The organism is Streptomyces sp. NRRL WC-3618 (assembly GCF_001280005.1).
Classification (GTDB): Bacteria; Actinomycetota; Actinomycetes; order Streptomycetales; family Streptomycetaceae; genus Streptomyces.
Genome location: NZ_LGDW01000166.1, coordinates 1 through 57,091 on the forward strand (window position 1 = coordinate 1; position 57,091 = coordinate 57,091).

A 57,091-nucleotide genomic window follows, 5' to 3' on the forward strand; every position below is an offset into this window, starting at 1 on the left:
GGCGGGTGTGGGGGAGCGGCGGACGTGCGGGGCCGGTACGCACCTTAGTGGCTCGGACATCCGACGGCCCGTCAATCATGCCCACAGACCGAATACTTCCCATGTCACCAGGGGTACGGGAAGTTTCGTGGCGACCCGGTTCGCGGGCATGGCGAAGGCCCGCGACGCGCCCATGTCCAGGCGCGTCGCGGGCCCACGTCCCCCGTCAGCGAGTGCCGACCGCCGCGCGCACGGCCCGGCGGGCCAGCTGGCAGTCGTCGTGCAGCCGCCTCAGCAGCAACCGCTGTTCCTCACCGGACGGCGCCGCACCCGGCCCGGCCGGACCCGGTGCCGCCGGGGCCGTCTCGCGCATCGAACGCTGCACCGCCAGCTCGTACGTACGGATCTCGCGCGTCAGTACCAGCATCAGGTTCACCAGGAAGGCGTCCCGTGCCGCCGGACCCGCCGACTGCGCGAGCTGGCTGATCTGTCGCCGGGCCACCGGCGCGTCACCGAGGACCGCCCACAGCGTCGCCAGGTCGTACCCCGGCAGATACCAGCCCGCATGCTCCCAGTCCACCAGCACTGGACCGGCCGGTGAGAGGAGGATGTTGGACAGGAGTGCGTCGCCGTGGCAGAACTGGCCCATGCCCTGACGGCCCGCCGAGTGCGCGATGCCGTGCACCAGCTTCTGCAGATCGCCCATGTCCCGGTCGGTGAGCAGCCCCAGCTCGTGGTACCGGGAGATACGTGCCGCGTAGTCCAGCGGAGCGTCGAACGTGCCCGCCGGCGGACGCCAGCTGTTGAGCCGGCAGATCGCGCCGAGCGCCGCCCTGATGTCGGCACGCGGTGGCGCCTCGGTCGGGTGCCGCTGCAGGGCCGCGACCCGGCCCGGCATCCGCTCGATGACCAGGGTGCAGTTGTCCGGGTCCGCCGCGATCAACCGGGGCACCCGCACAGGCGGACGATGCCGGACGAACGAGCGGTACGCGGCTATTTCGTGCCGGATGCGTTCGGCCCACGCCGGCGAGTGGTCCAGTAAACACTTCGCGACGGCCGTGCTGCGCCCTGTCGTCCCGACCAGGAGCACGGAGCGTCCGCTGCGGCGCAGCACCTGCACCGGAGCGAACTCCGGGCAGATCCGGTGCACCGACGCGATCGCCGTGCGCAGCTGGGCGCCCTGAGGTCCGGACAGGTCGAGTCTCCCGCTGAGCGGCTGGGTGCCGATCCCCGGCAGCCGCCGGGCCCGGCCGGCACCGGCCCCCGCACCGAGGGCCGGGTTCGCCGGACGTGAGGGGTCGAGATAGGGGCCGCTGCCACCCGGGCGGGGGTGCAGCAGCCGGGGAGGGGCGGACACGGAGGACGATGCTGCGTACATGGGAGAACAGATCCCTTCGTGTGCCTGCGACGGTCATGCGCCACCCGACCCGGCCTCCCGGGTGCACCCTGGGGAGTGCACCTGCCTGTATCAGGACGGCGACCGGGTCGGGGTGGCGCTTTCCTACCTGACACCCATTGCCCAGTGGCACACCATCTGGCGCACCCTGGCGAACCCTGGCGAATAGTCGCTCAGCAACTGACAGACGGTTACTGTCAACTCAGCCGAGAACCTGGGGGCTTGACGTGAGCGGACAACCCAACACTCGTCTGACGGACCTGTTCGGCCTGGCCGGCTGGTCCAAAGGCGAACTCGCGCGGCTGGTCAACCGGCAGGCGGCGGCCATGGGCCACCCCCAGCTGGCGACCGACACCTCGCGGGTGCGGCGGTGGATCGACACGGGAGAGATCCCGCGCGATCCGGTGCCGCGCGTACTGGCTGCCCTGTTCACCGAGCGTCTCGGCCGTGTCGTGACCATCGAGGACTTAGGTCTGGTCCGGCACGGGCGTGTGGGGAAACGGCAGGGCGGCGGGAGCGTGGAGTCTCCCGACGGCGTGCCGTGGGCGCCCGAACGGACTGCCGCGGTCCTCACCGAATTCACGGGAATGGACCTCATGCTCAACCGACGCGGCTTGGTGGGCGCGGGTGTCGCGCTCACCGCAGGCTCCGCACTCAGCAGTGCCATGCACGACTGGCTGCACACCGACCCGACTCTCTCCGCCGACGCACCCGTCCTCGACGACCCCCTGCACGCCGATCCCACCGGTTTCGACCGGTACGAGGCCGCCCCCATCGGGTGGCAGGAGATCGAAGACCTGGAAACCGCGGTCGAGGTGTTCCGGAAGTGGGACGCCGCTCGCGGCGGCGGACTCCAGCGCAAGGCGGTGGTGGGTCAGCTCAACGAGGTGGGCGGCATGCTCGCCTACCGGCACCCCGAACCCATCCAGCGGCGCCTGTGGGGCGTCGCCGCCAACCTCGCCGTCCTGGCGGGCTGGATGTCGCACGACGTCGGCCTGGAACCCACGGCCCAGAAGTACTTCGTCATCGCGGCCCACGCGGCCCGAGAGGGCGGCGACCGGCCGCGCGCCGGGGAGGCGCTCTCCCGGGCGGCCCGTCAGATGGTGCACCTGGGCCGGCCCGACGACGCGCTCGACCTCATGAAGCTCGCCAACTCCGGCTCGGGCGAGGAGACCCTGCCCCGTACCCAGGCGATGCTGCACACCGTCGAGGCCTGGGCGCAGGCGTCGATGGGGCGCGGCCAGGCGATGCGCCGCACCCTGGGGCAGGCGGAGGACCTCTTCGTCTCCGACAAGGGTGATGTGCCGCCGCCGAGCTGGATGCAGATGTTCAAGGCGGAGGACCTGTACGGCATGCAGGCCCTGGCCTACCGCACCCTGGCCGAGCACGAGCCGGCCGCGGCCGTGCACGCCCAGTACTACGCGCAGAAGGCCCTGGAACTGAGGGTCGACGGCCGGGAGCGGTCGAAGATCTTCGACTTCCTGTCCATGGCCTCCGCCTGCTTCATCGCCGACGACCCCGAACAGGCGGCCGGGTACGCGCGGTTGGCCCTGGTGTCGATGGGCGCGAACTCGTCCCGTCGCACCTGGGACCGGCTGCGCGAGATGTACCGGCTCACCGCCCAGTACTCCAGCTACCCGAAGATCAACGAACTCCGCGAGGAGATCAAGCTGTCCCTGCCGAAGCAGACGAAAGGGAGGGGCGGCAACACCACGCGGGTATAGGCCACTTCGGGTACAGGCACGTGCGGCGCCCTGCCTGGTAGCGCCTTGCCTTGGCGTTACCGCGCCACCCTGGCGATCAGTACGCAGGCGTCGTCCTCGCGCTCGGTCTCACCGAACTCCTCCACCACCGCCCGTACACATTCCTGCGCGGTCCGGGCCTCGCCGAAGCGCGGGGCCAGTTCGAGCAGGCGGTGCGCGGCCGTGGTGCCTTCCCGGAGTCCGGGCACCAGTCCTTCGGTGTGCAGGAGGAGGACGTCACCGGGTTCGAGGGTCTCCTCGGCCTGCCCGTAGACGGCGCCGGAGGTCGCGCCGAGCAGCACGCCGTCCGGTGGGTTCAGCACGCGTCCCGTCCCGTCGCGGAACAGCAGCGGGGCGGGATGTCCTGCCTGGGCCCAGGTGAGGGTGCGGGTCTCGGGCCGGTAGCGGCAGCAGACCGCGCCTGCCAGGGCCGGCTGGACGGAGGCGTCGAGTAACTGGTTGAGCCAGGCCATGAGTTGCCCGGGTTGCGTGCCCGCCACGGCCATGCCGCGCAGCGCGCCCAGCAGCATCGCCATGCCCGACGTCACGGTCACGCCGTGTCCGGTGAGGTCGCCGACGCTCAACAGCGTGTCGCCGTCGGACAGTTCGAGGGCGTCGAACCAGTCGCCGCCGATCAGCGCGCTCGTCGACGAAGGGAGGTAGTGGGCGGCCAGGTCCAGGGCCTCGGCTCCCTGGTGCGGAAGTCGCAGGGAGCCACGCCACGGCGGCAGTACGGCTTCCTGCAGCTCGACCGCCAGTCGGCGCTCGGACTGCGCGTGGTGCCGGTGGCGCTGCAGTGAGTCCTGGGTCTCGCTCACCGTCCGCTGGCTGCGGCGCAGTTCGCTGACGTCCCGCAGCACGGCCCACATGGAGGCGGTGCCGCCGTCGGCGTCGAGCACGGGCTCGCCCATCATGTGCACGGTGCGTACGTCGCCGTCGGGCCGCAGGACGCGGAACTCGCCGTCGATGGGCTTGGCGTCGATCAGGCAGTCCGTGACCATCGTGGTGAGCCTCGGCCGGTCCTCGTCGAGGACCAGGGAGGGCAGCTCGTCGAGTGTGAGCGGGTCCCCGGCGGGGTCCCGGCCGAGGATCTCGTACAGCTCACCGGACCAACTGGCCTTGTCCGTAAGGAGATTCCACTCCGCGCTGCCTACCCGGCTGAGCAGTGAGCCGTCCCGGGGAGCGGTCGGCACGGTGCGGTCGGCGGGAGCCTCGGGCAGGGGCTCTGGTCCGTCCCGCAACTGCGCCAAGTGGCCGTCGAGTGCGCTTAGTTGATGGAGCGCCAGGTCGTACAGTGCGCGCTGCCAGCGTTCCTGCGGGTCCGATCCGTCGGCCGGCGCGTCCCGGCGCACGGCGTCGACGTCGCCTTTGAGCTGTCGGGCCTGCGTGATGAGCGCGTCGACCGAGCCGCGCGCGGGCGGCTGGGCGGCTGGGTGATCCGCGGAGAGATGGGGCGGCATGACGCACTCCGATGAAGGGACGGTACGACCAAGGCTGACGGAAGGACCGGTTACGACTGTGGCACAGCCCGCGAGGCCCTGTAAGGGATTTGGCAACACACGATGCGGTGGTGCTTCTGGTATATGCCACTGTCTTCTCGGCCGGTTTTCCTGATGCGAAAACGGTACGCGTTCGGGGTATCAAGTCGTAGGCGGGGTACGCGACTTGGTGGACCGATGGGACTGAGTGGCAACTCATTCAGGCGCGTGTTCGAAGGCCTTTTGTGCGATGCGTGGCATTGCGCTGCCGGGCGCATCGTCAGGTTGCCCCCGAATCGCCCAACGGTCCGAGATCCCGACGGAAAACCGCGCGCGTTAGTGATGCAGCTCACATTAAAAGCTGCGGATTCCGCGTAATCGGAGCGGCCATTTCGGGGTCGTAACACCACGTCGGCACAACGCGTCGACATCACCATCGTCGGCCCGAACCGAAGCGGAGACTGCCATGGATGTCACCCTCGAACAGCCCGCGCGCGCACGTCTGATCACCTCGGAGGAGCAGGAGCTCCCCGTCCGCGCCACGCTCCGCTACGTCTCGACCGACCCGCTGGCCGTGCACATCGACTTCCCGGCGGAGGTCGCCCTCGACGGCGAGAGCGTGAGCTGGACCTTCGCCCGGAGTCTGCTGGACGAGGGCATTCGACAGGCCGCCGGGGGCGGCGACGTGCACATCTGGCCCTGCGGGCCCGCGCGCACGGTCCTGGAACTCCACTCGCCGCACGGCCTGGCCCTGCTCCAGTTCGACACACCGGCCCTGAGGCGCTTCCTGCTCCGCACGTTCGCCGTCGTGGCGGCCGGGAAGGAGGATCTCGGCGACGCGGTGGACCGCGGCCTGTCCGCCCTCCTCGGCGCCCCGTCGGCGGGCAGCGAGGGCAGGGAGCAGTGAGGCCGGCAGCACCCGGCGACGACGGGAGGAGGCCGCTTCGGGCGCCAGGCATGTCAGGCATCCGCAGTGGCCGGGGCGCGCGGCGTCAGTCGGCGTCGTCCGCGCCGCAGGAACTGCCGTCGGCCGGGAGCGAGCCGTACAGCAGGAACGCGTCGACCGTCCGGTGGACGCACTTCGAGGACGAGTACCCGGTGTGGCCCTCGCCCTTGTTGTCCAGGACGACAGCCGACGAGCCCAGCCGCTCGGCCGTCTCCGTGGCCCAGCGGTACGGCGTGGCCGGGTCGCCCCGCGTGCCCACCAGAAGCATCTTCGGCGCGTCGAGGTCCCGCACCCCGGTGCGGATGAATTCCGTGCCCTTGGGGCGGCCGTAGCAGGTCAGGACCTCGGTGAGACGGTAGCGGCCGAACACCGGGGACGCCTTCTCGTACGTGGCGCGCAGGGCGGTGAGATCCTTGGTGATCCGGGCCGCGGTGGGCCGGTCGGGGTCGTCCGCGCAGTTGATCGCCATCAGAGCGGCCGGAAGGTTGTCCAGGGGGACGTCGACCTCGTCGACGAGCCCGCCGTCGGAGTCCGGAGAGGGATTGCGCCGAAGCGGGTTCTGGCGCGGGAGGGCGGGGACGACGGCGCCTCCGCCGCCGAACCCCAGGGCCTCCTCCACATCACCGGCCGCCACCGCGGCGAGGGCTCGTTCCAGCGTCGGCCACATCTCTTTGCTGTAGAGCCCTTGGCCAATGGCGCCCACGAGGTCCTGGCCGGAGAAGCTGTCACCGTGGTCGGTCGGCAGCGGGTCCCTGTCGAGCGAGCCGACCAGTTCGACGACCCGTTCGCGGGCGATGCGCGCGTCCTGTCCGAACGGGCAGGCGATGTCCGTCACGCACCAGGTGAGGAAGGCCTCCAGGGCGGTCTGCTGCCCGACGGCGCCCGCGAGACCCTGTTCGGCGAGCGACTCGGTGAGGGTGTCGACGCCGTCGAGGACGAACCGGCCCACCTTTTGGGGGAATTGGGCCGCGTACACCGCTCCGAGCCGGGTGCCGTACGAGAATCCGAGGTAGTTGAGCTTCTTGTCGCCGAGGGCCTGACGCATCACGTCGAGGTCGCGGGAGGCGTCGACGGTGCCGATGTGGCGCAGGACGGGCCCGGAGTGCCGTACGCAGGCCCGGGCTATCCCGCGCAGCCGCTCGAGGACGGCACGCGGATCGCCCGTGACCTCGCTGCCGGTCGGCTCGGTGTCCGTGTCCTCGCCGCAGCTGACGGGGGAGGACCTGCCGACGCCGCGCGGGTCGAAGGTGACGACGTCGTAGCCGTTGGTCAGGTCCATGAAGTTCTTGCCGTCATAGGCGAGTTGACTGACCCCCGCGCCACCGGGGCCGCCGAAGTTGAGCACCACGGAACCCCGGGACCTGCCGGTCGCCCGGTAGCGGGCCATCGCCAGGTCGAGCGTGCCGCCGCCGGGCTTCGCGTAGTCGAGGGGGACGGTGACCTTGCCGCACTGGAGGTCGTCCGTGGGCAGGTCGTCCATCGCCGTCTCGGCGGCGCAGGCCGACCACTTGATCTTCTGGTGGTAGAAACGGGACAGGCCGGGCTGGTCTTGTGCCGTGGCCACCGTCGGCACACCCGTTCCCAGCAGGGCGAGGGTCGCGGCCGAGGCGAGCGCCCGGCGCGAATACGCGGACCGCATGATGCCTCCAGGGGCGGACCCGGCTGTGGACCGGGACGGCGCCCTCGAACACGATAGGCGGGCTCACAGCGCCTCGCCTCCCGGCGGCCGGAAACCATGCGCGGGCCGCCTCGGACGGTCGCGGCCCCTTCCGGATCCATGGTCGGATGGGCCCGAATCCCCCACACCCCCCACTGAACGGAACGGAGACCCTCCATGACCTCTTCCGCCGGCCCGCTCTCCGCGACTCCCGGAGATCTCGTCGTCACCCGGGCCACACCCGAGGACTGGACGGTGGTCACCGGCTGGGCGGCCGACGAGGGCTGGAACCCGGGACTGTCGGACAGCGCCGGGTTCTTCGCCCAGGACCCCGAGGGGTTCTTCGTCGGCAGGGTGGGCGGGGAACCGGTCTCGGCGATCTCGGTCGTCAACTACGGGGACGCGTACGCCTTTCTGGGCTTCTATCTCGTCCGTCCCGATGTGCGCGGGCGCGGCTACGGGATCACCACCTGGAAGACCGCGCTGGCCCACGCCGGCACCCGTACCGTCGGCCTCGACGGCGTGGTGGCCCAGCAGGACAACTACCGCCGCTCCGGCTTCGGACCCGCGCACCGCACCGTCCGGTTCACCGGAACCGCCCCCGCCGCCGCAGCCCCGGCGCGCGTACGTCCCCTGCGGCCGGAGGATCTGGCGGCGATCACGGTGTACGACGCCGGCTGCACCCCCGCCGACCGGCCCCGTTTCCTGGAGTACTGGCTGACGGGCCCCGGCCATCGGGCCTTCGTGCGCGAAGCCGGAGCCGACGGCTCGGCGCACCGGGCCGTCACCGGCTACGGAGTCGTGCGCCCCGGCCGGGACGCGTCCCGCATCGGCCCGCTGTTCGCCGACACCGCCGACGACGCCCGGGCGCTGTTCGCCGCGCTGACGGAGGCGGCGGGGGCGGAGGTCGCGATCGACGTCCCCGAGACGAACACGGCTGCCGTCGCGATGGTGGAGGAGGCCGGCTTCGCGCCGTCCTTCGAGACGGCACGCATGTACACGGGCCCGGTGCGGGAGTTCGCGCGGGAGCGCGTCTTCGGACTGACCACGCTCGAACTCGGGTAGCGGCGAACGCCAGCAGGGATCAGCGCTGTTGGGGCACCTCGGTGTCGAACCGGCGGTGCAGGTCGCGTACTTGTTCAGCCAGTTCCGGCACCGGTCCCTCGACGGATACGCCGGGTGCGACCTCGTTGACCGGCAGGGTCCGTACCGGGGGCGTGGGCACGCCCAACTCGTCCCTCCGCCGGCACCGCGCCGTCCTCGCCCACCAGCACGGAACCGGACGGCTCGTCGCTGGTCGACAGGGCCTCGGCGGCCAGTTCCACGCGAAGGCGCAGGCAGGGCAGCTCGTCGCTCTTCGCCATGACTGACCGGGCCTCATCGAGGTGCAATGACGCTTCGCATGTGCGAATGTCTTGAACGTGACGTATCAGGGATGCGAATACCGTTGCGCTTGCCCGGTCGGGGTGCTGGAGTAACGGCATGGATCATGTTGGGGTGCTCGCACTTTACGACCGGGACATGCGCGAAGGGGCGCAGCCCGACGGGCCGGGCGCCCGGATCGAACGTGTGGGGGGCGTGGTACGCCAGGTCGCGGACGCCCAGGGGTGGAACGGGGTCGTCTGGTCCGACCTCGACGAGGCGGGGGCCGACGAGGCGATCGCCGAGCAGATCCGCCACTACAGCGCCCTCGGACGTAAGTTCGAGTGGAAGCTCTACGGTCACGACCTCCCCGTCGACCTCGGGCAACGACTGCGCGCGGCGGGGTTCACGCCCGAACCCGAGGAGACGCTGATGATCGGCGAGGTCGCCAATCTGACCTTCGAGACCGAGCCGCCGGAGGGCATCCGCCTCGTCCCGGTGACCGACCGGACCGGCGTCGAGCTCGTGGCGGACGTGCACGAGAAGGCGTTCGGCACCGACAGCTCCCGGATGCGGCACCAACTGCTGGCCCGGCTCACCGACGACCCGCACACGATCACGGCCGTCGTGGCGCTGGCCGGCGACGAGCCGGTGAGCGCCGCCCGCATGGAACTCGTACCCGGCACCCGGTTCGCTGGGCTGTGGGGCGGCGGCACCGTCGAGGCCTGGCGCGGAAAGGGCATCTACCGCGCTCTGGTCGCCCACCGCGCCCGCGACGCGGTGAAGCGCGGCTACCGCTACCTCCAGGTCGACGCCTCCCATCAGAGCAGGCCCATCCTGGAACGCCTCGGCTTCGAACCGCTCACCACGACGACGCCGTACATCTACCAACCCTGAACTGCGGCGGTCCGTCCTCACCCACGACGGCCGGAGTGCCGGGCGCCCTCCGCGTCACAGTCCGAGCTGGTACTCCACCGCCCGATGTGTGGGGACGTACCCCAGCTCGTCGTTGATGCCGAGCATCGGCGCGTTGCTGCTCGCGGTGTCGGTGAGCAGCCCGGTGAGTCCGGCGTGGCGTTCGCGGGCGCGGCGGATCGACTCGGCCTTCATCCAGCGGCCGAGGCCGTGTCCGCGGTGTTCGGGGAGCACGGCCGTGCCGTAGTGCTGTGCGTCGCCCCGGCCGTCGCCCGGCACCACCAGCTCGGAGAAGCCGACAACCGAACCGTCCGTCATGTCCAGGGCGGCCACGGTGTACAGCAGGTCGCCGCGCCCCGCGACCGCCGCGGCCGCCGCCAGGACTCGGTCGACGTCCCACACCACCGTGCCGAAGTCGGTGTCCTCCATAGGCATGTCGTCCATGGCGCGCCGCGAGTCGGCGTAGGAGCGCGCCAGACCGGGCGGCACGGCCCCCTCCCAGGCTGTCAACCGGTAGCCGGGATGCGGGAGTTCGGCGAGCCGGGTGATCTCCGCGAGGTCCGCTTCGGCCAGCACCAGCCGGGCGTACGTCAGTGCCAGCACCCGGCGAAAACCCCGCTTCGCCAGGAAGCGGTCGCCGGGGGAGTCCTCCGCCGCCTGCGCCACGACCGACCGCCGTCCGTCACTGCGGGCCGCGGCGACGGCGGCCTCCAGGAGCCGGGTGCCGACCCCCTGCCGGCGCTCCGCGTGATGGACACAGACCTCCAGCTCGGCGAGATGCTCCTGCCCCTCCCTGGTGAACAGGCGCAGGAAGGCGGAACCGAGCGGCATACCGTCCGAACCGGCGGCCAGCCAGGCGAGACGGCGGCTCGACGCGCCAGGTTCGGGATCGGTCAGTGCGGTGATGCGCGGGCGCAAGGGGACTCCGTGACGGTGGGAGAGCCGCACCGGACGGTACGGCGGCCGCGTCGCGCCGGAACGACGGCGCGGGCGGTGAACCGCCGAAGCTAACTTCGGTGACCCACCGCCCGCAACGGAAATTCGATGTCCCGGAGGCCTGTCAAGCGTGCTGACCCAGGCCTCGGATGCTCACCGGCGCCTGCTGTGCGTGCGTCGCGGTGCCTTTGCCCGGTCCAGCATGGCCACACCGACGGCGGCGAGCCCGATCTGGATGAGCCACTCGACCCAGTCGATGCCGTCCGTGTCGGCCACGTCGAGCCCGGCGGCGATCGCCGAACCGATGAGCGCGGCCACGATGCCGACGGCGATCGTCCAGAGGATGCCGATGCGCTGGCGCCCCGGGACGACGAGCCGGCCCAGTATGCCGATGACGGTGCCGATGATGATGGCACCGATAATGCTCGAGATCGTCATTTCCGCCCCTCTTGCCGGTGTTTGCCTATGTCCTCCTTGTGCCCGCTGTGGCCCGGGACAGTCCGCCGCACCCAGGAGTGGGTCCGGTCCCCTCCAAGGACCGGACCGCTTCCCTCTGCATCCGGCTACATCCGGTGATTTGCTCGCGCTGTCGCGCCCGCGCTGACCAGCCCCAGGAGCAGGGCCAGGGCGCCGATGATGATGTTGTTCAGCACGACACCCACGTCAGGGCTGTCGCCGACGATCCACGGCGAGACGATCATCCAGACGCCCATCGCGCACAGGGCTCCGCTGAGGCCGTACATGCGTTCCGGAGTGTTGGTGAACCCGAGGGCCAGCACGCCGATCGCGATGCCCATGATCAGATTGTGCGTCACGAGCGGAGGCTGGCTTGTCGTGTAGTGGAGGATCCAGGGGGATGCCGCGCAGTACAGACCGACGAGGAACACCGGTCCGTCCACGAGCGCCACATCGCGACCGCCGAGCATACGGGCGTACCGTGCCCGCATCTCGGATACATCAGGGTGGCTGTGTATGTCACCGCTGGTGTGCGAGACATTGGCCATGACTCGTCTCCTTCGGCTGTGCAGGCCTGACCGCGTCTGATGCGGTCTGCGGTTTATGCCGCTCACCTATAGTGTGCTCTTATTTTTCCCTTATGTGCAGTCCGGTGATGCCGGGTGATCGGCTCGGCACGGTGCGTTCCGGCGGCCGGGTCGTCGTCACTCTCCGGGCCGGTACCAGGGGTCCGGGATGCGAGATCGCGCGGGTATTCCTTGACTGTCGTCTTCGGCGGCTGTCACGATCGACGACATGAAGATGCGACTGGACCTCACGCGGCGACGACACGTCGACCTCGCGCGCGTCTCCAGTGCCTCCTGTCGCCCCGCGGCCTGATCCCCGTCCTGATCCGCCGCGCACCGCACATTTGCGTAACTGCCTGAGCCTGCCCCGGAGTTCACTCCGGACGGGACTCGGCGTGCCCGAGAACGCATTCCGCGACACGAGTTCCGCATGCCCGCGGAACGTGTCGCCGTGGTCCGTGGTGGTCAGCGCCTGACGTCCGTCCCGTTCGCCGACCGGCGTTCTGGACCTCCCGCGCACCCGGGGCGCCCGCCGAGCACAGCGGCCGGCCCCCGGAAAGCTTCAGAAGGAAGTTCCCATGGCCACCGTCCTGTCCGTCTCCGGCAGTCCCTCCGTCTCCTCCCGCACCGGAAAGCTCCTGCGTCACCTGGACGCCCGTCTGGCCGCCCAGGGGCACGAGGTGATCCCGCTCGACGTACGCACCATCCCCGCCGAGGCCCTCCTCGGGGCCGACTTCAGGCATCCGGCGATCGTCGAGGCCATCGAACTGTTCGCGCGCGCCGACGGTGTCGTGGTGGGCACCCCGGTCTACAAGGCGTCCTACTCCGGTGTCCTCAAGGCGCTCCTCGACCTGCTCCCGCAGTACGCGCTCGCCGGCAAGACCGTGCTGCCGCTCGCCACGGGCGGCAGCACCGCGCACGTCCTGGCCATCGACTACGCGCTGCGCCCGGTCCTCACCTCCATGGGCGCCGCGCACATCGTCCAGGGCTGGTTCACCCTCGACACGGACATCACCGCGCACGAGGACGGCACCGTCTCCGTCGCCCCGGCCACCGCCGAGGCGCTCACCCAGGTCCTCGGCCAGTTCTCGGCGGCGCTCGGTCGCCCGCCGCTCCTCGCCGTAGCGGTCTGACCCGCAGCGCCCCACAACGCCCCTCAACTCGCGCAACTCGCGCAACTCGAACCGGCATTGGAGCGACGCCCGCCCCCGCCGGGCTGCCTTCCCGATCGGAGCTCTTCCGTGTCCCTCACCTTCCACTGGTTCCTCCCCACCAACGGCGACAGCCGCGATGTCGTCGGCGGCGGCCACGGCACCCCCGCGACCGCCTTCGGGCAGAACCGGCCGCCGACGGTCGCCTATCTGAGCCAGATCGCCCGCGCCGCCGAGGATTTGGGCTTCGTCGGCGCGCTCACCCCCACCGGCGCCTGGTGCGAGGACGCCTGGCTGACCACCGCCATGGTCAGCCAGCACACCGAGCGCCTGAAGTTCCTGGTCGCCTTCCGCCCCGGATCCGTCTCCCCGACCCTCGCCGCGCAGATGGCGTCCACCTTCCAGCGCCAGAGCGGCGGACGGCTCCTCCTCAATGTCGTCACGGGCGGTGAGAGCCACGAACAGAAGGCCTACGGCGACTTCCTCGACAAGGACGCCCGGTACCGTCGTACGGGCGAATTCCTCCAAATCGTACGGGAGTTGTGGGAGGGCAAGACGGTCGACCTGACCGGCGAGCATCTCCGGGTCGAGGACGCCCAGTTGGCCCGAGTGCCCGATCCGGTGCCCGAGGTGTACTTCGGGGGCTCCTCGCCCATCGCCGGCGAGATCGCCGCCCGGCACGCCGACGTCTACCTCACATGGGGTGAACCACCGGCCCAGGTCGCCGAGAAGATCGCCTGGGTCAGGGGACTGGCCGCCAAGCAGGGGCGCACCCTGCGGTTCGGCATCCGGCTGCACGTCATCACCCGAGACACGGCCGAGGCGGCCTGGGCGGAGGCGGACCGGATCCTCGCCGGCTTCGACCCGGCGACCGTACGGGACATCCAGGCGGGGCTCGCCCGCAGCGAGTCGGAAGGGCAGCGCCGGATGCTCGCCCTGCACGGCGGCGGTAACCGGGACGGGCTGGAGATCCATCCCAACCTGTGGGCCGGCATCGGTCTGGTGCGCGGCGGTGCGGGGACCGCCTTCGTGGGCAGCCACGACGAGGTCGCCGACCGTATCGCCGAGTACCACGCCCTGGGCATCGACGAGTTCGTCCTCTCCGGGTATCCGCACCTGGAGGAGGCGTACTGGTTCGGCGAGGGGGTGTTGCCTCGGCTGGCGGCGCGGGGGGTGTGGCGGCATCCGCTCGCCGGGGCGGGTGCGGCGCAGGCCGCGCAGGTGCCTTTTGGCGGGTAGGCGGTTCTTTGCCTGCCGGTCCGGTGGGGGCTTGTCGCGCAGCCCCCCGCGCCCCTGGAAGGTGCGCTGTCGCGCCCTTCCAGGGGCGCGGTGGCTGGGGCCCTGACGCGTGGATCATCTCGGCGTCGGCGGGGCCTGGTCGGCCAGTGAGGTGAGGTGTGCCTCGCGTACGTCCGACGTCTGGCCCTGCACCAGCAGGAACAGGCCCTCGCGCGCCAGCCGTTGGGCCGGGCTGTTCAGGTCCAGTGACCGGCCGCCCCCGGCGACGATCGCCGCCGTCGTCGCCGTACGCATCAGGTCGTACGCCCGGGTCTTCAGCGCCAGCCGGTCCGCCAGGTGCTCCTGTGGCTGACGGTGGTCCGTGAGGGCGTACGCGGTGCGGCGCACGGAGTCGAGTCGGGTGCGCAGTGAGCGCGCGGTCGGCGCGGCGTCCGGGTGGGCGGCGAGGAGGTCGAGGGCCGCGTACGCCACCCCGAACACGGCCGGGTTCGTGTTGGCGGCCCGGGCCCGGTCGGCCAGGGCGAACTTCTCCCGCGGGGTACGCAGTACGACCGACTCCTCCGGCAGCCGCAGGCCGTTCAGCTCCAGGGACACCGTACGGGCGGCCGTCAGCGCCGCCAGCCGCATGGGCGGCGAGGCCCGCAGTCCCGGCTGCTCGCGGGCGTCGGCGAAGGCGAACACCACCTCGTCCGTGTCGGACAGTCCCGCGAGCAGCATGACGTCGTTCAGCCCCCAGCCCGTGTACCAGGGCACCGTCCCGTCGAAGCGCCAGCCGCCGCGCTCGTATGTGGCCCCCACCGGGACGCGAGGAAAGGAACGTACGTGCGCGTAGGCGATCCCGGACAGCAGCGCGCCCGTCGACAGTGGGCCCAACAGGCGCTCCCGTACCGGGAACTGGGACTCTGCCAGGAGTTTCACCGGGGTGTGGTGCTGGGTCTGGACGAACCAGGTCGAGCAGCAGGCCCCGGCGAGGATCTCGGCGACCTCCCGGGCCACGGACGCGGGCGCGCCCGCACCCCCGTACTCCCTCGGCGCGCTCACTCCGAGCAGCCCCGACCGCTTGACGGCCTCGATGCTGGTCGCGGGCACGCCCTCCTGGTCGACCCGGCCGGCCTGCGGGGCAAGGACGTCGGCGGCGAGCCGACGGGCGACGGTGACGAGCGGATGCGGGGGGATGACGGTCATGAACAGGATTGTCCCGGTGCCACGGTGCGTTGCGCCTCCGCGAAACTGCTCCCTTCGTGTAGGAGAGGGTCAGAGCCGTGATGCCCAGGAGGACGCGATGAAGTACTACCTGCTCAGCGCGATGAAGCCGGTCGGCGAACCGTCCGTGCCCGCGACCATGGTGGAGATCAACCGCAGACTGAGCGTCTTCCACGACGAGTTGCGCGAGGCGGGGGCCTGGGTCTTCGCGGGCGGACTCCACCGCCCCGACGCGGCGACCGTGGTGCGGCCCCTGGGCGACGAGGTCGAGATCATCGAGGGGCCCTACGCCGAGCACAAGGAGTTCCTCGGCGGGATCTGCCTCCTCATGGCATCCGACCTCGACTCCGCGCTGGAGTGGGGGCGCAAGGCGGCACTGGCGACGACCCTGCCGGTCGAGGTCCGCCCCTTCCTGGGCGAGGTGGACGACTGAGGGGGGACTGTCATATCCATGTATGGGGAATATATTTTGCCGCGTGAAAGGTTGACATACGTGTCGGGTACGTCGAGCCGGCCTTCCGCGCCCGAGACCACCGCACCAGAGCACCGTGAGCGAGGCACCGTGAACCACCCCACGCCCCCCAGGCAGCCCGCCGACATCGTGACGCGCCTGCGCGCCACCTTCCGTACGGGACGCACCAAGCCCGTCGAGTGGCGCAAGGCCCAGCTCGGCCGTCTGCGCGAACTGCTCACGGAGCACGGCAAGGACCTGGCCGCCGCCCTCCACGCGGACCTCGGCAAGAGCTCGACCGAATCGTTCCGCACGGAGATCGACTTCACGGTCCGGGAGATCGACCACACCCTCGACCACCTCGACGGCTGGCTGCGCCCCGAGCCCGCGCCGGTCCCCGAGCGCCTCGGCGCCGACGCCGCCGCCTGGACGCAGTACGACCCACTGGGCGTCGTCCTCGTCATCGCGCCCTGGAACTACCCGCTCCAGCTTCTGCTGACCCCGGTCGTCGGCGCGCTGGCCGCCGGCAACGCGGTCGTGGTCAAGCCGAGCGAACTGGCCCCCGCCACCTCCGAGATCGTGGCCCGGCTGCTGCCGCAGTACCTGGACCCCGACGCGGTCGCCGTCGTCGAGGGCGGCGTCCCGGAGACCACGGCCCTGCTGGCCGAGCGCTTCGACCACATCTTCTACACCGGCAACGGCACCGTCGGCCGGATCGTGATGCGCGCCGCCGCCGAGCACCTCACCCCGGTCGCCCTCGAACTCGGCGGCAAGTCCCCGGCGTTCGTCGACACCGGCGTCGATGCGGACGTCGTCGCCGACCGGCTGGTGCGGGGCAAGTTCCTCAACGCCGGCCAGACCTGTGTCGCCCCCGACTACGTCCTGACCGACCCGGAGACCGCCGTCGCGCTGGAGCCCGCGCTCGCCAAGGCCGTCGAGAACCTGTTCGGCGCGGACCCGGCCACCTCCACCGAGTACGGCCGTATCGTCAACGAGCGCCACTTCGACCGCCTCGGCGGCCTGCTCGACTCGGGCCGGATCGTCACCGGCGGCGTCACGGACCGGACGACGAAGTACATCGCACCGACTGTCCTCGCCGACGTCGACCCCGCCTCGCCCGTGATGCGGGAGGAGATCTTCGGCCCGATCCTGCCGATCGTCACGGTGGCCGGACTGGACGACGCGATCGGCTTCATCAACGACCGCGACAAACCGCTCGCGCTGTACGTGTTCACCGAGTCCGGCACGACCCGCGAGCGGATCGCCGCCGAGACGTCCTCCGGCGCGGTCGGCTACGGACTGCCGCTCGCCCATCTCACCGTCTCCGACCTGCCGTTCGGAGGCGTCGGGGAAAGCGGGATGGGCAGCTATCACGGCCGCTACTCGATCGAGACGTTCAGCCACCGCAAGGCGGTACTGGCGAAGCCACTGGGCTGACGTCCTGTCGGCCGGAGCACCGACTGATCGCCCCGGTTGCCGAGAATCTCGTTCTCGGCAACCGGGGCGATCAGTGTCAGAAGTGCATGGTTGTTGACGTCTTCGGCCTGTCCCCTCAAGGTGCTCTCGAAGCGGCAGCGGCGGAGCCCGATCCGCCGAACGGCAGCAGGGGAGAGCGAGTTGACGAACGCGGAGGCAGTCGCGGTACTCGCCGTCAGAGTGGTCCTGGGCGTCATCATGATCGCGCACGGGCTCAACCACTGGCGGGGCGGCGGAAAGATCGAGGGCACGGCACGCTGGTTCGGCGGGCTCGGGCTGCGGTACGGGACGCTGCAGGCGTGGATGAGTGTGGTCACCGAGGTCGGCGCGGGCGCGCTGCTGGTCCTCGGCCTGTTCACGCCACTGGCCTGCGCGGCGGTCGTCTCGGTGATGCTGGTCGCGGGGCTCCTCGCTCACCGGCCCAACGGGTTCTTCGTGTTCAAGGACGGCTACGAGTACGTCCTGATGCTGGCCGCCGTCTCGCTGGCGCTCGGGGTGCTGGGGCCCGGCAAAATCTCGGTGGACCACGCGGCGGACATCGAGGTCACCGGCTGGGCCGGGGGCGGTATCGCGCTGGGGGTGGCCGTGGTGGCCACGGCGGGGCTGCTGGCGACGTTCTGGCGCCCCGAGCGCCCCGCCGAGCGGGCCGCGACGACGGAGGACGCGTCCGTTACGGGAGCGGCCGGGCCGGGAACCGCTGACGTCGGCTGACATCGGTCCGCAGAAGGCGCGGGACGTCATCGTCGGCTGCGACCAACTCGGCGTGTGCCGCGCCGAGTTCGGTGAGATCGGCCGCCGGTGACACCGGATGACCAGCCGTACGGTGTTCGTCACCGAGTCGTGGCCCAGCCGGTGCATCACTTCATGTGCCCTTCGTGATGTCATGCCCCTGCCGATTACGTCGTCGAGCCGCCGAGCTGATGAAGGGCCTCCGTAGATGCCAACCCCCCGCACCGCCCTGCTCACCGCAACAGCCGCACTGGCGGCGGCAGTTGCCGCCCCAGCGCCGCCCGCCCTGGCCGCCCCCGTACCGGCCGCCGGCGCCTACTACGTCCAGAGTGCCACCACCGGACTCAACGCTGCCGACGACGCCGGAGCCGTCGAACAGCACAGGCCCAAGGGCAACGAGGACCACCAGCAGTGGACGCTGCGCGCGAGCGGCGCCTCGTACCTCCTGGAAAGCACCGACACCGCGGGCTCCTGTCTCGGCCGCTCCGGTGACCAGGCCAGGACCGTCGCCTGTACGAGCGCCGACGCGCCCTGGGAGATCACCCCCTCCGGCACCGACCAGTACACCCTCAAGGCCCCGGGAACCAGCCGCTACCTGACGGTCGCCGCCAAGCCGTCCGGCGCCAACTACCCCGACCAGCTGGCCATCGGCGGCTCGGGAGGCCTGGCCTCCTGGTACCTCACCCCGGTCGCCCCCACCGTCGCCCCGATGCCGCCCGCCGACCAACGCACCCTGGACAAGGTCACGTTCCTCACCGCGCACAACGCCTACGCCAACGGTGTCGACGGCGGCTTCGCCCCGCCCTTCGTCAACCTCGTCCCCAACCAGTCGCGCGGCATCAACCAGCAACTCGCCGACGGCGTACGCGGGTTCATGCTGGACATCCACCAGACCCCCGACGGCGCGATCCTCTGCCACAACAGCTGCACCCTCGTCGGCAGCCCGGTCGCCCTCTGGGTCGACCTCCAGCGGATGGTCGACTTCCTCAGGCAGAACCCCACGCAAATAGTCACCGTGTTCCTGGAGGACTACGTCGACCCGGCCGTCCTGCGCGGCGAACTCGCCCGCGTCAGCGGCCTGTCGGACGTCCTCTACCGGCCCGACCGGACCGGCGTACGACAGAACGGCTGGCCGAAGATCGCCGATCTGGTCGCCGCCGACGACCGGCTGCTGATCTTCACCGACCACAGCCGCTCCGCCGACCAGAGCGCCGGGCTCACCCGGGACACCTTCGGTGTGATGTACCAGCGCGAATGGACCGTGGAGAACTACTGGTCCATGGGCGGCGGCCTCGGCACCTCCGACTGGTCCTGCTACAGCCGCTGGTACGGCGCCGACTCCAACACTCCGCTCACCCGGACCGAGGGTGCCTTCAAGCCCCTCTTCGTCATGAACCACTTCCGGGACGTGGCGATCGCCGGCACGGCGACGACCGACAACACCAAACTCGCCGACCGGGCCCAGCGGTTCTGCCGGCCGGCCGCCCGGAAGAAGCCCAACTTCCTTGCCGTGGACCGCTACGACCTCGGCAACCCGGCCTCGGCGGTGACCACCCTCAACACCTACGTGTATCCGTAAAGGACGCCACAAGGACACCACAAGGACGGCACAAGGAGGCCGCCGGCTCCGGTCCGGTGCGCGAGGCGCGTGCGAGACTCCCTCGATGACCTCGGAGATGATCACCGCGGACGCCGCGGGCACTTGGAAACTCGGCGATCTCACCGTCAACCGGCTCGGATTCGGAGCCATGCGGCTCACCGGCAGCGCCGCCTTCCACCTCGGTACGCCCAGCGACCGCGAACGGTCCCTGGGCGTGCTGCGGAAGGCCGTCGAACTGGGCGTCAACCACATCGACACCGCCGCCTTCTACTTCTCCGCACTGCGCTCCGCCAACGAACTGATCAACAGCGCGCTCGCGCCGTACCCGGACGATCTCGTCATCGTCACCAAGGTCGGCCCGTACCGCGAGTACTCGGGGGAGTGGGGCACCCCGGCCCGCCCCGACCAGCTACGCGGGCACGTCGAGGAGAACCTGCGCCAGCTCGGCCGCGACCACCTCGACGTGGTCAATCTGCGCCGCATGGAACAGGACTCCATAGCCGAGCACTTCGGCGCGCTAGCCGACCTGCGAGCGGCCGGTCTGATCCGCCACCTCGGCATCTCCGGCATCGAGCCGAAACACCTTGCCGAGGCACAGGCCATCGCCCCTGTGGTGTGCGTGCAGAACCGGTACGCGCTGGACCGCCCCGACCCCGAGGGCGACGAACTCCTGCGGCTGTGCGGGGAGTCGGGCATCGCCTTCGTGCCCTTCTTCGCCGTCGCGGGCGGCGGGGGAGCCCGGGGCGCCACCGACACCCACGACGACGCGGTACTCGCCGTCGCCCGCGTGCACGGCGCGAGCCCCGCCCAGGTGCGGCTCGCCTGGAGTCTGCACCAGGGGCCGCATGTCCTCGCCATCCCGGGCACGGGCAACCCGCAGCACGTCGTGGACAACGTGGCGGCGGGCGGCCTGCGGCTGACCGACGAGGAGTTGACGCGCCTCGACGCGGCGCATCGACCGTAGTTGTCGGCCGGTGAGCGCCCCTATTCCGCGGCGCCCGCTCCGGATGCGGGGCCTCGCGGCTGCCCGCCCGCAGCCACGCGTTCGCGCCCGGACGGCCCGGCAGTCCCGCTTTATGCGCGGGGAGGTCGGGAGGTCGTCAACGCCCGGTCCAGACAACTCCCCGTACGACGGCTGACACCGCCCCGGCGCCACCCACGCGCCCCTCGTACGGGACCGGCGCATCCTGGCGTACGGGACCGCGAACGGCTGGGCGGGCCCGGGGAAACTCCCCGGACCCGCCCAGCCGCGTCAGCAACCCGTGTTCGCCGCACCGGCGCTCGCCGCACCGGCGCTCGCCGCACCGGCGCTCGCCGCACCGGCGCTCGCCGCACCGGCGCTCGCCGCACCGGCGCTCACCGCACGTGCTCCTTCAGGAACGGCACCGTGCTCTCCCACGCCTGGGCCGCCGACTCGGCGTCGTACATCCTGCGGGAGTCGTTGAAGAAGGCGTGGTTGGCCGGGTAGACGCGCAGGTCCGGGGTGATACCGGACTGCCCCTTGATGGCCTCGCGCAGCGGGTCCAGGCTCTCCACCGGGATACTCGCGTCGAGTTCGCCGTAGTGACCCAGCACCTCGGCCTTGAGGCCCGAGAAGTCGGGCAGCTCGCCCATGATCACGCCGTAGAAGGGCACGGCGGCGCTGACGCGCGGATCGGCCGCGGCCTGGTAGAGCACGAAGCCGCCGCCCATGCAGAAACCGACCGAGCCCACCGTTTCCGACGTGACCTCCGGCCGCTCCAGCAGGTAGTCGACCGCGCCGGAAAGGAGCTCGACGCCCTTCGGCACCGGCAGGGCCTGCATCATGCGCATCGCCTCCTCGCTCTCGTGCGCCACGTTGCCGCCGTAGAGGTCGGGGGCAAGAGCGACGAAGCCCTCCTGGGAGAGCCGGGCGGTGACGTCCGCTATGTGGTCGGTCAGGCCCCACCACTCCTGGATGACGATGACGCCGGGTCCGCTGCCGGACGGCGGCAGGGCCAGATATCCGTGCGCGGTGCTGTCAGCGCTGGGAAATGTCACGTTCTGGTGGGAGGGCGAACCGGTCGGCTTCGGCAGCTCGGTCATGGCAGTCAACTCCAGGAAGGGCAGCGCTCGTTGGGGGTACGCCGTAGTGGGACTCCGGCGTGATTCCCACCTTGCCACGTGCGAATTCGGCCGTTGATCCCGGCCCCGGTATGCGGCGTGACAGCATCCCGCGCGCCCCGTTCCCGTCGCCGCGCAGCAGGTCCGCCCACGCGTCCGGCGCGAAGCGCGCCACCCCGTACGCCGTCAGGCCCAGCCACCACAGGGCGAACAGCCAGCCACCGACGACGTCCGAGAACCAGTGGACGCCCAGATAGACCCGGGTCAGCCCGACCAGCACACCCCAGCAGCCGACGGCGGCGGCGATCGGAAGCCGGCCGCGCGGGGCCCGTATCCAGACGGTCAGGGCGAGCAGTCCGGCGGTGACGGCCGACGTGGTGGTGTGGCCCGACGGGAACGACCAGTGGCCGGCGTCCGTGGCCCAGTGCGCGGTGTCGGGCCGGGGCCGGGACAGCAGCGCCATCACCGAGAACCGCACGGCCTGGGCGGCGACCAGACAGACCAGACCGGCGGCGGCCGCCTGGATCCGCTGCCGCGCGTTTTGGCCGAGGAGGAAACCGGCGAGGGCGAGCAGGGCGTACGGGACGAAACCCGTGCCGGTGTGGGTCACCGCGCGGGCGAGGGTGACGACGAGGTCCGGGCGGTGGGCGAGCGACCAGTCCAGCAGCTCCCGGTCGCCGAAGAGGGTGCCGCCGCCCTGTGCGACGACCGTGCCGGCGAGCACCGCCAGCAGCACGAAAGCGACCAGGCTCCCCAGCGCGGGGGAACCGGCCCTGGCGGCGACATGGTCACGGTTCACACCTGCTTGACGATCACGCCCCGTCGATCGTTCCCGCGACCCGCGGACGCGGAGAACATCACAGCTCGAAGGTGACACACCAGGCGTGTTACGTATAACCTCACCCGTCAACCGCACGTCATCCGTACGTCGGCCGAACCGCCCACCGCCCTGCCCCACCCCCCGCCGGCCGAGGAATGTGCATGAAGCTCACGAGACGCGTCGCCCTGGTCACCCTCGTCGTCGCCGACTACGACGAGGCGATCCGCTTCTACACCGACGCGCTCGGCTTCCGGCTCGCCGAGGACACCCCGCGCCCCGACGGCTCCCGCTGGGTCGTCGTCGAGCCGGGTTCCGAAGGAGCGGGCACCGGCCTGCTGCTCGCCCGGGCCAAGGACGACGATCAGCGGGCCCGGATCGGCGACCAGACCGGCGGACGGGTGGGTTTCTTCCTGCACACCGACGACTTCGCCCGCGACCACGCCCGGATGAGCGCTGCCGGCGTGACCTTCCTGGAGGAGCCGCGCCATGAGCCGTACGGCTCGGTCGCCGTCTTCCAGGACCTGTACGGCAACCGCTGGGACCTCCTCCAGCCCGCCACCGACTGACCCACAGCGCAGCTCAGCACCGAACCGCACTCCGCCACTCCACACCACTCCACCGCACCACCACCTGCCGAGGAAACACCGCACATGACCGCGTCCCCCGTCGACACCGCCACCATCCGCCGCCTCCCCAAGGCCGTGCTGCACGACCACCTCGACGGAGGCCTGCGCCCCGCCACCCTGGTCGAGCTCGCCGCCGAGGTCGGCCACACCCTGCCCACCACCGACCCGGACGAACTGGCCGCCTGGTACTACGAGGCCGCCAACTCCGGTGACCTGGTGCGCTACATAGCCACCTTCGAGCACACCCTCGCCGTGCTGCAGAGCCGCGAGGGCCTGCTGCGCGCCGCCGAGGAGTACGTCCTCGACCTCGCGGAGGACGGTGTCGTCTACGGCGAGGTGCGGTACGCCCCCGAGCTGAACGTGAACGGCGGTCTGACCCTCCCCGAGGTCGTCGAGGCCGTCCAGGAGGGCCTGGCGGCGGGTATGGCGAAGGCCGCCGCCGCGGGCACCCCGGTGCGGGTCGGGACGCTGCTGTGCGGGATGCGCATGTTCGACCGGGTCCGGGAGGCCGCCGACCTGGCCGTCGCGTTCCGGGACGCGGGTGTCGTCGGCTTCGACATCGCCGGCGCCGAGGACGGCTTCCCGCCCGCCGACCACCTCGCCGCCTTCGAACACCTGCGCAGCGAGAGCGTGCCGTTCACCATCCACGCCGGTGAGGCCCACGGTCTGCCCAGCATCCACCAGGCCCTCCAGGTCTGCGGCGCCCAGCGCATCGGCCACGGCGTCCGCATCACCGACGACATCGTGGACGGCAAACTCGGCCGTCTCGCGGGCTGGGTGCGCGACCGCCGGATCGCCCTGGAGATGTGCCCGACCTCCAACCTCCAGACGGGCGCGGCCACGTCGATCGCCGAGCACCCCATCACCGCCCTGCGCGACCTGGGTTTCCGCGTCACCCTCAACACCGACAACCGTCTGGTCTCCGGCACGACGATGACCCGTGAGATGTCCCTCCTGGTCGAGGAGGCCGGTTGGACGGTCGAGGACCTGCGCACGGTGACGGTGAACGCGGTCAAGAGCGCGTTCATCCCGTTCGGCGAGCGCAACGCCCTCATCGAGGACGTCGTCCTGCCGGGCTACGCCTCGGCGCTCTGAAGCAGTCCCCGCAGATAGGCGGCCTGGCCGACGTGCTGAAGATCGTCGGCCAGGACACTGACCAGCCGCACGCCGAGCGTGACCGGCGGGTCCCAGCGCTCGTCAACAATGCGTTCGAAGTCGCCCGCGGTCAGGCTCCGGAGGAATGTGAGGCTCTGGGCGTGCGTCGCGTCGTAGTAGCCGAGCAGCAGGTCGCCCGACTCCACCCGTACCCGGGCGACCTGCCGCGCGCTGTGGCCGTAACCGATGTCCCCGGACTCCAGTCCCAGCCCGAACCGTTTCTCCCAGCCCTCGCTGTGCCAGACCTGGTCGAACCCGGCCGCCCCGGCGACATGGTCGTCCTGGACCCGGGTGAGATGCCAGACCAGCCAGGCGACCGAGTTGGCGTCGGGGGCGGGCCGGGCGTTGAGGGTGTCCGGTGACAGGCCGTCCACGACGGCGTGGACCTCTTCCTGGATCCTGCCGTACGCGTCGATGAGAACGTCCTTCGCATCCATGCCCCCACCATAGGCATCACGAAGCCCACCGCATCAGGAACAGGACACCCGCGTCAGGGCTGCCGGTCGGGCCGTTCCAGCAGGTTCATCAGCGCCCGCGCCGCCGGACTCGTGGCCTGCGACGGCGGCAGCATCGCGACCGTCTCGTACACCGTCTCGCCGGTGCCCTTCACGGTCAGCGCGGTCAGCGCGGCGCGCTTGTGCGCGAAGTGCCGGGGCACCACCGCCACGCCCAGCCCTTCCTCGACCAGGTCCAGGAGGCTGTGCACGTCGTTGACCTCCAGCGCCACGGTCCGCCGTACGCACGCGGCGGCGAACACCTCGTCCGTGACGCGGCGCGGCCCCCAGTCCGGATGGAAGTCGACGAACGCCTCCCCGCCCAGTTCCTCCGGCGTCACCGCGTCCGCGAGGGCGAACGGATGGCTCGGATGGCACAGCGCGGTCATCGGCTCGCTGCTCAGGGGTACGGACCGCAACTGGTCGGAGTCCGCACGGGTCCGAATGGCGAAGGCGAGGTCGAGCCGACCGGCCGCCACCTCGTCCGCGATCGCCTCGGAACCCGCCTGCCGCAGCCGGATCTCCACGTCCGGATGACGCCGCCGGAACGCGGCGAGCAGCCCGGCGACGTCCACCCCTCCGATGCACTGCTCCGCGCCCAGCGCGAGTGTCCCGCGCAGCACGCCCTGCACGGCGGCCACGGCGTCGTGCGCCGCCCGCACCTGTGTCAGGATGCGTTCCGCCTCACCCAACAGCGCCCGCCCCGCCTCGGTGAGCGCCACCCGGCGCGTGGTGCGCACGAACAGCGGGGTCTGCAACTCCCGCTCCAGCGCGCGGATCGAGGCCGACAGGCCCGACTGGGACACCATCAGCCGTTCGGCGGCCCGGGTGAAGTGCTGGTCCTCCGCGACCGCGACGAAGTGCTGGAGATGGCGTAGTTCCATGATTGAGAAGCCTATCCGCTGAATACCATCGGATTCTCCTGTTGGACCACTGCCCGTCCCCGGGGAAGAGTGGGACCAGCAATGATCACATCCGCTGTGCCAACCCCTCTGGAGTCGCGTTGTACACCGCACACACCGACCGTTACGCGGACATGCCCTACCGGCGCACCGGACGCAGCGGTCTGAAGCTCCCCGCGCTGTCGCTCGGTCTGTGGCACAACTTCGGCCCGGACCGTCCGGTCGACACCCAGCGCGCCATCCTGCGGCGCGCGTTCGACCTCGGCGTCACCCACTTCGACCTGGCCAACAACTACGGCCCGCCGCCCGGTGCCGCCGAGTCCGCGCTCGGCGAGGCCCTCAAGGCCGACTTCGCCCCGTACCGCGACGAACTGGTGATCTCCACCAAGGCGGGCTACCTCATGTGGCCCGGCCCGTACGGCGAGTGGGGCTCGCGCAAGTACCTGCTCTCCTCCCTCGACCAGAGCCTGACCCGCATGGGCCTGGACCACGTCGACATCTTCTACTCGCACCGCCCCGACCCCGAGACTCCGCTCGAGGAGACGATGGGGGCCCTGCACACGGCGGTCCAGCAGGGCAAGGCGCTCTACGTCGGCGTCTCCAACTACTCGCCGGAGCAGACCCGTGAGGCCGCCCGCATCCTGGCCGACCTGGGCACTCCGCTCCTCATTCATCAGCCCCGCTACTCGATGCTCGACCGACGTCCGGAGGAGACAGGCCTGCTGGACACGCTGGACGAGCTCCAGGTCGGCTCCATCGTCTTCTCCCCGCTGGAGCAGGGCCTGCTCACCGGCCGCTACCTCGACGGCATCCCGGCGGACTCGCGGGCGGCGAGCGACAGCCCGTTCCTGAACTCCGACCGGATCACCGAGGACCTCGTGCGGCAGCTGCGCGCCCTCGACGACATCGCCGGGTCCCGTGGCCAGAGCCTGGCCCAGCTGGCGCTGGCCTGGGTCCTGCGCGGCGGCCGGGTGACGTCCGCCCTGGTCGGCGCGAGCAGCCCGCAGCAGTTGGAGGACAGCGTCGCGGCCATCGGAAACCTGGAGTTCTCCGACGAGGAACTGGCCCGGATCGAGGCGGTCGTCAAGACCTGACGGCCGCCGAGTCTTTCTTCGCGCCGTTCCTCGCTCTGCTTTGAACGGAACCGTTCGGCCGGCCGTACTGTCACGGGGGCACCCTCTTCCTTTCCGAGGGCTTTGGGTGCCGTCGTACCGAAGAACCTGGCGGATTCCGGCCAGACCAGGGCGGTCCACCCTCCTGGTGCCGGACTTTTGCGCCGTACGGCTGTGAATTCCTCGTCGACCGTGTCGACTTTTTCGCTGGTGGCCCTGGGGCCCTCCCTTTTCGGTGGTCTTCGCTATGGAGACCACTGGGAATCGGAGAACTCATCACGAATACCATGATCTTCGAGAATCTCCGGAGATCTGTCGGCGGGAAAACAGACTCTCCCGTCGGATTCCGGTCCATACCTGCCAGGAATATGCCAGGAGAATGCATGGAAACTGGCCGGAAAGGCGTGGTGACAGAGTGTCAATAGTGAAGATACTCATTTGGTAGAACACTGCACCACTGGGTGACCAGGGAGTGACCAGCAGCAACGCGCACGACGAGTGAGCCGCACGGAAAGCGAGGCAAGGCCGGCAGGCGATCGGGGGAAAGATCGTGCACGACGAGTTTCTTTGCCATGTCACGGCGTACGGGGTCTGCGCGGGCAGGCGCATAGGAGTGCCGCTGGGTACGTACCGCGCGCCCACCCTGGCGCTGGCCCTGTGGTGGTTACGGGACCGGGCGAACTGGATCGCCGAACGGCTCGATCCGCAGCCCGACGAACCGTACTTCCCCCCGAACTCGCTCGTCCCGGTGGCCGCCACCGTGCCCGACGTGCCGGGTCTGCTGCGCCGCTGGGCCATGGACCCGCACCAACAGGAGCTGGTCGCCGATGAGTTGGCGGCGGGCAGGCTCGTCCGGATCGCCACGTACGACGAGACCACCGAGTACGAACTGCTCGCCGAGTCCGTGGACGCGCTCAGGATGCAGCGGACCAACCCGGCACTGGTCGTACCGGTCGCCTAGCCACCGCGACCCCCGACCCGCGCGGTGAGACCGTCACCCGGCCGGCGCACCCGCCGGGCCAACAGCGCCCCCAGGAACCCGGCGACCAGCCCCCACAGCAGCGCGAACCCGAGCGCGCCCCACAGTCGGGCGTGCAGGAACAGGGCGCCGGAGAGATGGCCGCCGAGGTCCCCGATGCCGAGCACGGACAGGCCGTAGTGGGCGGAGATTCGGCCGGTCAGGCAGATCATCAGGACCGTGAGCGCGAGCGCGACCGCCATGCGCACGGCGTGCTGCCAGGCCCGCGTCCGGGCCGGTGAGCGCGCCGCCATCAGGAACGCGGCGGCCAGCAGCAGTACGGCGTCGACGGCCACCAGCCACCACACCCTGCCGTCGGAATCGGCGATGGTGCCCAGGTTGAGCGTGGCGGTGTCGGAGCCGCGCAGGACCTCGTCGAGGACATGGGGCATCGGCAGCCCGAAGGGCCCGTCGACGCGGCCCTCCCAGGTGGCGCCCAGGCCGGTGGTGAGGGCGAGCCAGACCAGGTTCGGCATGCCCAGCAGTATCAGCGCGAGGTACTGCGTGGGCTGCCCACGTGTCACCGCCACGACGAGCCCGATCACGGTCCCCAGGGCCACGAAGGCGAGCAGCAGCACGATCATGGCGTACGCGGCCGGACGTGCCGATTCCTGCAACCGCAGCAGCCGGGCCGGCAGGGGTGCCCCACGCGAGACCAGCAGGGCCGACGTCAGTACCCCCGCGAGCCACAGCACGCCCGCCAGGAGCGTCAGCGGTACGTCCGCCGCGAAGCCGATCCTCGGCGCGGCGCCGAAGAGGTCGCCGATGTCGCCGAGGATCCCGTCGCCCAGCGAGACCGCGAAGGTCCGGCGGGCCGCGTACGCCAGACCGGTCAGACCCAGCACCCACAGGACGGCGATGCGCGCGGCCCATCCGGCCAGCTCCGGCGCCCCCGCGAGGGCACGGTGGCGCAGCGGGCGCAGAAATCCCGCGCCGGTCACCAGCGCCCCGACCAGCGTCACGGACAGCGGCATCACGGTCAGGCCGCCCGCTGTCTGGGCGAGGTCCCCGGCGTCGCCCGTCACGTCCACGGTCCCGCCGACCGCCGTCACGACGGCAGCCGCGACGACGCGGGGAAACGCGCCGTCGGGCAGATCGCCCGCACCGGCCGCCCACAGCCCCAGCGCGGCGGTCAGCACCATGGCGCCGAGTCCGTTCAGCACCGTGGCCAGGGCCTGGACCCAGCCGTGCCGGAAGATGGTCCGCTCCTCGGCGAGGACCGGCACGGGAGCGGGAGTTCGCGAGCTCACCCTGCCACGCTAAGCAGCACTCGGCGGGTGCGCCTGCCGAGCGGAGTGACGGCCTCCGCTTGCGGGCGGCCCGGGACCAGGCCACACAATGAGCACGTTGTGGAAGAAAGCGGCATGAATCGGGGCGAATGTCGCGGCAGCCCACGTCGGAAGAAGAGCCAGTGAGCGTCGAACAGCCGTCCCCCGGCCGCCCCGGATCCGGAACAGGACCCGGGGCGGGGCACGACCGGCCCTCGTGTCGGTCGGTAGCCCGGATCGCGGTCCTCGCGACCTCGGTCCTGGCCGCCGTGGCCCTCCTCATCGTTCTCACCCCCCGCTCCCAGGGCACCTCCGAACGGGCGGGCGGCGAGGTCTTTCTCCAGGCCGCCGGCAAGTCGGGACCCGACCCCTTCACCGAGTCCACGGCCAGGGACAGCTCCGCCCCTCCGGTCACCACTCCCACCGCCACGGTCGCGGAGACGGCCGTCGTGAACGCCGTACGGCGCGTGGACGGCGACACGGCCGGCCTGTACGGCGGCACTCGCGCGGTCGCCGGCTGCGACGTGGAGAAGCAGATCCGGATGCTGGGGGCGACCTCTGCGAAGAACGGCGCGTTCGCGTCGGTCCTCGGCCTCCGGCCCACCGGGGTCCCCGCGTATCTGCGCTCACTCACCCCCGTGCAGCTCCGCATGGACACCCGCGTCACCAACCACGGCTACCGCGACGGAGCCACCACCGGCTACCAGGCCGTTCTGCAGACCGGCACGGCCGTCCTCGTCGATGACCACGGTCGGCCGCGCGTGCGCTGTGCCTGCGGCAACCCGCTCGCCGACCCGGTACGACAACAGAGCACCCCGCGCCAGCGGGGCGACGCTTGGCCGTCGTACGGCACCTCCCACGTGGTTGTCGTGGCGCCCTCCACCACGGTCATCAAAGTCTTCGTCGTCTACGACCCCGACCGCCGCGACTGGTTCCACCGCCATCACGGCGACTCGGGCAGACACGACCAGAAGACCGCCCCGCCGGTCAACCTGCCGTCCTCGTCGGTGAGTTCGTCGACCCCCTCGGCAGGGTCCTCGACACCCTCGGCCGCGTCCTTCGAACCCTCGGCAGTGTCCCCGAAACCCTCGGCCACGTCCTCTGCACCCTCGTCGGAATCCTCAAAACCAGCGGCGGAGTCCTCGGTACCCACGTCCGCAGCGCCCGGCCTGCCGCAGCCGCAGTCACCGCCGCCGTGCGTGTCCTCGCCCACCGCCGCGTCCGGGACATCGGCGCCGCCCGCGTCACCGGCCACACCGCGCACCGGGCGTCCGTCGGCCACCCGCTGCCCGCCGACATCCCCGCCGACGGCCACCGCCCCTTCCTCCTCGCCCCCGTCCTCGGCCCCCGTGTCACCCCCGTCCCCACCCGACGACGTGCTTCCCGGCACGACGTCGCCGCCGGCCGCCACGGCGCCCTCCTCATGAGGTCCCCGTGGTGGCGAAGGCCACGTACCGAAGGGGGGACTGCGACGCGCGGCTCGGGGTACGAGCAGTGGTGCGACCGGGTTCTGCCGGACCGGCCACCGAGAGAGAAACGCATGATCGACCACCTGGGCGGAGCAGTGACACCGACTGGTCTCGACAAGCCCGTCGAACCGTTGCGTCGGGCTACGCACTTCACCGGCGAGCCGGGCTGCATCGCGGAGGCCCGCGTCTTCGCCGAGATCTTCCTCGAGCAGCTGAGGAAGGATTGGTGCGCCCCGAGCGACCGGCGTGTCGACGGCGAACTTGTGTTGGTGGTCAGCGAGTTGGTCACCAACGCGGACCGGCACAGCCAGGGCCCCTATGTCCTCGAACTGGAGGGCACGGACGCCTCGGTGACCGTCTCCGTGTACGACAGCAGCGCCACGCTGCCCCTGCGCTATCCCCGGGACCCGGAACGCGTCGGCAGGCACGGCCTGGAAATAGTCCACGCACTCGCCACCGAGGTGACCGCCCGCCGGGTGCCGGTCGGCAAGTACGTACGGGCCGTGTTGCCCCTCACGCAGTGACAAGTACGTACGGACCGTGCTGCCCCTCACCCAGTGATCTGGTGAGGGGCAGCACGGTCCGCATGTACCGGTTTACCGGCGATCCGGCGCGCGCGTCAGGCGTAGTCGAGCTCTCCGAGCATGCCCTCGCGCAGCTGCGTGATGATGCGCTTGATCAGCCGGGAGACATGCATCTGCGAGCAGCCGAGCAGCTCACCGATCTCCGCCTGGGTGGCCTCCTCGACGAACCGCAGATGGATGATCTGCCGGTCCCGGTCGCTGAGTTCGGCGAGCAGCGGGGCGAGCGACTGGAAGTCCTCGACCAATCGCATCCCGTGCTCCTCGACCCCGATGAAGTCGGCCAGCACCGCCTCGCCGTCATCGGGTCCGTCGCCGGTCAACGCGGCGTCGAGAGACGCGGAGTTGTAGCCGTTGGAGGCGATCTGTCCCTCGACGACCTCCTCCTCGGACAGGTTCATCAGCGTGGCGAGTTCGGCGACCGTCGGATCGCGGTCCAGCCTGCTCGACAGTTCCTCGCGCGCCTTGGCCAGCTCGACGCGCAACTCCTGAAGCCGGCGCGGTACGTGCACCGCCCACGTCGTGTCCCGGAAGAACCGCTTGATCTCCCCGACGATGTAGGGCACCGCGAACGACGTGAACTCCACCTCGCGGGACAGCTCGAACCGGTCGATGGCCTTGATCAGGCCGATCATCCCGACCTGGACGATGTCCTCCATGTCGTCGCCGCGACCCCGGAAACGCCCGGCGGCGAACCGCACGAGCGACATGTTCATCTCGATGAGGGTGTTGCGCGCGTACTGGTACTCGTGCGTGCCCTCCTCGAGTTCGGACAGGCGTTGGAAGAACTGGCGGGACAGCTCGCGTGCGTCACGCGGGGCCACCTTTCGCGGTTCCGGGACTCCGGGCAGTGGGGCGTCACCCGTCCTGGCTCCGGCGGTGTCCACGACGACCTCTGCCTTCGACCGGATCATGGCGGTGTCCATTACCTGTTACCTCTCCCACGAAAACGTCGACTTGCTGACGATGGAACGGTTCCCGACTGCGCGTACCCGGTCGGGCGCCGTGCATGCCCACCATTTTGTTCTGTCCGGGGGCCGGGTGGACACGGGGTGCCAAAGGCCCGGGCAACCATGGGTGTTGACCTGCCGGTAAGGATCGTGGGGTGGGTCGTGCGCCGACGTAGGCTCCGTGGGGCGATCGTGGTCCCTGTCACTCGGCGGATCGGCGTAGAGAACCCGGCGGCCCGGTGGCCCGGTAACTCGGTGCGGAAGCTTCGTGGTTCGCTCAGGAGACCCGCTTCGCTCAGGAGACCCGCTTCGCCGTGATCAGCTCGTGGAGGTATCGCTTGGTGATCCGGCCGCCGTACCACGTCTCGATCAGGTCGCGGATGCGGGCGAGCAGGCCGTGGCGCGAAGGCGCGTCGAGTGCGCGGTGGCCCGAGTAGGTGAGCAGGACGTCGATGTACTCGTCGACGGAGTACGCGATGTCCCGGCCATGGCGCCGGACGGCGATGTCGTCGAAGTGCTCGGAGTGCTCCAACTCGCTGTTGTCCGACGCCGTGTCGGCCTCCTCGACCAGCCGCAGGTCGGGCGGGGTGGCCGGGTCCCACGCCTCGTAGCACCGCTGCACCCGATTGAAGAAGTCGACGGTGCCACCCTTGACATGGTGCGTGGTGACGAGCGCGAGCAGCCCGCCCGGCCGTAACGCCTCGGCCGCCCTGGGCAGTCGTACCGCCGGGTCGATCCAGTGGAACGCCGTCGCGCAGACGACCAGGTCGAACGGCTCGGGTGGCAGCGGCCAGTGCTCGAAGTCGGCGACCGTCACCTCCGCGAGCGGGAACCGCCGCAGGTTGTGCCGGGCCACGGCCGCGAGGGAGGGACCCAGCTCGACGGCGGTGAGGCGGCAGCCCGACGCGGCCAACGGGACGGTGAGTTGGCCCGTCCCCGGGCCGATCTCCAGGACGCGGCTCCCCGGGCCGAGGCCCGCCGCACGGACCAGGTCGGCCACCAGGTCCTGCGGATACCGGGGGCGTGCCCGGTCGTACAGTTCCGCCACCTCGTCGAAGGTGTCACGCAGCATGCTCGCCCCTCACCCTGTCCGTCGTTCGTCCCGCCCACGGTGATTTCCCCCAGGGCAGAATGCCGATCCCTTCCCTCGGAAGCCAGGGCTTTTAGGCTGAGGGGGTGAGCAATCAAGCGCCGAACCAGGCCCGCGTGATCCCGCTGCGTCCGAAGACAGTGCCGGCACCCGCCGCCCCGGCGACCCCGGCGCGGCCCGCACCCAGGGAACCGCTCTTCCGCGACCTGGTCGGCGACGTCCTGCGGCGCGAACGCCTCGCCCAGGAACGCACCCTCAAGGATGTCGCCGACGAGGCAAGGATCTCCATGCCGTACCTGTCGGAGCTGGAGCGGGGCCGAAAGGAAGCCTCATCGGAGGTCCTCGCGGCAGCCGCCCACGCCCTCGGCCTGGGCCTGGGAGACCTGCTGTCCCTGGCCCAGAGCGAGTTGACCCGGCACACCCGAAGCCGCACCCACGCGCGTACGACGACATCGGCGCCGTACAACGGGCTCTGCCTGGTCGCCTAGCCGGCCGGCGTCCGTCGGGACGGCCGACCGGTCAGACACCGACGAGGCGTCGGCTCAGCACCTCGTCGGCCAGCCCGTACGCCACCGCCTCCGCCGCGGTGAACACCTTGTCGCGGTCCATGTCGGCGCGCAGGGTCGTCACGTCGTGGTGCGTGTGCCGGGAGAGCACCTCCTCGACCTGTGCGCGGATCCGGACCATCTCCCTGGCCTGCACGGCCAGATCGGAGACCATGCCCCGGTGACCGTTGCTCGCCGGCTGGCCCAGCAGCACCCGCGAGTGTTCGAGGACGAACCGGCGCCCGGGATCGCCCCCGGCAAGCAGTACCGCCGCTGTCGAGGCCGCCTGGCCGACACAGAACGTCGAGATGGGCGCCTGGACGAACGTCATCGTGTCGTAGATCGCCATGAGCGAAGTGAACGAGCCGCCGGGCGAGTTGATGTAGATGGCGATCTCGCGCTCCGGGGACGACGACTCCAGATGCAGGAGTTGCGCGATGACGACGTTGGCCACGCCGTCGTCGATCTCCGTGCCGAGAAAGATGATCCGCTCGGACAGCAGCCGGCTGAACACGTCGTACGACCGCTCGCCCTGCGGGGTGCGCTCGACGACGTTCGGAATCGTGTACGTCCCCATGTCAGAGTCCCATCCGTCGTCGTGAGGAGGCGGGGCGTACGTCGGCCAGCGTGCCGACCACCTGATCCACCATGCCGTACGCCAGGGCCTGTTCGGCCGTGAACCAGCGGTCGCGGTCGCCGTCCCGCGAGATCGTCTCCTCGCTCTGGCCGGTGTGCCGGGCGGTGATCCGCTCGACGGTCCGCTTCGTGAACTCCAGATTCTCCGCCTGGATCTCGATGTCGGAGGTGGTGCCGCCGATACCGGCCGACGGCTGGTGCATCATGATCCGCGCGTTCGGCAGCGCGTACCGCTTGCCGGGCGCGCCCACGCTGAGCAGGAACTGGCCCATGCTGGCCGCGAATCCCATGGTGAGCGTGGACACGTCGTTCGGGATCAGCTGCATGGTGTCGTAGATGGCGAGGCCCGCCGTCACGGAGCCGCCGGGGCTGTTGATGTAGAGGCTGATGTCGGTGCGCGGGTCCTCCGCGGACAGCAGGAGAAGCTGGGCGCAGATCCGGTTGGCGGAGACCTCGTCGACCTGCGTACCGAGGAACACGATGCGTTGGGCGAGCAGTTGGGCGGCCAGATGGTCGTCGAACCGGGAGGCGGGGGTGTCGCCCTCCTCGGCCCGGGGCAGCAGCGCGGGCCAGGGGCCGGCGGTGGTGAGTGGGGACATCGGGGCTCCTTGTCGAGTCGTGGGTGGTGGGCTGTCGTACCTGCGTCGTCCGTGGGTCGTACGGCGGTTGGTGCCGCGCTCCCACTCTCGGCCCGGTGCGACGCCTGCGGCCGGTTTCTCGGCCCGCAGCAGATTCGCTGACGGCAGAGGCGCCGGGCGTGCGGGGGCGGGGTGCGGTGAGGTCGCGCCTCTGCGCGCTCTTCGTCGGCGGCCGTCGCGGCGGGACGATGCTCGGGCACACACGGAGCTGAACGAGGGGCGGGAAAATGACGGTAGTGATGTCGACGAGCTGGGCCGGGTCAGTCCTGAGCAGCACGACATGGTGCGGGACGCGGTCGGCTGGGAGGAGGTCGCCCCGGCCGGCGGTGAGGTGCACGTGGCCTGGTTCGACGGGCAGGGGCTGCATGCGATCGACGTCTGGGAGTCGGAGGAGGCCTTCCAGACCTTCTTCGCCCAGCGACTGGCCCCCGCGATCGAGAAGGCCGGTTTCGAAGGCGCCCCCGACACCTACTTCAACCCCCTGAACAGGCGTTTCGTCTCCCCGGGGATCACCGGCGCCGCCGGAGAGAGCCGGGAGTCGTCTCCGGGGCGGTGGCAGCCGCCCCGGAGGCTCGCGCGCGCCGCCCGCCCCCGACGGGATTGTGTCGTGCTGCCGGGGTACTCGCCCCGAGACCGGCGCGCCCATCGAGGAAGTGACCGCAGTCCGCCCGGCTGAGCCGGATCCGGGCTGCTTCCTCCGCGATATGCGCGGCATGCTCGTTTGTGGTGGTATCGAGTCAAAGGTGCGCATTTGGGCTTATGTGTAGGGACCCGGGGAACCCGGTGCTTGTCACCGCCGTCGCATCCTCCCGGTTGGGGGAACCGCACTCCCGGGACGGAAGCCATGAGGCACTCGAGGAGCGAGCCGTGAGTATCTGCATCGGAGTGGAAGAGGAGTTCCACGTTCTGGAGGTGGAGAGCGGAGTGCTCGTGCCGCGCGCCGATCCGGTGCTGCGACGGCTGCCCCGGCGGACCTTCACCTCTGAACTGCACCGGTCGATAGTGGAGTCCAACAGCGGGGTGCACGCATCCCTGCACGACCTGTACACCGACCTCGCCGACACCAGGCAACGGCTCGACGCCGCAGCCGCCTCGCTCGGCCTCGCGGTGGTTGCCGCAGGCACGGCCCCCCTCGCACCCGCCTCCTGCGGACCCCCCTCCGCCGGCGCGCGCTATCGCCACATGGTCGAGGAATACCGCCAGGTCGCCGACGAGCAGCTCATCTGCGGCGCCCAGGTGCACGTGGACATACCCGACCGCGACACCGCGGTGCGTGTGATGTGCGAGGTCTCGCCCTGGCTGCCCGTGCTCCTCGCGCTGTCCGCCAGCTCACCCTTCTGGCAGGGCACCGACACCGGCTACGCCAGCTGGCGCACGATGCTCTGGCAGCGCTGGCCCACCGCGGGCCCGGTCGGCTGCTTCGCGACCGCGGCCGAGTACGACGCGGCGGTGCGCGACATGGTCCGGGCCGGAATCATCAGCGACGCGGGGATGATCTACTACGACATCCGTCCCTCCGCGCACCTGCACACCCTGGAACTGCGGATCTGCGACGCCTGCCCCCGTGCGGAGACCGTCGTGCTCATCGCCGGACTGTTCCGCGCCCTGGTCACCGACGCCCGTGAGCGGCTGCGCCAGAACGACGCGCCCTGCCCGGGCCGGCACGAATGGCTGCGCGGCGCCGCCTGGCGCGCCGCCCGTTCCGGCCTCGAAGGCACCCTCGTGGACCCCGCGACGCACCGGGACGAGCCCGCGCCGAAGGCCGTCCACAAGCTGCTGACCCGGCTGCGCCCCGCCCTCGAGGCCCACGGCGACTGGTCCACCGTACGAGCGCTGACGGAAGAAGCCCTGGCCGAGGGCAGCGCTGCCGAGCGCATCCGCCGTACGGCACGGGAAGAGGACCTGCTGGCCTGCGTCGACCTGCTGATCGCCGAAACCCGGGGTGAACGCAGAAACCGCGAGTCAGCACAGCTCGGGCGCGTCAGGCTTCCCTTCCCCGGTGCGGACGCACCAGGCCCGCCGTTCGGCTCGGGGGCACCGGAGGTCATCGGCCGCTGAGATTTCGGTGAACGTCAGCGGGCCGGCCCAGGCCGTGACCACCACGGTCGCCGTGCCACGGCCTGCTTCTCACCCACCTGTTCAGGAGATGGTTCGTCATGCCCAGCGACAGCGGCCAAGGTGCGCGGAAGGGAAGGGGTAGGCCATGTGCGGTCTGAGTGGGGAGATCCGCTTCGACGGCCGACGCCCCGACCTCGCCGCCGTCGAGCGCATGAGCGACCGGCTCGCCGCCCGAGGCCCGGACGGACAGGGCAGCTGGACGCGGGGCGCGGTCGCACTGGGGCACCGGCGCCTGAAGATCATCGACCTGTCCGAGCTCGGAGCACAGCCGATGACCGACCCCCGGGGAATGCTCACCGGCGTCTTCAACGGCTGCGTGTACAACTACCAGGAGCTGCGCGAGGAACTACGGGGACTGGGCCATCGCTTCGAGTCGACGTCCGACACCGAGGTGGTGCTCAAGGGCTACCAGCAGTGGGGAACCGCCTGCGTCGAACACTTCTACGGCATGTTCGCCTTCGCCATCGTCGAGCACCGCACCGGCCGTGTGGTCCTGGGGCGTGACCGCCTCGGGATCAAACCCCTCTACCTGGCCCGGACACCGGACCGGCTGCGGTTCGCGTCCTCCCTGCCGGCCCTGCTCGCCGCCGGCGAAGTGGACACCTCCCTCGACCCGGTGGCCCTTCACCAGTACCTGAGCTGGCACGCCACCGTGGCCGCGCCGCACACCGTCCTCAATGGCGTCCGCAAGCTCCCGCCGGCCACCGTGCGCGTCGTGGAGCCGGACGGCACCCACCGCGACCACTGCTACTGGCAACCGTCCTACACCCGGCGGCCCGAACACGCCGGCATGGCCCCGGACGAATGGCGCGACGCGGTGCTGGACGCGCTGCGCACCGCCGTACGCCGCCGGACCGTCTCCGACGTGCCGGTCGGTGTCCTGCTCTCCGGCGGACTGGACTCCAGCCTGGTCGTCGCGTTGCTGGCCGACGAGGGGCAGCACGACCTGCGGACGTTCAGCGTGGGCTTCGAGGCGGCCGGGGGAGAGGAGGGCGACGAGTTCTGGTACTCGGATCTGGTGGCCCGGGAGTTCGACACCGACCACCGTCGGCTGATGATCGCCTCCGACCGCGTGTCGGCGGCCCTGGACGGGGCCGTCGCGGCGATGAGCGAGCCGATGACCAGCCATGACGCCGTCGCCTTCTATCTGCTGTCCGAGCAGGTGGTGAAGGAGGTGAAGGTCGTACAGAGCGGGCAGGGCGCGGACGAGGTGTTCGCCGGCTACCACTGGTACCCCCGGCTGGCGGAGGTCGCCCGTGACGAGGAGCCGGACAGGTACGCCGAGACGTACTTCGACCGCCCGCACGCCGACCTCGCCCGGATCCTGCAGCCCCACATGCTGCCCGACGACGACCCGTCGGAACGCTTCGTCAGGGACCACATGGCCGCGCCCGGCGCGGAGACCGCCCTGGACGCCGCCCTTCGGTTGGACACCCACGTCATGCTCGTCGACGACCCCGTCAAGCGCGTCGACAACATGACCATGGCCTGGGGTCTGGAGGCCCGGGTGCCGTTCCTCGACCACGAACTGGTCGAACTCGCGGCGGCCTGCCCGCCGGAGCTCAAACTGGCCGACGGCGGCAAGGGCGTACTGAAGGAGGCCGGCCGAAAGCTCCTGCCCCGGGAGATCGTCGACCGGCCCAAGGGCTACTTCCCGGTGCCGGCCGTCAAGCACATGGCGGGCCCCGTCCTGGACCGGGTGCGCGAGGCACTCGAGGCACCCGAGGCGAAGGCGCGCCGCGTCTTCCAGCCGTCGTACGTCGCCGACCTCCTGGCGGCGCCCGACGAGCACCGGACCAAGCGCGGAGCCAACGCCCTGTGGCAGGTGGCTCTCCTGGAGATATGGCTGCAGACGCACGGAATCAAGTGACCGACGAGCCGGGCACGCGTACCGTGCGCACAGAGACGGACGCCCGGCCGTCAGCCGTGGCCCGCCCCGGGACACCCGGCCCCGCGGCACCGGCGCCACAGCTGTCGGACGCCCGGCCGCCGGACGCGCCCGAGCCTGCCGCTGCCGCCGCTCCCGTCCCGGTGCCACTGCCCGACGCGGCAGGCCCCCGGGACGCCGTCACCCGGCTGCACGCGCACGGCTGCTGGTACCCCTCCGCCAACGCCGACGGCACCGAGGCGGCCTTCATCTGCGACCGGGGCGGTGTCCCGCAGCTGTGGGCCGGACCGGTGGACACGGCCGAGGTACGGCTGCTCGACTCCTCCCCGGATCCCGTCAAGGAGGTGTCCTGGTCACCGGACGGCCGCTGGATCGCGTACACCACCGCGCCGGGCGGCGGCGAGCACACCCGGGTTCTGTGCGTACGGCCCGACGGCACCGGCCGCCACATCCTCGCCGGAGCGGACCCGGGCAGTACCGCCTACCTCGGGTGCTGGACGCACGACGGGTCGGCCGTCGCCGTCACCGTCGCCTCCCCGCCCGGCCCCGCCCACCCGGAGCTCACCGGACCCATCGCGCCGGACTCCGATCCCGCCGGTGTCCCGCTCGCACCCGACTGGGCCGACCGGCACGGACACGCCACGCTCCTCGGCGGCGCGCGGTACGACACCGGGCAGCGGCCGGCCCCACCGCCGGTCGACCTCAGGGCGGCCCATGCACCGGCGGTCCGGTCCGGCGGCGGCCTCTCGGCCTACCTGGTCGATCCCGACGGCCAGGCATCCCCGGCGCTCCTCGCCACCGAGACGCACGCCGCCACGCTGCGGGTGTGCGACCTCAGCCGCGACGGAACGCTCGCCCTGCTGCGCCGAGGGCCGCGCGGACGGCGCGAGGCCGTCGTACGGCGCACCGCCGACTCGGCGACCACCTGCACGGTGCCGGTCGCCGACGGGGACCCGTGGATCGGCCGGTTCTCCCCGGACGGCCTCACCCTCTGGCTGCGCAGCAACGCCGACCGGGAGTTCGCGGCGCTGTTCGCGGTCGCCCTCGACGCCGACGGTGAGCCCCGTGAGAGGTCGGTCGTGGCCGAGCGCGAGGCCCAGGAACTGGAACTGCTGGCGATGGCCCACGACGGTCGCACCGCCGTACTGGTGTGGAACGCCCAGGGCGCCGGAGAGCTCGAACTCGTCGAGACCTTCCCGACCCGACCCACCCCGGACAACACGGGCCCGGCACGACCCGTCTCCCTGCCGCACGAGGTCGTCACGCGCGTCGTGGCGGCCGGACCGGGACGCATGCTGCTCGCCCTGTCCGGCTCGCAACGCCGCCCCGGTGTGTGGTGGGCCCACGAAGGCGTGTCCCTGCTGCGCACCCCGTGGTCCTCCCTCGACGAGGACGCCGTACCGCCGGGCCGCCCACCCGTGAGCCCCGTTCCCCTGCGCCTCACGGCACGCGACGGGCTGCCCCTGAGCGGCTGGTACTACAGGGCACCGGGGCGCGCCCCGGCCGAGCCCGCCCCCTGCGTGATCCACCTGCACGGCGGCCCGGAGGAACAGGAACGACCCGTCTTCAACCCGCTCTACCACGAACTGCTCGGCCGCGGGCTGGACATCTTCGCCCCCGACGTCCGCGGCTCCTCAGGCCACGGCAGGTCCTTCGTCGACGCCGACCTGGGCACCGGCCGCTTCGCCGCCCTGGACGACGTCGCGGACTGCACCGCCCACGCGGTGACGGCGGGCCCCGCCGACCCGACCCGGCTGGCGGTCATGGGACGCTCGTACGGCGGCTATCTGACGTTCGCCTCCCTCGTGTGGCATCCGGACCTCTTCCGCACCGGGGTCGCCGTGTGCGGCATGTCCGACCTCCTGACCTTCTTCGCCGGTACGGAGCCGTGGCTCGCGGAGTCGGCGGCCCACAAGTACGGGCACCCCGAGCGCGACCGGGCGCTGCTGCACGCCCTCTCCCCGATGAACCGTGTCGACGCGCTGCGCGTCCCGCTGCTCGCCGTCCACGGGGAACACGACACCAATGTGCCGCCGGGGGAGTCCGACCAGTTCGTCAGGGCCGCCCGGGACCGGGGCATCCCCGCCGAACTGCTCGCCCTGCGCGACGAGGGCCACGACTTCCTGCGCGCGGACAACCGGCGCCTGTTCCGCCGGGCGGCGGCGGACTGGCTGGAACGCCACCTCGGCGGCTGACCGGCCGGGTACGGCTCGACCCGTGCGCCTGCTCAGGCACCCGGGTCTGCCGGGAAACCGTCCGTCAGCCGACGGTGCCGGTCACCGAGCTTCCGGACCTCGTCACGTGGTACGTCACGGTGGCTCCGCTCCAGAAGTGGAAGGTGAGCGTCGCCTGCGCGTTGTCCCGCAGTGAGTTGACGAACTTCGGGGTGAGGAGGAGAGCGTTGCCCGGGTAGTCGGGGGAGAAGGCTTCGTTGAACTCCTGATAGGGGGTCCAGCTCGCCGGGCCGGCGTTGCCGCCGTCGCCGTACGTGGCCTCCATGGTCGCCAACTGGTCACCGCGGAACTGGGTCGGGATGGTGACACCGTTGGTGTCGCCGGTCGCGTCCGAGAGCACCGGCCTGTCGTACGAGGTGATGTAGATCTTCCAGGGCAGGCCCCGGGTGAACCGGGCCTCGACGGTCGCGTTGACCCCGTAGGCGCGGTTGCCGACGAGCCGGGTGAGCGCGGCGGCGGTGAGAGTGAGTTGGTTGCCGGAGACGGTGTAGTCCCTGCCCCGGACGAGCCTGGTGTTGCCCGCACAGAGCCCCAGGAAGGTACCGCCGTTCGGGTTCAGGGTGAGTGTCCTGGCGGTGATCGCACTCGACTTCGCCAGGAAGACCCGGTCGGAGGAGGCGGTTCCGGAGCGGGTGGTCCAGCTCGACTTGATCTGCTCGATGAGGGCGGGGTCGCGCCACTGCAGCGTGCCGCGGTCCAGGAAGTTGTAGGCGTCCCACAGAGCCGTGGTCACTTTGGCCGCGCGGGCCTCGTAGCCGAACTGCTCGAAGTACTTGAGGGCCTCGCCCTGTTCGACGCGGGCGGGGTGGAACTGGTCGGGGTACGACAGCAGGCCGAACTCGCCCAGGTAGACGGGGATTCCCTTGGACGTCAGGGTGTCGCGGATCCGGGTGAAGGAGTCCGTCATGTCCTTCTGCGAGGTGGCGTCGAACTGCGTGCCGCCCGCGATGTTCACACTGAACGGCCAGTAGCCGTAGTAGTGCACCGTGGCGACGAGGTTGGGGTCGTTCAGCGACTTCATCTCGGCGGCCAGGACGTCCAGGAACTCCTGGCCGGCGTTGGTGTGGAGGCTGGGCAGCATGAGCAGACGGGTCGCGTTGCCGCCGCCGGACTGGCGTACCACGGTGTGGAAGGCGGTGTTGAGTTCGTTGTTGTACTGGTTGCCCTGGGCGTCGGTGGTGTTGTTGAACTGCGGTTCGTTGTTGCTCTCGAAGAGCAGCGACCGCGGGGAGTCGCGGAACGTGGCCGCGATCTGCGTCCACGTGGCCTTGAAGCGGGCCACGACGTTGTCGTGGTCGCTGGGCATGTCGGCGATCCACTGCCAGGAGTCGTGATGCACGTTGAGCACGACGCCGAGACCGTCGGCCAGCGCCCAGTCGACCACCTGCTTGACGCGGTTCATCCACGTCGCGTCGATCGTGTAGGGAGCGGTGGCCGACTGGTGGCCGCTCCAGGTGACGGGGATGCGGACGCTGCGGAAGCCCTGCGCCTTGATGGTGTCGAACAGGGCCTTGGTGGCCGGCGGGTTGCCCCACGAGGTCTCGTCGGGGATGGCGTCGAGGGTGTTGCCCAGGTTCCAGCTGGGCTGCATCGCTGCCACCGCGTCCATCGGGGCGGCGGCGGGTCTGGACAGCGGGAGCCGGGTGGGAGAGGCGTCCTTGTGGCTCGGCAGGGCGAACGCGGTGGTGCTGGTCAGCGCCATCGCGGCGAGCAGCGCCAGGACGAGGGTGAACAGGCGGCCGGGGCCGTGAGTGCTGCGCTGGGGGTGGTGTGGTGTTCCCTTCATCTTCGATCCCTCTCTGTCGGCCGGGCGGGTGTTTCGCCCGGGGGAATGGCGAGGCCGGCCGTCCTCGGGTTCAGGAGGCGGACTGCTCGTAGTCGAACCAGTCGAAGTGGACCGTGCCGGCCGCGGCGTACATGCCGATGACCCGGCCGGTGAAGCCGCCGGCCACCTCGGTCGACAGATAGCGGCCGTCGAGGGCGCCGAGCACGCTGAACGTGCCGTCCGGCTCCTCGACGCCGAACGTCACCGTGTCCGGCCCGGTGCGGGCGTCCCGGGCCGGCGTGGCGGAGACGCGGACACCGAGGACCACGGGCCCGGCCGGTACCGACCGGGACCCCAGGACGGTGCGCAGCGGTCCGACGCGGCCGACGACGCGCACCTCGCCCTCGGACGCCTCGATCTCGTAGTGGTGCTCCTCGTCCAGGCGCACGGCGAGACCGCCGCGCCCCTGAGCCGGGTCGATCCGGGTGCGCGCCTCGCAGGCCAGGTGTTGCTGGCGGCGGCCCACGAACACGACGTCCGGCTCGTCCAGGGAGCCGCCCCGGGCGCGCAGCGTCAGCCAGCCGGACCGTTCCTTGGTGGTGCAGTGTTCCGTCGAACGGTCGCGCAGGGAGATCCACTGCGGCCGCAGTTCGCCGCCGTCGAAGTCGTCCCGGACCGCCTCGACGGGACCGGGGACGAGCGGCCAGGCGGGCGCGGGCAGTTCGGAAGTCACCGTGCCGACGACGGGCCAGCCGTCCACCCATTCGACGGGCGCCAGGAAGGTCTCACGGCCCATCACATGCCAGCCCGGGGTTCCACCGCGCGGCCGGACGCCCAGCAGCACCAGCCACCACGAGCCGTCGGGCCCCTGGACCAGGTCCGCGTGGCCGGTGTTCTGGATGGGCTCGTCGGTGCCGCGGTGAGTGAGGACCGGGTTGTCCGGGCACGGCTCGAACGGGCCCGCCGGTGTACGTCCACGGGCGATCGAGACGCCGTGGCAGCGCTCGGTGCCGCCCTCGGCGATGAGCAGGTACCAGTAGTCGCCGATCCGGTACAGGTGCGGTGCTTCCGGCGCCTTGGCGCCCGGGGCCCCGGACCAGAGCTTCCGCGGCGGTCCGAACGTCTCCCCGGCGTCCAGGTCGATGCGCACCTGCGCGACTCCCGCGACCGTGCACCAGCACGTGCCGTCCTCGTCCCACGCGAGGTCCGGGTCGATGCCGGGGACCCCGGGCAGCCGGATCGGGTCGGACCAGGGCCCGGCCGGATCGGTGGCGGTGAACAGCAGGTTGCCTTCGCCCTCCGACACATTGGTGACGATCAGCCAGAAACGGCCCTCGTGGTGGCGCAGGGTGGGGGCATAGATTCCGCCGGACGACAGGGCCGCGGTCAGGCGGAGCTGGGCCGGCCGGTCGAGGGCGTTGCCGATCTGCGTCCAGTGGATCAGGTCGCGGCTGTGGAAGACGGGGATGCCGGGGAAGTACTCGAAGCTGGAGCAGACGAGGTAGTAGTCGTCGCCCACCCGGCAGACGCTGGGGTCGGGGTGGAAGCCGGGGATGACGGGGTTGGGGAAGGTGGCGTCCGCCTGCTGCGTGTCCGACACGAGGTCAAGTCCTTTCGGTGGTGCGGTGGTTGGGTGGGCGCCCTGCGGTGGCGGGCGGCTTCAGCGCGCGTCGGGCACCGGGTGGCTCAGGCGGATCAGTACGGCGGACGGAGCCGTGGGCAGGGTCAGCGTGAGGGCGGCGGTGTGGGGGTTCCAGAAGGCGACGGCCTGGCTCGCGCCGGGGTAGAGCACCTCGGCCTCTACCGCCGAGCCGCCGAGATGGGGCAGGGGGAGGGACGCGGTGGCCTCGGTGCCGGGGCGGCGCCAGACGGTGAGATACGTGGTGGTGGGAGTACGCAGGGCCAGGGCGAGCCAGGGGTCGTCCCAGGCGGGAAGGCCGAGGGGCCAGGAGGGCACCGCCTGGGCCAGGTCGGCGCGGACGGCCTTGTAGGTGGCGACGCCCTCGTGGACCAGGGCGAGGGCCTCGGGCCGCAGCTCGGGGAGCAGGCCGGACAGGTGGATGCGGCCGAGGAGGGTGTTGGCCATGGTGAAGGCCACCTCGTCCTGGGAGTGCTCCGGCAGCGGATAGGCCCACACGGCGCCCTGTTCGGGGGTCACGGCGGTCGGTGCGGAGGCCGCGATGGGGGCGTACAGCTGGAGGTTCTGCTGGTCGCTGGTGGACTGCAGTTGCAGTCGCGACAGCAGCGCGTAGTCCCAGCGCATGCCGCCGGAGGAGCAGTTCTCCAGCACCAGGTCCGGGTGGCGGTCCAGGACGCCGTCGAGCCAGTCCAGCTGGGCGCGGTTGTGGCCGAGCAGTCCGGCGCCCGGCGTTTCGCCGGGGTGGGCGCTGGTGCCGGAGCCGGGGTCGATGTTGTGGTCGAGTTTGAGGTAGCCGACGCCCCACTCGCCGACCAGACGGTCCACGACCTGGTCGAGGTGGGCGCGGGCAGCGGGGTGGCGCAGGTCCAGGTGGTGGCGGCCCGTCTCCGTGACCCGGACGCCGTCGCGGCGGAAGAACGCCTCGTCGGGCAGGGATTTGGCCATGGGGCTGCGGACCCCGATCACCTCCGGCTCCAGCCACAGCCCGGGCACCATGCCGCGCTCCCGGATACGGTCCAGCACCTCGTGGATCCCGCGTTCCCCGGGGAACCGGGAAGCGGCGGGCTCCCAGGCGCCGACACTGTCCCACCAGCCGCCGTTCTCCCCGTCGTACCAGCCGGCGTCGATCACGAAGTACTCCGCGCCCGCCTCGGCCGCCGCGTCGACGAGGGGCAGCAGCTTCTCCGTGGTGGGGTCGCCCATCAGGCAGTTCATGTAGTCGTTGAAGATGACGGGCAGGCGCCGGTGGTCGGCGTGCGGGCGGCGCAGGGCGCGGCGGTAGCGAGTGAGCGCGGCGAACGCCTCGTCCGGGCCGCCGTCCTCGCTGAAGGCGAGCGCGACGGGCACGGTACGGAACTCCGCGCCCGCCTCCAGCGGATGCCGCCAGCCGTGGTGGGTGTCGTTCGGGCCGAACATCGCCAGGTAGGCCAGCGTGTCGCGTTCCCCGCACTCCCAGTGCCAGCCGCCGCCGTTGTGCTCGATCTGCCACAGCCAGGTGCGGCCCAGGTGATGGTCGGTGAGTCCGCCCATGGGCAGCCGGCCGCAGCTGGACCACACGCCCCGCCCGGTCTGCGTGAACTCCCCCTTGCCGTTGCCGTAGACCACGCGGTCGCTGAGAACCGGCGAGGTCACCCGCATGGGCCGGCGCTGCCAGCGGCATTCGGCGACCCAGTCGTTCTCGGCCCACAGCAGGTCGGCGGCGTCGATGGCCTCCGGCCCGTCCGCGAGGGCGCCCACGACGAGGGAGGAGACCGACTCCAGACGCAGCGTGGTGTCGCCCTCGTTGCGCAGGACGACCTCGGCGCGCAGCACGGGCACCCCGTCCGGCGAGCGGTAGGTCACCTCCGCGACGAGCCCGGTGTCGGCGTCGTGGAGTTCGACGGTGAGCACGTGCCAGTCGCCGTCCTGGGTCACGCGGTGCGCGCGGTACCGCAGCCGCCCGCCGAGGGACGTGTCGATGAGGCGCCCGCCCGACCAGTTGCGGCCGTGGCCCGCCGCCGTCACCTCGACCAGGGGCAGGGCGGCCCACGAGCGCGGCTCGGGCGATGTCCCGCCGGGGAGGCCGATGCGCGTGAGGCGGGCGGTGCCGTCCTCGCCGACGCCGATCTCGACCTCCAGGGCCTGGTGTCCCCATCGGAGGAGCTGCGGTGCGCTGGTCATCGATGCCTTCCCCTTTGAATTCGTCGAAGCGCTTCACCTGGCGGCGACGTTAATGACATGTTTCTCGCGAAACAAGAGATAGCAGGGCTAGGAAACTTTCCTTCCCGCAGATCATTGACAGCCAGCGGGGCTGGTGGCAGCGTCGAAGCGCTTCAACAGCTTGCCGCCAGTCTGCTTAGGGGTCCGTCTCGTGGGTTCTTCGTCCCTGTCCGTCGCCCACCACCTCCCGTTCCGCGACCCGGCGCTGCCGGTCGGCAAGCGCGTCGACGACCTGCTCGGACGGCTCACGCTCGACGAACGGCTCGCCCTGCTGCACCAGTACACGCCGGGCGTCGAACGCCTCGGTGTCGCCGCGTTCCGTACCGGCACGGAGGCGCTGCACGGGGTGTCCTGGCTCGGCGTGGCGACGGTCTTCCCGCAGGCCGTGGGGTTGGGCGCGACCTGGGACGAGGACCTGGTCCGCGAGGTGGCCGAGGCCGTCTCGGTCGAAGTGCGCGCCTTCCACTACCACCGTCCGACGGCGAACGGCATCGCCGTCAACAGCCTGCAGACATGGGCGCCCGTGGTGAACCTGCTGCGCGACCCCCGATGGGGCCGCAACGAGGAGGGCTACTCCGAGGACCCGACCCACACCGCGCGCCTCGGTACGGCCTACTGCCGGGGCCTGGCCGGCGACCACCCCGACTTCCTGCGCGCCGCCCCGGTGCTCAAGCACTTCCTCGCCTACAACAACGAGAACGACCGCTGCGTCACCTCCTCCGGCCTGCGCCCCCGTGTCCTACAGGAATACGACCTGGCCGCGTTCCGCCCGATCATCGCCTCCGGCGCGGCCACCGGCGCGATGGCCGCCTACAACCTGGTCAACGGCCGCCCCTGCCACGTCAGTCCGCTCATCGAGGACGAGCTGCGGCGTTGGGCCCGGCCGACCGGCCACGAACTGTTCGTGGTCAGCGACGAGGAAGCACCCTGCAACCTGGTGGAGCAGGAGCACTATTTCGACGACCACCCCACGTCCCACGCCGCCGCGCTGAAAGCCGGCATCGACAGCTTCACCGACCACCGCGAGGACAGCGCGACCGTGATCGGCCGACTGCGCGAGGCCGTGGAGAGCGGACTGATCGAGGAGGAGGACGTCAACCAGGCGGTGCGCCGCCAGCTGCAACTCCGCTTCCGACTTGGCGAGTTCGACCCCGACCTCGACCCGTACGCCGGTATCGGCCCGGAAGTGATCGACAGCCCGGAGCACCGCGCCCTCGCCCTGCGCGCCGCGACCGAGTCGGTGGTCCTGCTCAAGAACGACGGACTGCTGCCCCTCCGGGCGGACCGGGCACCGCGCATCGCCGTCATCGGCCCGCACGCGGACACCCTGTACGAGGACTGGTACAGCGGCACCCTGCCCTACCAGGTCGGCATCGCGTCCGCCCTGCGCGCGACGGCGGGTGACGTCGTCACCGTGGAGGCCGCCGACCGGATCGTCCTGCGCTCCCGCACCACGGGCGAACCACTCGGCGCGGCCGCGTACGACGTCTGCGAGTGGGGCGACGGGGTGCTCACCCTGCGGGACGCCGACACCGGCCGCTACCTCACCCGCAAGGACGACGACTCGCTCGTCACCGAGGACACGCTGATCAAGAGCTGGTTCGTCAACCAGACCTTCCTGGTGGAACCCGACCCGTCCGGCGACCGGGACACCGTTCTCCTGCGCAACGTCTTCAGCGGCCGCTACGCGGTCGTCGACCCGGACGACGGCAGGGTCACCGCCACCGCCGACAGCCCGCGCGAAGCCGAACGCTGGCAGCGCGAACTGCTGCGGGACGGCATGGCGGAGGCCCGTCGCGCCGCCGCGGCGGCCGATGTCGCCGTCGTCGTCCTCGGCAACCACCCGCTCATCAACGGCCGCGAGACCGAGGACCGTACGGGCATCGCCCTGCCCGCCACCCAGGAGGCCCTGCTGCGCGAGGTCGCCGCGGTCCGTCCGCAGACCGCGCTGGTCGTCATGAGCAGCTACCCCTACGCCCTCGACTGGGCCGACAAGCACCTGCCCGCCGTGGTGTGGACCTCCCACGGCGGGCAGGAAACAGGCCGGGCGCTGGCCGCCGTACTCCTCGGCGAGGCCGATCCGTCGGGCCGGCTGCCGCAGACCTGGTACCGGGGCGACGAGGAGCTCCCGCCCCGGCTGGACTACGACGTCATCAAGGCCGGCTGGACCTACCAGTACCACCGCGACGCATCCCTGTACCCCTTCGGCCACGGCCTGTCCTACACCGACTTCACCTACGGCGACCTGCGGCTGTCCACGCCGGTGGTGCCGCAGGACGGCGCGCTCGACGCCACGGTGACCCTGTCCAACTCCGGGGCGCGGCCCGGCAGCGAGGTGGTCCAGCTCTACGTCCGTGCCGTGGACGCCCGCTACGAGGCGCCCCGGCTGAAGCTCGCCGACTTCCGCAAGGTGCGCCTGGAGCCGGGGGAGAGCCGGGAGGTGTCCTTCCGGCTCGCCGCCGGTCAGCTCGCCCACTGGGACGTGACCACCGACGCCTTCACCGTGGACCCGGGCGCCTACGAGGTCCTCGTCGCCCGTTCCGCCGAACACCTCGTCCTCGCCGCGCCGTTGACCGTGACCGGGACGGCCCCCGCACCCCGGGTGGTGGCCGGCCGGCGCACCCGGGCCGCCGACTTCGACGACTACACGGCCGTCACCCTCGTCGATGCCACCCGCCTCGCCGGCGACGCGGTCACCCCGGCCGATCCCGCTCGCCCGGCGGCGCTGCTGTTCAGGTCCGTCGACCTGTCCGGCGTCACCCGTTTCGAGGCGGAGACCGCGCGCGAGAGTGCCGGGCCGGGTGAGGCCCGCATCGAGGTCAGGGCCGGCGACCGGCTCCTGGCGTCGCTGGCTCCACCGGTCACCGGCAGCCGCTACACGTGGACGACAGTGACCGCCGAAACGGCCGCCCCCGGCGACGGCCCCCACGACCTGTACCTGACCCTGCACGGCGACTTCCGCCTCGCCTCCTTCACCTTCGGCTCCGCCGAGAACGGAACGGTATGAGCGACCCCGCCTTCCCGACGCTGCCCCCGGGGTTCCGCTTCGGTACCGCCACCGCCGCCTACCAGATCGAGGGCGCCCACGACGAGGACGGCCGTGGCCCGTCCATCTGGGACACCTTCAGCCACACCCCGGGCCGAACCCTCGGCGGCGCGACCGGCGACATGGCCGCCGACCACTATCACCGCTACCGCGAGGACATCGCGCTGCTGCGCGACCTCGGCGTCGACAGCTACCGCTTCTCGATCTCCTGGTCCCGCCTGCTGCCCGAGGGCACGGGCCCGGTCAACACCAAGGGCCTGGACTTCTACGACCGTCTGATCGACGAGCTGCTCGCCGTCGGCATCGCCCCCGCCGTCACCCTCTACCACTGGGACCTGCCGCAGGCTCTGGAAGACCGGGGCGGCTGGCGCGTCCGGGACACCGCACAGGCGTTCGCGGCATACGCGGCGCTCGCCGCCGAGCGCTACGGCGACCGGGTGGCGCGCTGGATCACCCTCAACGAGCCGTACTGCTCCGCCTTCGTCGGCCACGCGGAGGGCCGCCACGCGCCCGGCACCCGGGAGGGCCGCGGCGCGCTGGCCGCCGCCCACCATCTGCTCGTCGGCCACGGCCTGGCGGTGGGCGCCCTGCGCGTGGCGGGTGCCCAGGAGGTCGGCATCACCCTCAACCTGGACCGGGTCCACGCCGCCTCGGACCGGCCCGACGACGTCGCGGCCCGCCGCCGCGCCGAGACCCTGCACAACGACATCTGGGCCGAGCCGCTGTTCGCCGGACGCTACCCCGAGCACGAGGCCGAGACCTGGGCCGGGCTCGCCGAGGGCCCCTGGCGGCAGCCGCGCGACCTGACGGTCATCGGCACACCGCTGGACTTCGTCGGCCTGAACTACTACCGGCCCATCTGCGTGACGGCCGCACCCCACCAGGCTTCCGACCCCGAACAGCGCACCGCGGTCGACATCGGGGTTGCCGAGACGGACCCGTACGGCACCCGGCACACCACCATGGGCTGGCCGGTCGTCCCGTCGGCGTTCACCGAACTGCTCCGCCGACTCCACGACCGCTACCCCGGGTTGCCCCCGATCTGGATCACGGAGAACGGATCCGCCGAGGCCGACACCGTCGCACCAGACGGCCAGGTCCACGACGGCGACCGGACCCGCTACCTCGCCGACCACCTCCAGGCGGTCGCCGACGCGATCGCCGCCGGCGTGGACGTGCGAGGCCACTACGTGTGGTCACTGCTGGACAACTTCGAGTGGGCGCGCGGCTACGACCAGCGGTTCGGTCTGGTCCGCGTCGGCTACGACACCCAGACCCGCACTCCCAAGGATAGCTACCGCTGGTACCGGGACTTGATCACCATGCATCGCATCCAGCGCACAGAATAAGTACTACTCATATTCCTCTGCAGAGCGCAGAGTCGTCGCCAAAGCCGAGGTGATTTATCCAAATTATTAGCAATTGTGGGGTATTGGCGTTGCGGGAGTGAAAAATATGCCTGCCCGCGGTCTTGACGCCGATGCTTTTCTGGCCGGATAAATGCAACTCATCACCCAGTAGGGCCGCCAGAGGAGACACCCAAAATGAGATCCCTACGTGTCGGTGCGGGGCTGAGCAAAGCGCTCGCGGCGGCGGTCGTCGTCTGCGCGACGGTGCTCCCCGTGCAGACCGCCCACGCGGCGACGTCGAACTTCTATGTCGACCCGGTGAGCGGCAGTGACAGCAACTCGGGCACCAGCACCGCCGCTGCCTTCAGGACCATCCAGGCAGCGCAGGCCGCGGTCCGGGGCGCCAACGCGAACATGTCCGACGACATCGTCGTGAACCTGCGCGGCGGCACCTATCCCCTCACCGCCCCGATCACCTTCGGCACGGGGGACTCGGGCACGAACGGCCACACGGTCGTCTACCAGGCGTACAACGGTGAGAGTCCCATGATCACCGGCGGCCGGGCGGTCACCGGCTGGACCTCGGCGGCGAACGGCGAGTACAAGGCGTCGGTGGGCAGCCTCAACTTCCGGCAGCTGTACGTCAACGGGGTCCGCGCCACCCGGGCCCGGTTCCCCGACCTCGGCTCGGACTTCCAGCTGCAGGGCAGCGACAAGCCCAACAAGCTGCTGAAGGTGCTCAGTTCGCAGGTCTCCAACTGGGACCACCTCAGCCAGGTCGAGATGGCGCTGGAAACGCAGTGGGGCGAGAGCTTCCTGCGGCTGAAGTCGATCAGCTCCAGCAACGGCACCGCCAACGTGTCGATCCAGGACCACGAGGCGGGCATCCTGTTCCAGCGCCCCTTCCCGGTCCTCTCCGACGGCTCTGCCCTGCACTTCGAGAACGCCCACGAATTCCTCAACGAACCGGGCGAGTTCTACGTCGACACGGCCGCGCAGACCGTCTACTACAAGCCCCGCCCCGGCGAGAACATGTCCACGGCCACCGTGCAGGCCCCGACGCTGCCGACCCTCTTCGACGTCAGGGGCACCAGCCTCGACAGCCCCGCCCACGACGTGCGCTTCTCCGGGCTCACCTTCACCGGGACCACCTGGATGGAGGCGACCAACAACGGCTACCTCAACGCCCAGGGCGGCAACTTCAACATCTCCGCCGACAATTCCAACAACCAGTACGTCGGTCGACCGCCGGCCGGAGTCCAGGCGTCGAACGCCGACCGCGTCTCCTTCACCGGCAACACCTTCACGCAGATGGGCGCCACCGCCCTCGACCTGCACCACGGTGTGCACGACAGCACCGTGACCGGCAACGTCATCAGCGACATCGCCGGTAACGGAATCATGATCGGCAAGTTCTCCGACCCGACCGTGGAGTACCACACCGTCTACAACCCGCCCACCTCACCGGCCGGTGAGGACGTCCGGGAGGTGGTCAGGAACGTCACCGTCAAGAACAACCTGATCACCCGGATCGGTGAGGACTACCTGGGTACCACGGCCATCGACGCGGGCTTCGTCAACAGCACCACCATCGACCACAACGACATCTCCGACACCCCGTGGGCCGGCATCTCGCTCGGCTGGGGCTGGCAGTCGGCGGCCAACGCCGAAGGCAACAACAGCGTCAGCTTCAACCGCATCGGCAACGTGATGAACCGGCTCTGCGACTCCGCCGGCATCTACCACCTGTCCAACGACCCGGGCACGGTCATCAACGGCAACTACATCCACGACGTGATACGCATGCCGGCCGCCTGCGGCAGCGCCGTGCACGGCATCTACACGGACGAGGGGTCGAACAACATGACCCTGTCGAACAACGTGCTGTCGCGCACCGACGGATTCATCAACCAGAACCGCAACGGCTCCGACGTCACGCTCACCAACAACACGACGTCCGGTGACTCGGTGATCAAGGCCTCCGGTCTTGAGTCCGCCTATCAGGGGCTGGCGGCGAGGCTCAACCTCGCCCACAACAAGCGGGCGTCCTCCTCGTCGGTCTACGGTTCCGGCACGCCGGCCGCGAACGCCGTCGACAACAACGGCTCGACCGGCTGGTCGCCCACCGGGAGCGACACCTCGGCGTGGTGGCAGGTCGACCTGGGGCAGGCCTACCAGCTCGGACAGTTCTCCCTGACCACCCGTCAGGACCTGGACCAGTCCGAGACCCGCGGCAACTTCGAGATCCGAGGCTCCAACGATCCGTCCTTCGGCACCTACACCGTCCTGGGACGCCAGACGAGCACCCTGCCGCTCGCCGCGACGCTCACGAGCAGCATCGACATCCGCCAGCAGTTCCGCTACGTGCGGGTCGCCAAGACCGACGGCGCGTACTTCTACATCACGGACTTCAGTGTGCAGCGGGCCGGCGGGGCACTGGAGGACGCGACCGGTGCGCCGAACACCAACCCCTCGACGTACTACACGATCAAGAACGTCAACAGCGGGCAGCTGATGGACGTCTACCAGAACTCCACCGCCGACGGAGGGAGCGTCGTCCAGTGGCCGAGCAATGCTGGCGCCAACCAGCAGTGGACCATCGTTCCGGTCAGTGGGCAGCTCTACAGGATCGTGAACAGGAACAGCGGCAAGGCCCTCGACATGAACTTCTCCAGCCACTGGAGGGGGACCTCGCTGCAGCAGTACACCTACGGCGGCGGCAACAACCAGCTGTGGTACTTCGAGCCGGTCAGCGGTGGGTACGCCATCCGCAACTACGAGTCCAGGCAGGTACTGGAAGTCGCCGCCGGCTCGACGGCCAACGGCGCGGCCGTCCAGCAGTGGATGGCGCTCAACCAGCCCAACCAGACATGGACGCTCCAGTGACCCGGTGACCCAGTGAATGCCGAGGCCGGGGAGCGATCGTGCTCCCCGGCCTCACCCAGGCCCCGGCACGGGAACAGGCCACGGTGAACCCCTCGAACGTGGCGATTCCCCGTGCACCGGTTCCGTGCCGGCCCGCGCCCAGATCGTCACGGACGACGAGGCCCGCCCGCCCCCAGCCCCCGGTCGCGAGACCGTGCACGTCGGTGACGCGTCCTTCGCCGCGGTCGCCCAGCGGCGCCCGGTGGACCAGCGGGACCGGAAGCCCCGCCGCCCAGGATCGTGAGTCTCATACCTTGACCACCTCAACTCCCGCCTCCCGCAGCCGACTACAGGTCTTCTCGTCGCCCGGGGCGTTGGTCACCACGACGTCGAGCTCCTCCGGACCGCACACCCGGGCCATGCCGGTGCCGGGGAACTTGCCCGCGTCGGCGACCAGGACGACCTGGGCGCTGGCGGCGATCATCGCCCGCTTGACGGGCACCTCGACGGCGGTCGTGTCCAGGACCTGCCCGTCGGGGCGGACTCCGCTGGTGCCGAGGAACAGCCGGTCGGCGTGGACCTGGCGCAGGTTGTCCTCGGTGAGGAAGCCGACCAGTGAGCGGTAGTCGCGCCGCACCACGCCGCCCAGCAGGAGCAGCTGGACGTCCCTGTCGTCCTGGAGCTCCTCGTAGACGGCCAGGTTGCTGGTGATCACCGTCAGGGACCGGCCGTGCAACTGGCGGGCCACCCGGTGGGCGGTGGTGCCAATGTCGAGCAGCACGGTCTCGCCGTCCCTGACGAGGTTTGCGCAGCAGGCGGCCAGCGCGTCCTTCGCCTCGACCCGTTCGCCGGCCACGTCGGCGAACGGGTCGTCCTCGCCCACGACGGGGGCCGCACCGCCGTAGACCCGCTTGAGCAGTCCCTCGTCCTCCAGCTGCGCGAGGTCGCGCCTGATCGTGGCCTCGCTCGCCCCGATCTTCGCGGCGAGGGAGACCACCGACGTGGGCCCGTCCGTGCGCAGGGCGCGCAGGATCAGCTGATGTCTTCGGTCAGGGAGCATGCGGCAGACCATACTCGCGAACTCTCCAAACTCAAGCAAAGTCACGCAAGAATGTCTCGATACCTGCTTGACCCTTGTCAAACCCGCGCACTGGGTGCACGCTCTTGCGTAATTCGGAGCCCAGGTCCGGACCCCACTCCGGTCGGCCGAAGCGGATGAACGGCGTATTCCGCCGTCCTGGACGCGTCGGCACCGTCTGAGAGGACCAGGTCGCACACCCCGGGTGGCTGAAGGGTTACTGACCCACGCCGATGCTCTTCAGCCACCCGGCCTTCCGCCACGCCCCCCGCCGCGGCCGTGACTTCGCACGTCCTGTCGGACATGCCGGACGCGCCGAACCCCCGAACACCCCGAAAGCCAGGAGAAGAACGTGGACCTTTCCCGCAGACGATTCCTTCAGGCCGCCGCACTGACGGCCGCCGCAGCAGGGGCCACCGCGGCGTGCGGCGGCTCCGGATCGAGCGGCAGCAAGGACAGCAAGAACCTGGCCCTCTGGTACTGGTCGGGCGGCCTGAGCGACAAGGTCGTCGCGGATGCCAAGGCGCACTTCTCCGACATCAGCCTCACGACGTCCGTGGTCGGCGGCGATTTCAAGACCAAGCTGCTCACCGGCCTGAGGGCCGCCCAGTCCGCGCCGGACATCGCCGGCGTCAAGGGCGAGGACATCGCCTCCTTCCTGCCGAACGCCGACCGATTCGTCGACCTCAGGACCGTCGGCGCGGACAAGCTGGTCCCGCAGTACCTGGCGTGGAAGCTGAAGCAGGCCACCACGAAGGACGGCAAGCTCATCGGCTTCCCGATCGACATCGGCCCCTGCGCCACCTTCTACCGCGAGGACCTCTTCGCGAAGGCGGGACTGCCCACCGACCCGGCCAGGGTCTCGGCCGAACTGGCCACCTGGGACGACTACTTCAAGGCCGGCGTCGAACTGCACAAGGCGGTCCCGAAGACCTACCTGATCAACAACATCGGCTCGGTGTTCTCGATGATGATCGGCCAGGGCACCCAGCGGTTCATCGACGGGGACAACAAGTTCATCGGCGACCAGGACCACATCCGCACCGCCTGGACCACCGCCGTGAAGCCCTACACCCTCGGCATCGACGCCAAGATCAACGACAACACCTGGAACGCCGCGATCAGCAACGGCTCCCTGGGCACCGAGATCGGCGCCGCCTGGCACGCGCTGGACATCAGCAACGCGGCCCCGGGCACCAAGGGCGACTGGCGGGTGGCGAGCCTGCCGGGAGGGCCGTCCAACCTCGGCGGGTCCTTCCTGGCGATCCCCGCGACCAGCGGCAACCCCGAAGAGGCCTTCAAGATCATCAGCTGGATCCTCAGTCCGGAGAACCAAGCCCGTGGCTTCACCGACGCGGCGCTCTTCCCGACCGCCCCGGCCGCTTACAAACTGCCGGCGCTGACCGGCGGCGACGCCTTCTTCGGCGGCCAGAAGACCATCGAGATCTTCGGTCCGGCGGCCGAGAAGATCCCCACGGCCTACGAGGCACCGGCCGACGCGGCGGTCTCCGCGCCCTTCTTCAGCGAACTGACCAGCATCGAGGCCAAGGGCAAGGACCCCGAGCAGGCCTGGAAGGACGCGGTCGGCCAGGCCAAGCAGATCGCCGAGCGCCAGGGAGTGAAGTGACATGTCGTCAACCCCGGTAGCCGGCCCGGCGCCCACCGGACCGACCTCCGGATCCGACCCCGGCCTCGCCGGCCCGCCGGCCGCGGACCGCCCGCGCGGCGGTCCGGGCCGGCCCCGCCGCCGGATCCGGCCGGTGTCGGCCGGACCCCGGACGAGGCCGCCGCGGCGGATCGCCAGGCACTGGCCGCAGTACCTGGCCATCTCGCCGTACTACCTGATCTTCTCCGTCTTCATGCTCTTCCCGGTGATCTACACCGTGTACCTGGCGTTCCAGAAGTGGGACGGCATCGGGGACATGCACTTCGTCGGATTCCAGCAGTTCCGCTTCCTGTGGGACGACCCGATCTTCTGGCTGTCCGTGCGCAACACCCTGGTCATCTGGGTGCTGTCGACCGTGCCGATGCTCGTCATGGCGCTGGTGCTCGCGGTGCTGGTGAACTCCACCAAACGCTTCACGGCCTTCTACCGGGTCGCCCTGTTCATCCCCAGCATCACCTCGCTGGTGGCCATCGCGATCTTCTTCGGCGCGATCTTCAGCAACAACTTCGGCCTCATCAACGCCGTCCTCAGATCGCTGCATCTGTCGGCCGTGCCCTGGATGAGCAACGAATGGAC

At 70.7% G+C, this 57,091-nt stretch carries 49 protein-coding genes and 1 pseudogene (1 of these 50 cut by a window edge); 29 read left to right on the forward strand and 21 right to left on the reverse strand.

Annotated elements, in window-relative coordinates; all coding sequences use genetic code 11:
• Positions 1-205: 205 nt before the first annotated feature.
• Positions 206-1,357, reverse strand: coding sequence for an aminoglycoside phosphotransferase family protein (locus ADL01_RS17445; protein ID WP_053742924.1), 1,152 nt, complete (start codon positions 1,355-1,357; stop codon positions 206-208).
• 245 nt (positions 1,358-1,602) lie between these two features.
• On the opposite strand from ADL01_RS17445, the gene ADL01_RS17450 reads away from it, so the two are divergent.
• On the forward strand, positions 1,603-3,099 hold the full coding sequence (locus ADL01_RS17450) for a hypothetical protein (protein ID WP_053742925.1): 1,497 nt from the start codon (positions 1,603-1,605) through the stop codon (positions 3,097-3,099).
• Positions 3,100-3,155: 56 nt separating this feature from the next.
• On the opposite strand, the gene ADL01_RS17455 is transcribed toward ADL01_RS17450, so the two are convergent.
• Positions 3,156-4,577: a PP2C family protein-serine/threonine phosphatase gene (locus ADL01_RS17455; RefSeq protein WP_053742926.1), complete on the reverse strand. Its 1,422-nt coding sequence runs from the start codon at positions 4,575-4,577 to the stop codon at positions 3,156-3,158.
• A 484-nt stretch (positions 4,578-5,061) separates the two neighbouring features.
• Here ADL01_RS17455 and ADL01_RS17460 point away from each other — a divergent pair, with 484 nt between their 5' ends.
• Complete coding sequence (locus ADL01_RS17460) at positions 5,062-5,502, forward strand: SsgA family sporulation/cell division regulator (RefSeq protein WP_053742927.1); 441 nt, start codon at positions 5,062-5,064, stop codon at positions 5,500-5,502.
• Between the two features lie 85 nt (positions 5,503-5,587).
• On the opposite strand, the gene ADL01_RS17465 is transcribed toward ADL01_RS17460, so the two are convergent.
• Complete coding sequence (locus ADL01_RS17465; RefSeq protein WP_053742928.1) at positions 5,588-7,180, reverse strand: alpha/beta hydrolase; 1,593 nt, start codon at positions 7,178-7,180, stop codon at positions 5,588-5,590.
• Positions 7,181-7,375: 195 nt separating this feature from the next.
• On the opposite strand from ADL01_RS17465, the gene ADL01_RS17470 reads away from it, so the two are divergent.
• Positions 7,376-8,263 carry a GNAT family N-acetyltransferase gene (locus tag ADL01_RS17470; protein ID WP_053742929.1) on the forward strand — a complete coding sequence of 296 codons (888 nt, stop codon included), beginning with the start codon at positions 7,376-7,378 and terminating at the stop codon, positions 8,261-8,263.
• Positions 8,264-8,282: 19 nt separating this feature from the next.
• On the opposite strand, the pseudogene ADL01_RS42095 reads toward ADL01_RS17470, so the two are convergent.
• Positions 8,283-8,562 (reverse strand): annotated as a pseudogene (locus tag ADL01_RS42095) (hypothetical protein).
• Between the two features lie 118 nt (positions 8,563-8,680).
• Here ADL01_RS42095 and ADL01_RS17475 point away from each other — a divergent pair.
• A complete protein-coding gene (locus ADL01_RS17475) occupies positions 8,681-9,457 on the forward strand; it encodes a GNAT family N-acetyltransferase (RefSeq protein ID WP_053742930.1) in 777 nt (258 codons plus the stop codon).
• Between the two features lie 54 nt (positions 9,458-9,511).
• On the opposite strand, the gene ADL01_RS17480 is transcribed toward ADL01_RS17475, so the two are convergent.
• From ADL01_RS17480 to ADL01_RS17490, 3 genes are all read right to left on the reverse strand, one after another.
• Complete coding sequence (locus ADL01_RS17480; protein ID WP_078960584.1) at positions 9,512-10,393, reverse strand: GNAT family N-acetyltransferase; 882 nt, start codon at positions 10,391-10,393, stop codon at positions 9,512-9,514.
• Positions 10,394-10,564: 171 nt separating this feature from the next.
• On the reverse strand, positions 10,565-10,849 hold the full coding sequence (locus ADL01_RS17485) for a GlsB/YeaQ/YmgE family stress response membrane protein (protein WP_053742932.1): 285 nt from the start codon (positions 10,847-10,849) through the stop codon (positions 10,565-10,567).
• Positions 10,850-10,974: 125 nt separating this feature from the next.
• Positions 10,975-11,415: an SPW repeat protein gene (locus ADL01_RS17490; RefSeq protein WP_053742933.1), complete on the reverse strand. Its 441-nt coding sequence runs from the start codon at positions 11,413-11,415 to the stop codon at positions 10,975-10,977.
• Positions 11,416-11,668: 253 nt separating this feature from the next.
• On the opposite strand from ADL01_RS17490, the gene ADL01_RS47785 reads away from it, so the two are divergent.
• From ADL01_RS47785 to ADL01_RS17500, 3 genes are all read left to right on the forward strand, one after another.
• On the forward strand, positions 11,669-11,746 hold the full coding sequence (locus ADL01_RS47785) for a putative leader peptide (RefSeq protein WP_352346049.1): 78 nt from the start codon (positions 11,669-11,671) through the stop codon (positions 11,744-11,746).
• Positions 11,747-12,011: 265 nt separating this feature from the next.
• Positions 12,012-12,566 (forward strand): NADPH-dependent FMN reductase, encoded by a 555-nt coding sequence (gene ssuE / locus ADL01_RS17495; protein ID WP_053742934.1) that lies wholly within the window; start codon positions 12,012-12,014, stop codon positions 12,564-12,566.
• Between the two features lie 108 nt (positions 12,567-12,674).
• A complete protein-coding gene (locus tag ADL01_RS17500) occupies positions 12,675-13,823 on the forward strand; it encodes an LLM class flavin-dependent oxidoreductase (protein ID WP_053742935.1) in 1,149 nt (382 codons plus the stop codon).
• Positions 13,824-13,937: 114 nt separating this feature from the next.
• Here the strand turns inward: ADL01_RS17500 and ADL01_RS17505 are convergent, their stop codons facing one another.
• Positions 13,938-15,008 carry an acyl-CoA dehydrogenase family protein gene (locus ADL01_RS17505; protein ID WP_053742936.1) on the reverse strand — a complete coding sequence of 357 codons (1,071 nt, stop codon included), beginning with the start codon at positions 15,006-15,008 and terminating at the stop codon, positions 13,938-13,940.
• A 97-nt stretch (positions 15,009-15,105) separates the two neighbouring features.
• Between ADL01_RS17505 and ADL01_RS17510 the strand changes: the two genes are divergently transcribed.
• The 5 genes from ADL01_RS17510 (at position 15,106) to ADL01_RS17530 (ending at position 20,246) form a co-directional block, all read left to right on the forward strand.
• On the forward strand, positions 15,106-15,459 hold the full coding sequence (locus tag ADL01_RS17510) for a YciI family protein (RefSeq protein ID WP_053742937.1): 354 nt from the start codon (positions 15,106-15,108) through the stop codon (positions 15,457-15,459).
• A 129-nt stretch (positions 15,460-15,588) separates the two neighbouring features.
• Positions 15,589-16,914, forward strand: a complete 1,326-nt coding sequence (locus ADL01_RS17515) for an aldehyde dehydrogenase family protein (protein ID WP_053742938.1) — start codon at positions 15,589-15,591, stop codon at positions 16,912-16,914.
• 180 nt (positions 16,915-17,094) lie between these two features.
• Complete coding sequence (locus ADL01_RS17520) at positions 17,095-17,664, forward strand: DoxX family protein (RefSeq protein WP_053742939.1); 570 nt, start codon at positions 17,095-17,097, stop codon at positions 17,662-17,664.
• 226 nt (positions 17,665-17,890) lie between these two features.
• Positions 17,891-19,261: an RICIN domain-containing protein gene (locus tag ADL01_RS17525; RefSeq protein WP_053742940.1), complete on the forward strand. Its 1,371-nt coding sequence runs from the start codon at positions 17,891-17,893 to the stop codon at positions 19,259-19,261.
• Positions 19,262-19,346: 85 nt separating this feature from the next.
• Entirely contained in the window at positions 19,347-20,246 is a 900-nt protein-coding gene (locus ADL01_RS17530) for an aldo/keto reductase (RefSeq protein ID WP_053742941.1), read from the forward strand.
• A gap of 392 nt (positions 20,247-20,638) precedes the next feature.
• Here the strand turns inward: ADL01_RS17530 and ADL01_RS17535 are convergent, their stop codons facing one another.
• Both ADL01_RS17535 and ADL01_RS17540 read right to left on the reverse strand, forming a co-directional pair.
• Entirely contained in the window at positions 20,639-21,346 is a 708-nt protein-coding gene (locus tag ADL01_RS17535) for a dienelactone hydrolase family protein (RefSeq protein ID WP_053742942.1), read from the reverse strand.
• Complete coding sequence (locus ADL01_RS17540) at positions 21,282-22,163, reverse strand: phosphatase PAP2 family protein (protein ID WP_053742943.1); 882 nt, start codon at positions 22,161-22,163, stop codon at positions 21,282-21,284. Before ADL01_RS17540 ends, ADL01_RS17535 begins: the two co-directional genes overlap by 65 nt.
• A 182-nt stretch (positions 22,164-22,345) precedes the next feature.
• Between ADL01_RS17540 and ADL01_RS17545 the strand changes: the two genes are divergently transcribed.
• Together ADL01_RS17545 and ADL01_RS17550 are read left to right on the forward strand one after the other, a co-directional pair.
• Positions 22,346-22,750 carry a VOC family protein gene (locus ADL01_RS17545; protein WP_053742944.1) on the forward strand — a complete coding sequence of 135 codons (405 nt, stop codon included), beginning with the start codon at positions 22,346-22,348 and terminating at the stop codon, positions 22,748-22,750.
• A gap of 84 nt (positions 22,751-22,834) precedes the next feature.
• Complete coding sequence (locus tag ADL01_RS17550) at positions 22,835-23,905, forward strand: adenosine deaminase (protein ID WP_053742945.1); 1,071 nt, start codon at positions 22,835-22,837, stop codon at positions 23,903-23,905.
• On the opposite strand, the gene ADL01_RS17555 is transcribed toward ADL01_RS17550, so the two are convergent.
• Together ADL01_RS17555 and ADL01_RS17560 are read right to left on the reverse strand one after the other, a co-directional pair.
• Positions 23,887-24,402: a mycothiol transferase gene (locus tag ADL01_RS17555; protein ID WP_053742946.1), complete on the reverse strand. Its 516-nt coding sequence runs from the start codon at positions 24,400-24,402 to the stop codon at positions 23,887-23,889. The two genes, ADL01_RS17550 and ADL01_RS17555, sit on opposite strands and share 19 nt — an antisense overlap.
• 53 nt (positions 24,403-24,455) lie before the next feature.
• Positions 24,456-25,343: a LysR family transcriptional regulator gene (locus ADL01_RS17560; protein WP_053742947.1), complete on the reverse strand. Its 888-nt coding sequence runs from the start codon at positions 25,341-25,343 to the stop codon at positions 24,456-24,458.
• Between the two features lie 119 nt (positions 25,344-25,462).
• Here ADL01_RS17560 and mgrA point away from each other — a divergent pair, with 119 nt between their 5' ends.
• Positions 25,463-26,455, forward strand: coding sequence for an L-glyceraldehyde 3-phosphate reductase (gene mgrA / locus ADL01_RS17565; protein ID WP_053742948.1), 993 nt, complete (start codon positions 25,463-25,465; stop codon positions 26,453-26,455).
• 568 nt (positions 26,456-27,023) lie between these two features.
• Positions 27,024-27,434: a hypothetical protein gene (locus ADL01_RS17570; protein ID WP_053742949.1), complete on the forward strand. Its 411-nt coding sequence runs from the start codon at positions 27,024-27,026 to the stop codon at positions 27,432-27,434.
• On the opposite strand, the gene ADL01_RS17575 is transcribed toward ADL01_RS17570, so the two are convergent.
• Positions 27,431-28,741 (reverse strand): streptophobe family protein, encoded by a 1,311-nt coding sequence (locus ADL01_RS17575; RefSeq protein WP_053742950.1) that lies wholly within the window; start codon positions 28,739-28,741, stop codon positions 27,431-27,433. The genes ADL01_RS17570 and ADL01_RS17575 overlap by 4 nt on opposite strands.
• Positions 28,742-28,902: 161 nt before the next feature.
• Here ADL01_RS17575 and ADL01_RS17580 point away from each other — a divergent pair, with 161 nt between their 5' ends.
• Positions 28,903-30,186: a DUF6777 domain-containing protein gene (locus ADL01_RS17580; RefSeq protein WP_234354677.1), complete on the forward strand. Its 1,284-nt coding sequence runs from the start codon at positions 28,903-28,905 to the stop codon at positions 30,184-30,186.
• 113 nt (positions 30,187-30,299) lie between these two features.
• A complete protein-coding gene (locus tag ADL01_RS17585; RefSeq protein WP_053742951.1) occupies positions 30,300-30,752 on the forward strand; it encodes an ATP-binding protein in 453 nt (150 codons plus the stop codon).
• 95 nt (positions 30,753-30,847) lie between these two features.
• Here ADL01_RS17585 and ADL01_RS17590 read toward each other — a convergent pair whose 3' ends face one another.
• Complete coding sequence (locus tag ADL01_RS17590) at positions 30,848-31,735, reverse strand: RNA polymerase sigma factor SigF (protein WP_053742952.1); 888 nt, start codon at positions 31,733-31,735, stop codon at positions 30,848-30,850.
• A gap of 319 nt (positions 31,736-32,054) precedes the next feature.
• Positions 32,055-32,831, reverse strand: coding sequence for a class I SAM-dependent methyltransferase (locus tag ADL01_RS17595; protein WP_053742953.1), 777 nt, complete (start codon positions 32,829-32,831; stop codon positions 32,055-32,057).
• 104 nt (positions 32,832-32,935) lie between these two features.
• Between ADL01_RS17595 and ADL01_RS17600 the strand changes: the two genes are divergently transcribed.
• Positions 32,936-33,337 (forward strand): helix-turn-helix domain-containing protein, encoded by a 402-nt coding sequence (locus tag ADL01_RS17600; RefSeq protein WP_053742954.1) that lies wholly within the window; start codon positions 32,936-32,938, stop codon positions 33,335-33,337.
• A gap of 31 nt (positions 33,338-33,368) precedes the next feature.
• Here ADL01_RS17600 and ADL01_RS17605 read toward each other — a convergent pair whose 3' ends face one another.
• Together ADL01_RS17605 and ADL01_RS17610 are read right to left on the reverse strand one after the other, a co-directional pair.
• On the reverse strand, positions 33,369-33,971 hold the full coding sequence (locus tag ADL01_RS17605; protein WP_053742955.1) for a ClpP family protease: 603 nt from the start codon (positions 33,969-33,971) through the stop codon (positions 33,369-33,371).
• Position 33,972: 1 nt separating this feature from the next.
• Positions 33,973-34,629 (reverse strand): ATP-dependent Clp protease proteolytic subunit, encoded by a 657-nt coding sequence (locus ADL01_RS17610; protein ID WP_053742956.1) that lies wholly within the window; start codon positions 34,627-34,629, stop codon positions 33,973-33,975.
• 319 nt (positions 34,630-34,948) lie between these two features.
• On the opposite strand from ADL01_RS17610, the gene ADL01_RS46225 reads away from it, so the two are divergent.
• The 4 genes from ADL01_RS46225 to ADL01_RS17630 all read left to right on the forward strand — a co-directional run bounded on the left by ADL01_RS46225 (position 34,949) and on the right by ADL01_RS17630 (position 40,869).
• Positions 34,949-35,344, forward strand: coding sequence for a hypothetical protein (locus ADL01_RS46225; protein WP_063783538.1), 396 nt, complete (start codon positions 34,949-34,951; stop codon positions 35,342-35,344).
• A gap of 191 nt (positions 35,345-35,535) precedes the next feature.
• Positions 35,536-36,726: a carboxylate-amine ligase gene (locus tag ADL01_RS17620; protein ID WP_234354678.1), complete on the forward strand. Its 1,191-nt coding sequence runs from the start codon at positions 35,536-35,538 to the stop codon at positions 36,724-36,726.
• Between the two features lie 145 nt (positions 36,727-36,871).
• Positions 36,872-38,656, forward strand: coding sequence for an N-acetylglutaminylglutamine amidotransferase (locus ADL01_RS17625; protein ID WP_053742957.1), 1,785 nt, complete (start codon positions 36,872-36,874; stop codon positions 38,654-38,656).
• A complete protein-coding gene (locus tag ADL01_RS17630; protein ID WP_078960587.1) occupies positions 38,629-40,869 on the forward strand; it encodes a prolyl oligopeptidase family serine peptidase in 2,241 nt (746 codons plus the stop codon). The genes ADL01_RS17625 and ADL01_RS17630 overlap by 28 nt, the downstream gene beginning before the upstream one ends.
• Positions 40,870-40,933: 64 nt before the next feature.
• On the opposite strand, the gene ADL01_RS17635 is transcribed toward ADL01_RS17630, so the two are convergent.
• The 3 genes from ADL01_RS17635 to ADL01_RS17645 form a co-directional block, all read right to left on the reverse strand.
• Positions 40,934-42,694 (reverse strand): cellulase family glycosylhydrolase, encoded by a 1,761-nt coding sequence (locus ADL01_RS17635; RefSeq protein WP_053742958.1) that lies wholly within the window; start codon positions 42,692-42,694, stop codon positions 40,934-40,936.
• Between the two features lie 70 nt (positions 42,695-42,764).
• Positions 42,765-44,273, reverse strand: a complete 1,509-nt coding sequence (locus tag ADL01_RS17640; protein WP_053742959.1) for a glycoside hydrolase family 43 protein — start codon at positions 44,271-44,273, stop codon at positions 42,765-42,767.
• Between the two features lie 60 nt (positions 44,274-44,333).
• The gene (locus ADL01_RS17645; RefSeq protein WP_053742960.1) at positions 44,334-46,472 is read right to left on the reverse strand and encodes an alpha-galactosidase; all 2,139 of its coding nucleotides are present in this window, start codon (positions 46,470-46,472) and stop codon (positions 44,334-44,336) included.
• Between the two features lie 190 nt (positions 46,473-46,662).
• Between ADL01_RS17645 and ADL01_RS17650 the strand changes: the two genes are divergently transcribed.
• The 4 genes from ADL01_RS17650 (at position 46,663) to ADL01_RS44750 (ending at position 54,075) form a co-directional block, all read left to right on the forward strand.
• Positions 46,663-49,518 (forward strand): glycoside hydrolase family 3 protein, encoded by a 2,856-nt coding sequence (locus tag ADL01_RS17650; RefSeq protein WP_053742961.1) that lies wholly within the window; start codon positions 46,663-46,665, stop codon positions 49,516-49,518.
• The gene (locus ADL01_RS17655) at positions 49,515-50,906 is read left to right on the forward strand and encodes a GH1 family beta-glucosidase (RefSeq protein ID WP_053742962.1); all 1,392 of its coding nucleotides are present in this window, start codon (positions 49,515-49,517) and stop codon (positions 50,904-50,906) included. The genes ADL01_RS17650 and ADL01_RS17655 overlap by 4 nt, the downstream gene beginning before the upstream one ends.
• A gap of 195 nt (positions 50,907-51,101) precedes the next feature.
• Positions 51,102-53,792, forward strand: coding sequence for an RICIN domain-containing protein (locus tag ADL01_RS17660; RefSeq protein ID WP_053742963.1), 2,691 nt, complete (start codon positions 51,102-51,104; stop codon positions 53,790-53,792).
• Between the two features lie 124 nt (positions 53,793-53,916).
• Entirely contained in the window at positions 53,917-54,075 is a 159-nt protein-coding gene (locus tag ADL01_RS44750; RefSeq protein WP_159049556.1) for a hypothetical protein, read from the forward strand.
• Positions 54,076-54,078: 3 nt separating this feature from the next.
• On the opposite strand, the gene ADL01_RS17665 is transcribed toward ADL01_RS44750, so the two are convergent.
• Positions 54,079-54,831, reverse strand: a complete 753-nt coding sequence (locus tag ADL01_RS17665; protein ID WP_053742994.1) for a DeoR/GlpR family DNA-binding transcription regulator — start codon at positions 54,829-54,831, stop codon at positions 54,079-54,081.
• A 370-nt stretch (positions 54,832-55,201) separates the two neighbouring features.
• Between ADL01_RS17665 and ADL01_RS17670 the strand changes: the two genes are divergently transcribed.
• Both ADL01_RS17670 and ADL01_RS17675 read left to right on the forward strand, forming a co-directional pair.
• Entirely contained in the window at positions 55,202-56,476 is a 1,275-nt protein-coding gene (locus ADL01_RS17670; RefSeq protein WP_053742964.1) for an extracellular solute-binding protein, read from the forward strand.
• Between the two features lies 1 nt (position 56,477).
• A protein-coding gene (locus ADL01_RS17675; protein WP_078960588.1) for a carbohydrate ABC transporter permease crosses the window boundary here: on the forward strand, positions 56,478-57,091 show its 5' portion. It continues 445 nt past the right edge of the window; 614 of the gene's 1,059 nt are visible here — the first part of the coding sequence; the start codon lies at positions 56,478-56,480; its stop codon lies beyond the right edge, outside the window.

What these genes read in the sequence shown, in the direction of transcription:
- ADL01_RS17605 (WP_053742955.1), bottom strand. Translation starts at nt 33,971, where the DNA reads ATGGGGACGTACACGATTCCGAACGTCGTCGAGCGCACCCCGCAGGGC.
- ADL01_RS17560 (WP_053742947.1), bottom strand. Translation starts at nt 25,343, where the DNA reads ATGGAACTACGCCATCTCCAGCACTTCGTCGCGGTCGCGGAGGACCAG.
- ADL01_RS17475 (WP_053742930.1), top strand. Translation starts at nt 8,681, where the DNA reads ATGGATCATGTTGGGGTGCTCGCACTTTACGACCGGGACATGCGCGAA.
- ADL01_RS17630 (WP_078960587.1), top strand. Translation starts at nt 38,629, where the DNA reads ATGGCTGCAGACGCACGGAATCAAGTGACCGACGAGCCGGGCACGCGT.
- ADL01_RS17455 (WP_053742926.1), bottom strand. Translation starts at nt 4,577, where the DNA reads ATGCCGCCCCATCTCTCCGCGGATCACCCAGCCGCCCAGCCGCCCGCG.
- ADL01_RS47785 (WP_352346049.1), top strand. Translation starts at nt 11,669, where the DNA reads ATGCGACTGGACCTCACGCGGCGACGACACGTCGACCTCGCGCGCGTC.
- ADL01_RS17505 (WP_053742936.1), bottom strand. Translation starts at nt 15,008, where the DNA reads ATGACCGTCATCCCCCCGCATCCGCTCGTCACCGTCGCCCGTCGGCTC.
- ADL01_RS17470 (WP_053742929.1), top strand. Translation starts at nt 7,376, where the DNA reads ATGACCTCTTCCGCCGGCCCGCTCTCCGCGACTCCCGGAGATCTCGTC.
- ADL01_RS17510 (WP_053742937.1), top strand. Translation starts at nt 15,106, where the DNA reads ATGAAGTACTACCTGCTCAGCGCGATGAAGCCGGTCGGCGAACCGTCC.
- ADL01_RS17660 (WP_053742963.1), top strand. Translation starts at nt 51,102, where the DNA reads ATGAGATCCCTACGTGTCGGTGCGGGGCTGAGCAAAGCGCTCGCGGCG.
- ADL01_RS17645 (WP_053742960.1), bottom strand. Translation starts at nt 46,472, where the DNA reads ATGACCAGCGCACCGCAGCTCCTCCGATGGGGACACCAGGCCCTGGAG.
- ADL01_RS17610 (WP_053742956.1), bottom strand. Translation starts at nt 34,629, where the DNA reads ATGTCCCCACTCACCACCGCCGGCCCCTGGCCCGCGCTGCTGCCCCGG.
- ADL01_RS17460 (WP_053742927.1), top strand. Translation starts at nt 5,062, where the DNA reads ATGGATGTCACCCTCGAACAGCCCGCGCGCGCACGTCTGATCACCTCG.
- ADL01_RS17530 (WP_053742941.1), top strand. Translation starts at nt 19,347, where the DNA reads ATGACCTCGGAGATGATCACCGCGGACGCCGCGGGCACTTGGAAACTC.
- ADL01_RS17485 (WP_053742932.1), bottom strand. Translation starts at nt 10,849, where the DNA reads ATGACGATCTCGAGCATTATCGGTGCCATCATCATCGGCACCGTCATC.
- ADL01_RS17490 (WP_053742933.1), bottom strand. Translation starts at nt 11,415, where the DNA reads ATGGCCAATGTCTCGCACACCAGCGGTGACATACACAGCCACCCTGAT.
- ADL01_RS17535 (WP_053742942.1), bottom strand. Translation starts at nt 21,346, where the DNA reads ATGACCGAGCTGCCGAAGCCGACCGGTTCGCCCTCCCACCAGAACGTG.
- ADL01_RS17625 (WP_053742957.1), top strand. Translation starts at nt 36,872, where the DNA reads ATGTGCGGTCTGAGTGGGGAGATCCGCTTCGACGGCCGACGCCCCGAC.
- ADL01_RS17655 (WP_053742962.1), top strand. Translation starts at nt 49,515, where the DNA reads ATGAGCGACCCCGCCTTCCCGACGCTGCCCCCGGGGTTCCGCTTCGGT.
- ssuE (WP_053742934.1), top strand. Translation starts at nt 12,012, where the DNA reads ATGGCCACCGTCCTGTCCGTCTCCGGCAGTCCCTCCGTCTCCTCCCGC.
- ADL01_RS17635 (WP_053742958.1), bottom strand. Translation starts at nt 42,694, where the DNA reads ATGAAGGGAACACCACACCACCCCCAGCGCAGCACTCACGGCCCCGGC.
- ADL01_RS17545 (WP_053742944.1), top strand. Translation starts at nt 22,346, where the DNA reads ATGAAGCTCACGAGACGCGTCGCCCTGGTCACCCTCGTCGTCGCCGAC.
- ADL01_RS17590 (WP_053742952.1), bottom strand. Translation starts at nt 31,735, where the DNA reads ATGGACACCGCCATGATCCGGTCGAAGGCAGAGGTCGTCGTGGACACC.
- ADL01_RS17595 (WP_053742953.1), bottom strand. Translation starts at nt 32,831, where the DNA reads ATGCTGCGTGACACCTTCGACGAGGTGGCGGAACTGTACGACCGGGCA.
- ADL01_RS17585 (WP_053742951.1), top strand. Translation starts at nt 30,300, where the DNA reads ATGATCGACCACCTGGGCGGAGCAGTGACACCGACTGGTCTCGACAAG.
- ADL01_RS17555 (WP_053742946.1), bottom strand. Translation starts at nt 24,402, where the DNA reads ATGGATGCGAAGGACGTTCTCATCGACGCGTACGGCAGGATCCAGGAA.
- ADL01_RS17465 (WP_053742928.1), bottom strand. Translation starts at nt 7,180, where the DNA reads ATGCGGTCCGCGTATTCGCGCCGGGCGCTCGCCTCGGCCGCGACCCTC.
- ADL01_RS17550 (WP_053742945.1), top strand. Translation starts at nt 22,835, where the DNA reads ATGACCGCGTCCCCCGTCGACACCGCCACCATCCGCCGCCTCCCCAAG.
- ADL01_RS17665 (WP_053742994.1), bottom strand. Translation starts at nt 54,831, where the DNA reads ATGCTCCCTGACCGAAGACATCAGCTGATCCTGCGCGCCCTGCGCACG.
- ADL01_RS46225 (WP_063783538.1), top strand. Translation starts at nt 34,949, where the DNA reads ATGGTGCGGGACGCGGTCGGCTGGGAGGAGGTCGCCCCGGCCGGCGGT.
- ADL01_RS17445 (WP_053742924.1), bottom strand. Translation starts at nt 1,357, where the DNA reads ATGTACGCAGCATCGTCCTCCGTGTCCGCCCCTCCCCGGCTGCTGCAC.
- ADL01_RS17525 (WP_053742940.1), top strand. Translation starts at nt 17,891, where the DNA reads ATGCCAACCCCCCGCACCGCCCTGCTCACCGCAACAGCCGCACTGGCG.